The following is a 45,075-nucleotide window of genomic DNA, read 5'->3' as shown; positions in this document are numbered from 1 at the left end:
ACGGGCACGGGCGCAGGTCGCGCGGCGGGCGCGCGCGGGCGCGACGCGCAAGCCGGCGCCGGCGCCGTCACCGCGTTCGTGGGCGACGGCATCAACGACGCCCCGGCGCTCGCGGCGGCCGACATCGGCGTGGCCATGGCGTCAGGCACCGACGTGGCGCTCGACGCGGGCCAGGTGGTGCTCATGCGCAACAACCTGGGCGACCTCGTGACGGCGCTGCGCCTCTCGGCGGCCACCATGCGCAAGATCAAGCAGAACCTGTTCTGGGCGCTCGTCTACAACTGCGTCATGATCCCGCTCGCGGCGGTGGGCATCCTGGCCCCGGCGCTCGCCGGCGCCGCCATGGCGTTCTCGAGCGTGAGCGTCGTCAGCAACTCGCTGCTCCTCAAGCGCTTCAAGTAGAGCTCTCCTGCGGGGGAGGGGCGCGCTCGCACGTTCGCCGCCCCTCCCCGGCAGCATGCGACACGTTCTCCTCTCCAAACCGTCGAGAAACACGCGATCTGATACCGATCCTCGTGCCTGAGGCAGGTTGTCGCACGAAACGGCAATATCCCATCAGGGGTTTTGCCCTGCGGCAGCCTAAAGACCGCGCCCGGGACGCTCTTCGCGGTATCAGATCGCGTGTTTCTCGCATGTTGGCATGCGCTGACGTGTCGCGCGACCTTCCCCGGCCGCGCCCCGCGCGCCCCTCTCCGGCTGCCCGCGCGGGGCGAAACGCGCCAGTGCTATACTTTCGCCTAATGGGCGCACCCCGCCAGGGGCCGCGCCGCTCGCTTTGGTCCGCTGACGAAAGGTCTGACATGAACACCGCCGCTGTTGTGCTTGCCGCTGGCGCGGGCACGCGTATGAAGTCGAAGAAGCCCAAGGTCGCGCACGAGATCCTGGGGAAGCCGCTCGTCCGATGGGTGGTTGACGCCGCGAAGGACGCGGGCGCCGAGCGCATCGTGAGCGTGGTGGGCCACGCGCGCGAGCAAGTGACCCCGCTCGTGGAGGCCGACACCGAGGTGGTGGTGCAGGCCGAGCAGCGCGGCACGGCCGACGCGGTGGCGGCGTGCGAGGGCGCGCTCGCGGGCTTTGAGGGCTCGCTCGTGGTGCTCTCGGGCGACTGCCCGCTCATCACGCCCGACACCATCTCCGCGCTCGTGCGCATGCGCGACGAGAACGACGCCGCCGTGGTGGTGCTCACCATGCAGCTCGACGACCCCTTCGGCTACGGCCGCATCATCCGCGACGAGGCTGGCGAGGTGGCGCGCATCGTGGAGCAGAAGGACGCCACGCCCGAGGAGGCCGCCGTCACCGAGTGCAACTCGGGCTTCTACTGCTTCGACGCCCGCGCGCTCTTCGGCGCGCTCAAGCAGGTGAGCAGCGACAACGCGCAAGGCGAGTTCTACCTCACCGACGTCTTGGGCATCTGCCGCGCCGAGGGCCGTCGCGTGCTGGCGCTGCCGGCGGCCGACGCCGCCGAGTGCCTGGGCGTGAACTCGCGCATGCAGCTGGCCGAGGCCGCGGGCATCATGCAGCGGCGCGTCAACGCGCGGCACCTGGCGAACGGCGTGACCATGTGGGACCCCGCGCAGGTGTGGATCGGCCCCGACGTGGAGATCGAGCGCGACGTGGAGCTTCTGCCCCAGGTCATCCTCATGGGGAAGACCTCCGTCGGCGAGGACAGCGTGATAGGCCCGAACACGCGCCTGACTGACACGCGCATCGGGCGCGGCTGCGTGGTCGACGAGACGGTGGCCGTGGAGGCGCAGGTCGACGACGGCGCCACCTGCGGCCCGCGCGCCTACCTGCGCCCGAAGGCGCACCTGTGCGAGGGCGCGAAGGCCGGCACGCACGTGGAGATCAAGAAGTCCACGGTGGGCAAGGGCTCGAAGGTGCCGCACCTGAGCTACGTGGGCGACGCCACCATCGGCGAGGGCGTGAACCTCGGCGCGGGCACCATCACCTGCAACTACGACGGCGCGAACAAGTGGCCCACGCACATCGGCGACGGCGCGTTCGTGGGGTCCTCCACCATGCTCGTGGCGCCCGTCTCGCTCGGCGAGGGCTGCATCATCGGGGCCGGCTCGGTGATCACGAAGGACGTCTCGGCGGGGGCCCTCGGCCTCGGCCGCGCGCGCCAGACGGAGATCGCCGGCTGGGCTGACGAGAACCGCAAGGTCAAGGAGTAGCAGACGCCATGGGCGGCGGCCGCGGCGACGAGCGGACGCTGCCGCGTCGGCGGGCTCGCCAGGCCGCTGCCAGGCCGCTGCCGCGTCGGCGGACCCGCTGGCATGTTGCGCCGGCGGGCCCGCTGGCAGGCCGCAGGTCGCGGCCGCAAGTATTCGGCGTTTTCAGGCGCCGGATCGCCGTGCGAGATACTACAATGGTAAGTCGCATGCGCCGGGGCGGCGCGTGCTGTTTCAGCCCATGCGAACGAAGGAGAGAGCCTTCATGATGGAAACGAAAAGGCCCATGGCCGTGTTCACGGGCACGTCGAACCCCGAGCTTGCCGACAGCATCGCGAGGGAGCTGGGCGTGTCGCTGGGCAACGTCAAGCTCGAGAAGTTTGCCAACGGCGAGATCTACGCGCGCTACCAGGAGAGCGTGCGCGGCAAGGAAGTGTTCCTCATCCAGTCGGTGTGCGCCGGCGAAGGCTACGACGTGAACGACGCGCTCATGGAGCTGCTCATCATGGCCGACGCCGCCAAGCGCGCGAGCGCCCACAACGTGTCGGCCGTCATCGCGCACTACGGCTACGCGCGCCAGGACCGCAAGGCCGCCCCGCGCGAGCCCATCACGGCGAAGCTCGTGGCCGATCTGCTCACGGCCGCCGGCGTTGACAACGTGATCACCATCGACCTGCACCAGGACGCCATCCAGGGCTTCTTCGACATCCCGGTGAATCACATGACGGCCATGACCATCTTCGTGGACTACTACAAGTCCATGGGGCTCGACACCGACGAGCTGTGCGTGGTGTCGCCTGACGTGGGGCGCGCGAAGGCCGCCAAGAAGTTCTCCACCATGCTCGACTGCGACATCGCCATCATGCACAAGGACCGCCCGAAGCACAACCAGGCCGAGATCACGGCGCTGATCGGCGACGTCACCGACAAGATCTGCGTTCTGAACGACGACATGATCGACACGGCGGGCTCGCTCGTGGCCGCGGCGGCCACGCTCAAGGCCAAGGGTGCCGCAAAGGTGTACGCCTGCGCCACGCACGGCCTGTTCAGCGGCCCGGCGTACGAGCGCATCGAGAACTCCTGCATCGAGGAGGTCGTGGTCACCAACGCCGTGCCCGTGCCGCTCGAGCGCCAGACCGGCAAGATCAAGGTGCTCTCGGTGGGCCCGCTGTTCGCCCAGACCATCAGCAACGTCTACGACAACGGCTCGGTCTCCAGCCTGTTCGAGTAGGCGTGCGCGCGGGGCCCCGCCGCGCGTGAGGGATGATTTGCTCGTCAACCTCGGCTTCCGCCCGGTTTCCCGAAACCGGCGGGAGCCGCGTTGCATCAGGGGCGCCAAGGGCTGCGGGGCGCCCGAGGCGTCTGGATGGAGGCGCGCCAGGCGGAGGGACCGCGCTGCGCCCGGCGCGCGAAGCTGAAAGGAATGCACGTGTATCTAATCGTTGGCCTGGGGAATCCCGGCGAGGAGTACGCGCACACGCGCCACAACGCGGGGTTCGACGCGGTGGACGCCATCGCCGAGGAGATCGGCGTGCGCTACTGGAAGACCGAGTGCGGCTCGCTCACGGGCAAGGGCGCCTACCGCGACATCGACGTGGTGCTCGCGAAGCCCCAGAGCTTCATGAACACCTCGGGCGGGCCGGTGAAGCAGCTGATGAACGCCTACGGGGTCGGCGCCGACCACCTCGTGGTCATCCACGACGAGCTCGACATCGACCCGGGCACCATCCGCGTGAAGTTCGGCGGCGGGCACGCCGGGCACAACGGCCTGCGCTCCATCTGCGACAAGACGGGCACGCGCGACTGGTACCGCGTGCGCGTGGGCATCGGGCGCCCGCCGGGGCGCATGAACGTGGCCGACTACGTGCTCTCGCTTCCGAAGAAGGAGGCCAAGGACGACTTCGAGTACGCCGTGGGCCGCGCCGCCCAGGCCGCGCTCTTCCTGATCCAGCACGGCCTGGAGAAGGCGCAGCAGGAATTCAACTAGTTCCGCCCGTCCTGACGGAGCGGGCGGAACTGCCCGACGCTGCGAAGCTTTGAGGCACCTCGCCTTGCCGCTCCAAGCGCTCGTCGCGTACGAAGTACGCTTCCTCGCGCTTTCACGGCAATTCGAGGCACCTCAAAGCTTCTCGCTGACGTTACGAACGACAAGTGAGCTTTTGGTTTGAAGGGAGAGATGACGTGATCAAGCTCAGCGAGAGAGGCAACACGTACGCGCTGTTCGCCATCGTGGTTCTGGGATGCGCGCTCGGGTCGCTCACCCAGACGGTCATGAACGCCATGCTCGGCGGCGTGGGCGCCGACTTCGGCATCGACGCGAGCGTGGGCCAGTGGCTCACCACCGTCTACATGTTGGGAATCGGCATCACCGTTCCCGCCGTCACCTTCATGGCGCAGAAGATGTGCTCGAAGGACCTGATAGCGCTTGCCCTCGGGCTGTTCGCGGCGGGCGCTGTGGTCGACTTCGTGGCCGACAGCTTCCTCGTGCTGATCCTCGGCCGCGTGCTGCAGGCGGTGGCCACGGGCATCACGCTGCCACTCGTGCAGTCCATCGCCATGATGCGCTTCCCGGCGGGGCAGAACGGCACGGCCATGGGCATCGCCGGCATCGCCATGGGGTTCGCGCCGAACATCGGCCCGCTCATCGGCGGCGCGCTCGTGGACTCCTGGGGCTGGCGCAGCTTCTTCGTCATCCTCGCGGTGCTGCTCGTGGCGCTCCTGGCGGCCAACGCGCTCCTGGTCGCGCGCGAGGAGGCGCCCTCGAGCAAGGCCACGCTCGAGGGCGTGTCGCTTCTGCTCTCGACGCTCGGCTTCGGCGGCCTTCTGCTGGCGTTCTCGAACGCGGCGAACATGCCGGTGGCGAATCCCGCGGTGTGGGCGCCGGCCGTCCTCGGCGCGGTGTGCCTCGTGCTGTTCGTGCGGCGCCAGAAGCTCGTGGAGCGCCCGCTCATCAGCATGCGCATCTTCGAGTCGGCTCGCTACCGCGCGAGCTTCGTGGCGCAGTGCTGCCTGTTCGCGTCGTTCATGGGCATCACGCTCATCGTGCCGCTCCTCGTGCAGGGGCCCATGGGCCTCACGGCGCTCGAGGCCGGCATCGTGTTCATCCCCGCCACCATCTTCGCCATCATCGTGAACCCGCTCGCGGGCATCCTGACCGACAAGCTCGGCGCCCGCCCGGTGGTCATCGTGGCGGGGATCCTCTTGACGGCGGGCGCGGCGTCCATGGCGCTCGTCGGCGTTGACACGCCGCTGTGGCTGCTCACGCTCATGCAGACCGTGCGCGGCCTGGGCGTGAGCGCGCTCATCGGGCCTCTGAACTCGTGGGGCATGGCGGGCCTGCCGCGGGAGATCACCATGGACGCGAGCGCGTTCGTGGCCTGCGTGCGCCAGGCGTGCGCGTCTTTGGGCACGGCCGTCATGGTGCTCGTGATCGCTGCGGTGTCCCTCACCGCGCCGGGTGCCCTGGGATACCAGCTGGCGTTCGCGCTCTCGGCGGCGCTCTCCGTCTGCGTTCTGGCGTGCGCCGTGTGGAAGGTGCGGTAGCGCATGGCGTTTCTGCTGGGATGTGAGAAGGTCGGCGTCGAGTTCCCGACCAAGACCGTGTTCGAGGGCGTGTCGCTCGGCGTGGAGGCGGGCGATCGCATCGGCATCGTGGGGCGCAACGGCGACGGCAAGTCGACGCTGCTGCGGCTTCTGGCAGGCGAGGTGGAGGTGGACGCGGGGCGCGTGATCCGCACGCGCGGCGTGAGCGTGGGCGTGCTGGGACAGGCCGACGAGCTCGACGACGCGTCGACGGTGGAGCACGCGGTCGTGGGCAGCCGCCCCGCGTACGAGTGGGCCGGCGACGTGCGCGTGCGCGACGTCTTGTCCGGGCTGCTCGATGACGTCGACTGGCGCGCGCGCATCGGCGAGCTCTCGGGCGGGCAGCGCCGCCGCGTGGACTTGGCGCGCCTGCTCGTGGGCGAGTGGGACGTGCTCATGCTCGACGAGCCCACGAACCACCTGGACGTGCGCGCCATCACGTGGCTCGCGCGGCACCTGAAGGCGCGCTGGCGGCCCGGCTGCGGCGCGCTTCTGGTGGTCACGCACGACCGCTGGTTCCTCGACGAGGTGTGCCTGCGCATGTGGGAGGTGCACGACCGCGTGATCGAGCCGTTCGAGGGCGGCTTCTCAGCCTACATCATGCAGCGCGTCGAGCGCGACCGCCTGGCCGACCTCGCCGAGCAGAAGCGCAGAAACCAGCTGCGCCGCGAGCTCGCGTGGCTCTCACGCGGCGCGCGGGCGCGCGCCACCAAGCCGAAGTTCCACGTGGCGGCGGCGCGCGAGCTCATCGCCGACGTGCCCGAGCTGCGCAACCCCCTCGAGCTCAAGCGCATGGCCATGGCGCGTCTCGGCAAGCAGGTGGTCGACCTGGAGCGCGTGAGCGTGCAGTTCGGCGACCGCGTGGTGCTCGACGACGTGTCGTGGATCATCGGCCCGGGCGACCGCATCGGCATCGTGGGCGGCAACGGCATCGGCAAGACCACGCTCCTGCGCGTGGTCCAGGGGGCGCTCGCCCCCACGCGCGGGCGCGTGAAGATCGGCGCCACGGTGCGCTTCGCCGTGCTCTCGCAGCACCTGAGCGAGCTCACGCGGTTCGGCGACGACCGCGTGCGCCAGGTGATCGGCCGCTATACGCGCCGCACCATGCTCGACGGGCGCGAGATGACGCCCGGGCAGCTGCTCGAGCGCCTGGGCTTCTCCGCCGCTGACCAGAACGAGCCGGTGTGCGACTTGTCGGGCGGGCAGAAGCGCCGGCTCGCGCTCATGCTCATCCTGCTCGACGAGCCCAACGTGCTCATCCTCGACGAGCCGGGCAACGACCTCGACACCGACATGCTGGCTGCCGTGGAGGACCTGCTCGACGGCTGGCCGGGCACGCTGCTTCTGGTCACGCACGACCGCTACCTCATGGAGCGCGTGACCGACGACCAGTTCGCCATCTTGGACGGCAAGGTGCGCCACCTGCCCGGCGGCGTGGACGAGTACCTGAGGCTGGTGGGGGAGGAGGACAAGGCGCCGCATGCGGGGGCTGGCGCTGGCGTGAGCTCTGGGGGGCGCGGGGCCTCCGCCTCCGGGCGAGCTCAGGGCAGGGACTCTGACTCTCCAAGGAGCGTCGCCTCCGGGCGTGCTCACCAAGCGAGTTCCGCACGAGCCGGAAGCGCCGGTGGCGCTTCCGTGCGAGCAGGACTGTCCGAGCGACTGAGCTCGCCCGGAGGCGACGCGGACGCCCCTAGGCTCTCGGGGGGCGAGCAGCGGCGGCTGCGCAAGCTCATGGCCTCCAACGAGAAGAAGGCCGACACGCTGCGCGGCAAGATCGAGGCCAAGCGCGCCGAGATGACGACGGCCGACCCGTCCGACTACCTGGCGCTCACGGCCATCCAGGAGGAGATCGCCGCCTTCGAGTCCCAGATCGAGGAGCTTGAGCTCGAGTGGCTCGAAGCCGCGGAGGCGTTGGGGGAGTGAGGGCTCCGCTTGCGTGCGCGGGACGAGCGGAGCGGGCCGGCGCCGCAAAGCGCTGACGTGCGCACGGCGGATGCTCTTGCGCTTGCCTTCGCGCACGAAGCACGCTCAGCCGCACGACATGTCCATCGCACGCACGTCAGCGCTTTTCGCCGGCTTTTTTGCCGAAGGGAGGGTTATCGCATGGTTGAGGGAGCGTCGTTTCGCACCGTAGAGGGCCGCGCGACGGCGGAGATCGTGGAGAAGAAGAGCCACTTCATCGGGCAGATCGCCCACGTGGAGACGGAGGAGGAGGCGCTCGCCTTCCTGACCGAGATCCGCGCGCAGCACCGCATGGCGCGCCACAACGTGTACGCCTACGTGCTGCGCGGGCAGGGCGCGGAAGGGGGCGCGACGGGGCGCGTGCGCTACTCCGACGACGGCGAGCCGGCCAAGACCGCCGGCATGCCCACGCTCGAGGCCATTCAGCATGCGGGGCTCGCTGACGTGGCCGTGGTGGTCACGCGCTACTTCGGCGGCATCCTCTTGGGCACGGGCGGGCTCGTGCGCGCGTACACGGCCGCCACGCAGGCTGCCATCGAGGCGGCGCGGGTGGTGGTCGTCTCGCAGTGCGTCGAGGTGGTGGCCGAGGTGCCCTACGCGCTCTACGAGCAGACGGTGCGCCTCGCCGAGGCGAGCGGCGCGCGCGTGATGGGCGCCGACTTCGGCGCCGAGGTGCTCGTGACCCTGCGTCTGCTCGACGGCACCCAGGACCCCCTGGTGGCGGCCCTCACCGAGCTCACCCGCGGTCAAAGCGAGCTTCTGGTAAGCGCCCCCTTCGAAGCCGCCTTTTAGGCGCGGGGCCTGTCCAAAGAGGTCATCTTGCCGGGCTTCCAATCGCCCGTCTCGTAGGGCTCGCTCCTGCGCGCGATGGCCTCTTCGCTGATGCCGAACATCGCTTCCAGCTGCTTATCGTCCATGCTTGCCTCCCATCGGTTCGCATTCGCGAAATACTCGGGGAATAGTGAAGCACCTTACCTTATAGAGCGATAGCGAAAAGAAGAAAACTTCAACGCTTAAAGTGCGGGGATGGTGCTGTCGAGCGCGGGGTTGACGTCGGGCGGAACTGTGAACGTGTCGTCTTCGAGCGCTCCATATACGTCCCAGCAGCCTGCAGGCCATCCGCCGCTCTCATGGTGGTCGCGCACGAGGTCGGACACGTATTCTGAGAGCGACAGGTCTGCTAGCGCGGAGCTCTTGCGCAAGCTCGCCATGGTGGGCTCGTTAAGGTAGAGGGAGATCTTCGACATCGCGCCTCCTGTCCGATTCGAGCAAGCGAGTATGGCAAGTAAGTATACTTCCAGAAAGAGAAAAAAGATAGGGCGCGCATGGCGCCCTATCTGGGGAGGCAGGGTTTATGCCGCCTGCCGTTCAGGCTCTCGCCGTCCTAGCGCTTGTTGAAGGGCTTGAGGGTGGCGGGGAGGCCGTCCTCGTAGACGAGCTTGGGCTCGCCGGCGATCAGCGGGCGGAAGTAGGCGAGCGCCTCGTCGCTGATGCCCTGGTAGTCGGGCAGGATCCACTCCTGCGGGAAGTGGCGCACGTAGTTGGCGAACTCGCTTGCGGGCGCGGCGAAGAAGCGCGCGTCGTACGCGCCGCTCGCGATCTGCTCGGGCGTGCGCGGCGCCACGCCGACCACCTGGCCGGTGAACGTGGCGTCGGCGGCGCGCATGTGCGCGCTCATGCCCAGCTCGTAGGCTTCGGTGACGTCGACGAGCGACTGCGCGAAGTTCGACGAGCGCGCCGCGCGCGAGAGGTCCTGCACCACGCCGCGGGGCGCGATGCCCGCGTCCACGATCATCTGCTTGATGGTGAGCGCCGCTCCGCCCAGGACCGCGTGCGCGAATCCGTCATGGGCCGTGTCGCCGGCTGAGACGTACGTGCCGTCGGCGTAGTGCGCGCCCTCGGACACCACGATGTAGCACTCGCCCGTCTCGTCCATCTTCCGCTGCACCTGCGCGAGGAAGGCGTCGCGGTCGAAGTCGACCTCGGGCAGCACGAGCAGGTCAACGTCTCCCGTGGCGCAGCAGCTCGCGGCGAGCCAGCCCGCGTCGCGGCCCATGGTCTCGAGCACGAACACCTCGGGGCGCGTGTAGGCGTCGTAGTCGAGGCGCGTGGCGTGCGTCACCTGGCAGGCGAGCTTGGCGGCCGACGGGAAGCCGGGGCAGTGGTCGACGGGCACGAGGTCGTTGTCGACCGTCTTGGGGATGCCGACGAAGCGCTCGGGGCGGCCGTTGGCGGCGGCCCACTCCGACAGCGCGTCGACGGTGTCCATGGAGTCGTTGCCGCCGATGTAGAACATCACGTCGACGTCGTGGGCGCTCATCACCTCCACGAGGCGCTGGTAGTCGGCGTCGTTCCCGCGCTTGAGCTTGTAGCGGCAGGTGCCGAGCGCTGACGACGGCGTCTGCTTCAGGATCTCGATCTCGCGGCCGGAGAGCTCGGTGAGGTCGTACAGCTTGCCCTCGAGCACGCCCTCGATGCCGTGGATGCCGCCGAGCACGCGGTCGAAGACGGGGTTGAGCTGGTTGGCGCGGATGACGCCGGCCAGGCTCGCGTTGATGACGGCGGTGGGGCCGCCCGATTGAGCGACGAGACAGTTGCGCATGGTGGTGCCTCCTCGGGTAGGGTTTCGGTAACGAGTCCATGATACCCGATATGGCGGAGGGGCGACGGCGGGGGAGCGCCGCGCGCGGCGCGCCGGCCGCCCGCTTCGCCGCTCGCTGTGCCGCGCATCGGCTTCGCATCGATCTGCGCGCCGACTGTGCGCCGGCCCTGCGTCAGTCGCCCGCTGCGCGGCTCTGCGTCACCCCTGCTCGAAGCTCTCGCCGAACAGCGCGCCGATCACGTCCTCGAACATCTGCGCGGGCGTCCAGGGCTCGGCGCTCGCGGGCATGCCGAGCGAGATGTCGTAGGTCGCGGCATCCGACAGCCGCACGCGCACGAGGTCGCCGGTGAGGCTCGACGTGGCGTCGAGCATGTTGGCCGGGCAGAACACCCCGCCGATCCCCGCCACGCTGAGCGCGAGCAGCGTCATGAGGTTCTCGGACTCCACGAGCCCGCTGGGCTTGATGCCCGCGCTCTGCAGCTCGCTGCGCGCCACGCGCCCCGATATGTCGTCGATGGTCTCGAGCAGAAACGGGCAGCTCGAGAGCCGCGCAAGCCCCTCCGACTCGAGCAGCGGCACGGCCTCGTCGCACGCAAGCCCGGTGTGCTTCTCCAGAAGGCGCGGGTGGACGGCGAGCACCACCTCCTCGCGGTACAGCGGGCGCGTGGTCACGCCGGGGTGCGTGCTGTCGAAGTGCGCCACCACCACGTCGGCCTCGTTGCGCTCGGCGAGCCGCACGAGCTCCTCGTTGGTGCCCTCGATCAGCTTCACGCTCACGCCGGGCAGGCTGCGGTGGAACTGGTCGATCACGTAGGGCATGAGCACGCGCCCGCGCATGTTCGAGATGCCCACCTTGAGCTTGCCCGAGCCGCCGATGGTGGCCTCGCCCACGTGGCGCAGCATGATCGAGCGCGCGAGGTCCTGCTCCTGGGCGTAGGCGAGGAAGGTCTCGCCCGCGCGCGTGAGGGCGAGCGGCGTGCTGCGCACCACCAGCTTGCAGCCCAGCTCGCGCTCGAGCGCGGCCACGCGCGAGCTCAGCGTCTGCTGCGAGATCTGCAGCTCGTCGGAAGCACGCGTGAACGACCCGGCCTCCACCAGCCCGACGAACCAATCCCAAGACTCAAGCACCGCTGACCTCCCCAGCTCATCTCGGCGACCCTCGCGCGTGCGCGTCTGCGCTCTCGACGCGGGTTTGCACGCGCCCACGCACGCTTGCGCTCTCGACGCGGGCTCCCGCGCTCGCACGCCCGCGCACCCTTGCGCAACGCTTACAAAGGTAAGCCAAAACACCTCAGTTTTACCGTGAAAACTTGTGATCTCACCGAAATTTTTTGTTAAATGTCGCCGCAAGTGTATATTCGCCGCCTTTTTTCGCATAAAATGTCCACAGACTCTTTACACGAGTTTTCTGTTACCAAACGGGGAAGGGAAGAAGACATGAAGAAGAAGTTTCTCGCGCTCTTCGCCGTCGCGCTCACCGGCGTGATGGCCATGGGCCTCGTCGGCTGCGGCGGTGGCGGCGATACGGCCAAGTCCGACGGAGGCAGCGCGCCCGCCGCCGAGACGGCCAACCTGCGCTTCGTGACCGGCGGCGAGTCGGGCACCTACTACGCGTACGGCAACGTGCTCGCCCAGTACGCCACCAACGGCGACTACGGCGTGGCCGTGACGGCGCTTGCCGGCAACGGCAGCCAGGCCAACGTGCAGGCGCTCCAGGATGACGACGCCGACATCGCGTTCTGCCAGTCCGACGTGCTCGCCTATGCCTACGAGGGCACCAACCTGTTCGAGGGCGCCGGCTACGAGGACTTCTCCATCGTGGCTGACCTCTACCAGGAGCAGGTGCAGATCGTGACCTGCGATCCCAACATCAAGACCGTGGCCGACCTCAAGGGCAAGACGGTCTCCGTGGGCGCTGCTGGCTCGGGCGTGTACTTCAACGCGCTTGACGTGCTGGCCGCCTACGACCTCACGCTCGACGACATCAGCCCGGTGTACCAGTCCTTCGGCGACTCCGCTGACTCCCTGAAGGACAACAAGATCGACGCTGCCTTCATCGTCGCCGGCGCCCCCACCACGGCCATCACCGACCTGTCCACCACCAAGACCGCCTACCTGGTCTCCATGGATGACGAGCATGTCGCCAAGCTGCTCGAGGCCTCCCCGTACTACGCCAAGGCCGTCATCTCCGCTGACACCTACGGCCTCGAGTCCGACGTGACCACCGTGTCGGTGGGCGCCGTGGTCATCGCCAACAACAGCGTGTCCGAGGACGCCATCTACGGCCTGACGAAGTCCATCTTCGAGGGCGCCGAGAAGAACGTCGACGCGCATGCGAAGTACAAGGAGCTCGCGATCGAGGACGCAGCCGCCATCACCACCGTGCCGTATCACCCGGGTGCTGCCAAGTACTACGCTGAGCAGAACATCACGGTCGAGTCCAAGTAAGGCTCTGACGGCGTGATCCGCGCGGCGTGACCGCATGCGCCGCGATCTGAAGCTGGCCGAAGCGAGCTTCGCCCTGAAGGGCTGTGGCGGACGAGACGTTCGTCGCAGCCCTTCTCATGGTTTTCAGAAGGCAAGGAGGGTAGGCATGGCTCTTTTCAAGAGGAAGAAGGACGCCGAGGAGGCCGATGCCATGGTGGCGGCAAGCCCCGCCGGCGACATCGACGCCGAGGAGGTCATGCGCAAATACGACAAGGAGTCGAACACGCGCATCTGGGAGGGCATCCCGAAGATCGTGGTCACGGCCGTCATGGTGCTGTTCTCGGTGTACTGCCTGGCCATGACGCTGCTGTCAACCGAGCAGGCCGAGGCGCGCCTGGCGCGCTTCTTGGCGTTCGTCATCGTGATCGGGTACATGATGTACCCGGCGCGCAAGACCAACCACAAGGTGAACCACATCCCGTGGTACGACGTCGTCCTCATGCTGGCGGGCTTCGGCGCGTTCATGTACTACGCCATCAACTGCACCGAGATCCTGCTCATGGGCGCGCGCATCGAGCCTCTGCACGTGGCGCTCGGCATCGTGGGCATCCTGGTCTTGGTGGAGCTGTGCCGCCGCTGCGTGGGCCTGCCCATCATCATCGTGGTGGGGTGCCTGGTCGTCTACGCGTTCTACTGGCAGTTCACGTCGTCCTCGTCGGCTGACCTGTACGCCTCGGTGCGCAAGATCGTGCAGAAGCTGTTCTACACCACCTCGGGCGTCATCGGCACGCCCATCAACGTGTGCTACACCTACATCGTGCTGTTCGTGATCTTCGGCGCGTTTCTGGAGCGCACGGGCATCTCGAACTTCTTCATCTCGCTGGCCAACCGCATCGCGGGCTGGTCGAGCGGCGGCGCGGCGAAGGTGGCCGTCATCGCGTCGGCCCTGTGCGGCATGGTGTCGGGCTCGTCGGTGGGCAACACCGTGACCACCGGCTCGGTGACCATCCCCATGATGAAGAAGGTGGGCTACAAGCCCGAGTTCGCCGGCGCCGTCGAGGCCGCGTCGTCCTCGGGCGGCCAGATCATGCCCCCGATCATGGGCGCGGCCGCCTTCCTCATGGCCGAGTACATGGGCATCCCCTACCTCGAGGTGGCCACGAAGGCCATCATCCCGGCGCTTCTGTACTTCGCGGGCATCTTCATCGCCGTGCACCTCGAGGCGAAGAAGCTCGGCCTCAAGGGCGTGCCGAAGAGCGAGCTCCCCACCTTCGGCTATCTGGCGAAGAACTGCTACCTGGTGCTGCCGCTCGTGCTCCTGGTGTGGCTCGTGGCCTCGGGCACGCGCACCATGGCCGCCTCGGCCGCCATCTCCATCCTGGGCGCCTTCCTCGTGGGCTTCGTGAACTTTCTGCTCACCAACTGGCGTGAGCGCGAAGAGGGCGCCACGTTCGGCGCCGTGCTTGCCGAGACGGTGAAGATCGCGCTGTTCACCTGCGCCGACGCCTTCGCCGCGGGCGCGAAGAACACCATCGCGGTGGCGGTTGCCTGCGCCATGGCCGGCATGATCGCCGGCTGCATCACGGTGACGGGCCTGGCCTCCACCATCATCAACGTGATCGTGCTCATGGCGGGCGACTTCATCATCATCGGCCTCGTGTTCACCATGGTGTGCTGCCTCATCCTGGGCATGGGCGTGCCCACCACGGCCAACTACTGCATCATGGCCTCCACCTGCGCTCCCATCCTCATGCAGCTCGGCATCGACCCGGTGTGCGCCCACTTCTTCGTGTTCTACTTCGGCATCGCAGCCGACATCACGCCGCCGGTGGCCCTGGCCGCCTACGCCGCGAGCGCCATCGCCAAGTCGCGCCCGATGGCCACGGCCGTCAACGCCACCAAGCTCGGCATCGCCAAGTTCGTGGTGCCCTACATCTTCGCGTTCAGCCCCGTACTTCTGCTCGTGGGCGACAACGTGACCCCGGTCACGGTGGTGCTGAACACCGCGACGGCGCTCGTGGGCGTGTTCGGCCTGCAGTGCGCGCTCACCAACACGCTGTTCCACCGCCACCTCAACCCGCTGTTCCGCGTGGTGCTCGCCGTGGGCGGCCTGTGCATGATGATTCCGGGTACGTTCACCGACGTCGTCGGCCTTGCTGTTATCGTGGGCATGTGCCTGGTCCAGTGGATGCTGGCGCGCAGGGACAAGGCGAAGGACGTTGAGGTTTCAGCTGATGACGAGCCGACCGAGGCCGCCGCGTAGGGCGCTTCGGGCCAAGCCGTCGAGTGAGGAGAATCATGGCAGATAGAAACATCGTGTGGGTAACGGGCTGCAAGGGCTTCGTGGGCGGCGTGATCTCCGAGCGCTTCGAGCGCGCGGGCTACAACGTGGTCGGCACCGACGTGGAGCTGTCGGTGTGCGAGCCCGAGCGCCTCGAGGCGTTCGCCGAGGAGATCCAGCCGGGCGTGATCGTCAACTGCGCGGGCATCCGCCGCGACGCGACCACGCTGGGCACGCGCGTGAAGGCGTACGAGGTGAACGCGCTCGGCGCGCGCAACATCGCGCTGGCGGCGAACACCATCGGCGCCACCATCGTGCAGGTGTCGTCTGACGACGTGTACTCCTCCAAGCTCGACGAGCCGGTGAACGAGTTCGACAGCCCGCACCCCAACACGCCCTACGGCAAGTCCAAGCGCGCCGGCGAGATGATGGTGCGCAACACCACCGACGACCACATCATCATCCGCTCGTCGTGGCTCTACCACGCGCAGAGCGGCCGCATGAAGGACATCCTCGACGCGGCGCGCGCGGGCGAGAAGTACGTCGCGCGCATGGACCAGTTCGCGGCGCCGACGAGCGTGTCGACGTACGTGGCGTTCATGCTCAAGGCCATCGAGCGGCATGCGAAGGGGACGTTCCACATCGTGAGCCGCGGCCGCGCGAGCCGCTACGACTTCGCGGCGAAGATCTTGGAGTACGCCGGCTACGAGCCGGGCAAGGTGCTCGTGCCCGAGACCGACCCGAAGACGGCCGAGAACGTGGTGCTCGAGAGCCTGATGCTCGAGATGGTAGGCGCCGACCTGCCCACCTGGGAGGACGACCTGCGCGCCTACATGGCCGAGGAGGGCCTGCTGGCATAGGGGCGCGAGAGGGGCGACGCGGACGCGCGCTTGCGTCTGCGCGAGGCGCGCGACGCGTGGGCACGCGTGAACGAGAACCCGCAGCTCATCTGAGCTGCGGGTTCTCTTGCGTCTATCTAGGGTACGGGTGCTCCTTCGCCGCGGCCCTTTCGCCCTACCCGATGAGGTCTTGGAGCACGAACTTCCACGCGGGCTTCACCTCTATCGGGACGCCGTCCTCCTCGATGGCGCCCGATTCACTCTGGGTGACGATGACGAGCCTTTTCGCGTTTTCGTCGACCTTCGCGAGCTTGACGAGGTTTCCCACCTCGCGCTTGCGGGCGCTGTCCGACAGAGAGCGGGCGACCTGGACGGCCAGCTCGGCTTCGGGGACGTAGAAGTCGACGTCGATGCCCGTCGTGCGGGACTTCAGGTAGTGCAGGTTATCGCCGAACGCATCGCGCAGGGCGACGGCGATCTCGTTCTCCAAGAGCGCCGAGTCGTTCTTGTCGAGGAACAGGCTGATCAGGCCGTTGTCGGAGAAATAATACTTCGGGCTGCCCTCGCGCTCCACGAACTTGGCCGTTGCGTTGCTGATGCTGAACAAAAGGTAGGCGTCGCACGAGAGGGCCACATAGTCGATTATGGTGTCCTTGCTCGCGGAGAATCCGACGCCTTTGAGCATGCCGTGAAGCGAGCTGAACGACGCCTCCTCACCCACCGTTTCGGCGATCTTCTTCACCAGCACGCGCAAGAGCTGGGGGTTTCTCACGTTGTTGCGGGCGACGACGTCTCCGAGGAGCACCTTCTGATAGACGCTCTCAACATATGCGCGAGGCGCGGCGTAGCGAAGGGACTCGGGGAAGCCCCCGTTGAGGCAGAAGCTCTCGAAGCGGGCGGCGATGGCGCCAGCCCCGCTTGACGCATAGAGCGCAGGCGCGTCATGAGGCTGGCCGACGGCATCGAGATACTCGTCAAAGCGGTAGGGGCTCACGTGCTTCGTCAGGTAGCGCCCGCCGAGTGTCGACGCCATCTGACTGCCGAGCATCTTCGCGTTGCTTCCGGTGAGGTAGACGCGCTCTCCTGCGTCTGCAAGGCGCCGCGCGAACTTCTCCCAGCCAGGAACGTTCTGGATCTCGTCGAAGAAGAAGAACCCTCGCTCTTGGCTGAGCTCCCTTTGGACGAGCACGATGTCGTTGAAGTCGCCGATGCCGAACTCCGCGAGACGCTCGTCCTCGAAGTTCACGTAGACGATGCGCGTCCAGTCTACTCCGGAGGCAACTAGGTCGAGGGCGACTTTGTAGAGAATGGTCGACTTCCCCGCCCGTCGCAATCCGGTGATGACGTAGTTGGCTTGGGGGTCGAGCTCGTAGCGTCGAGGCACGATGCGCGCGGCGCGGATGACCTCGTGTTGGTCGAAGATCACGCTCTTCAAGACGTCGTGGTTCATGCTCATCCTACCTTTGCGAGGATTCGTCCGCTATGTTGGACAAATCATAGCATTTTTCGTACTCCATACCGGACGAAAAATGCCGAAGAAGACCACAGGTCTGCTCCCATTCGTATTTGACGCCCTCCTGGGGGTCTGCCACGGCGACGAGGATGCTGCAAAGGTTCATCTCCAGGTCGCCAGGCAGGCGGTGGAAGCCGAGCGGGCTACCATGTTCGCGTAGGGCGAGCAGGGCATCGCTCGAGGGCGAAGGGCTGCGACCCCGTTGCCTCCGGGATGATGTGCTTTGCTGCGCTCCCCGTTGAGTGTGACGGGGAGCGCAGCGCTCGGCAGCTACAGGTACTTGCGCAGGGCATCGATCATCATCAGCTGGCATTCCTCGGCAGCGGCCTCGGCGACGGGGGTCTTGTCCATCCCGTACCGGGGCATGCTGTAGCCGTGCCCGACGCCGAAGAACCGCTTGCCCGTGGTCGTCACGCCGGCTGCCATCAGGTGCTTGGCGTACTCCTCCGCTTCGAAGCAGAGCGAGTCGCCCTCGGCGGTGAGGATGAGATGCGGGGGCAGGCCGACCAGCTGGTCCCGCTCGGCGAACAGCGGCGAGAGGTGCGGGTTTTTGCCGTCTTTGGGGTCGCGGTAGCACAGGTCGAATACCGCGGCCAGGTCGGGCGGGATGCAGCCCTCCGGGGTCGGCTTGGCGTGCGCGTCGGTGTTGAGGTCGACCGTCGGGTAGTCCATTATCACGCACTTCAGCTCGAACGCGCCCGTCTCCTTGGCCATCATCGCGACCACCGTCGAGATGTTCCCGCCGGCGCTGTGGCCGCCTATGGCCATGCGGGCGGGGTCGACGCCGAACTTCTCGGGGTTGTCGTGGACGTACTCGACCACGTCGAACACGTCCTCCTTGTCGGCCGGGAACATGCTCTCCGGGGCGAGGCGGTAGGACGGGCTGATGACCACGACGCCCAGCTCGTCGGCGACCCTGCGGCAGAACTCGTCGTCGAGCTCCGGGCGGCCGTAGATGAACCCGCCGCCGTGAACGTTGATGAAGACGGGCAGCGGGCCTTCGGCGGCGTCCGCAGGCCTGTACACGACCACCTGGCGCAGGCCTGACCGCACAGGTACCTGGGCGTACTCCCCCGTGGTGCCGAGCTTCTCGACGATCTTGTCCGCGCCGGCGCGGAGGGTCTGAATCATTTCCATAACCTTGGCGTCAACCATCTTCTCCTCCTCAAGTAGGTTGCCTCGCATGGCTTTGCCATGCGCTTTGATTATGGCACATTTGCAAAACAGGGGGAGTGCACCGTGCAGAGGAGGGCGTTAGCGCAGGTCGAACATGCCGCGAATTCAGCCGGGGATGGCGTTCGTGGACACGTCGTCGGCGTGGCCGCTGGCGTAACCGACAATGCTACCGACAGCGCTATCGAAAACGTAGCCGACAGCGTTACCGACAGCGTTACCGACAACGGCGCTTTTCCATCCACCTCCCAAGTGATTCTGGATGGAAAAGGGTCGTTGTCGGCGATTTCCTGGGGAAAGTGGATGCGAAAGCGCCGTTGTCGGTGGTTTTCGGGGCTCGAATCGCCGATAACGGGCGTTTTCCATCCAGCTTTCTCAAGTTGTGGATGAGAAAGGGGCGTTGTCGGTGCTTCGGGCCCTGAGGGCCCTGGGGCGGATGGGGCGCTTTGGGCGAGGTAGTGTCCCCGCTCTGCTCTTTTTGAATTGTGAAAGGAGCGGAGGCGGAAAGCCGGTTGCGTGGCAAGCGGAGAGCCAGTTGTGCGGCAAGTGGAGAGCCGGTTGCGTGGCAAGCGGAAAGCACGCTTATGGCTCATGGCGCGAGCGTCCTGCCACGCTGCGCTTCCGGGCCCCCGTTGCTTTCGCTTCGCCTGTTGTCCGGGCGCCGCGCGGGCCATGACAGGGCGGGAGGTTTGTGCGAAAATAGGCTCCAAGACAAGAAGAGCATGCTTAGCCTGTTAGGTACCCGTTATGTCAGCGCAGTTCAATATACGCACAGCCGACAAGGCGAGGGTCGCGCGCCTCATGCAGGACCTCGGCCTCCCGCGGTTCATCGCGGCAACGCTGGTTGCGCGCGGCGTCGCCACGCCGCATGCGGCGCGGCTGTTCCTGCAGCCCTCGCTTGAGCGCGACTGGCTCAACCCCTACGACATCCCCGGCCTGTCCGAGGTGGCCGACGCGCTTGAGGACGCCATCCGCCGGCGCCTGCACGTGGTGGTGTTCGGCGACTTCGACCTCGACGGCATCTCGGCCACCACGGTGCTCACGCGCGGCCTGCGCGCGCTCGGCGGCAAGGCCACGCCCTTCATTCCGCGCCGCTTCGACGAGGGCTACGGCCTCACGCAGGCGGCGTACGCGCGCGTGAAGGCGCTCGAGCCAGACTTCATCGTGACGGTCGACTGCGGCATCGCCTGCAGGGACGAGGTGGCCGCCATCGTGGCCGACGGCGTGCCCGTGTGCGTCACCGACCACCACGAGGCGGCCGACCTCGTGCCGCGCGACGTGCCCGTGGCCGACCCCAAGATGGACCCGGCCTGCGAGAGCTCCATCCTCGCGGGCGTCGGCGTGGCGCTCAAGCTCGTGCAGATGCTCGGCGCGCGCATGGGCTACCCCTACCTGTGGCGCTCCTACACCGACTTCGCCACGCTCGGGACCGTGGCCGACCTCATGCCCATGCGCGGGGAGAACCGCGCGCTCGTGGCCGACGGGCTCGCGCGCATGAACGCCAACCCACGCCCCTGCGTCGCGGCGCTCGTGGGCACCACGGGCGCGGCGGGCAAGCCGCTCACGGCCACCTCGCTGAGCTTCTCGCTCATCCCGCGGCTCAACGCGGCGGGCCGCATGGGCGACGCGCAGCTCGCGCTCGACCTGCTCATGTGCGACAACTTCGGCGAGGCGTGCGCGCTCGCGGAGAAGCTCGAGGGCGTGAACGACCAGCGCCGCGCCATCGAGGCCGAGCTCTCCGAGATCGCAAAGGCGCAGGCCGCCGAGGTCTACCACGGCCAGCGGGCGCTCGTGGTGGCGGGCGCGGGCTGGCACGAGGGCGTGAAGGGCATCGTGGCGAGCCGCCTGGTGAACACCTACGGCGTGCCCGCGCTGCTGTTCACCGTCGACGGCGACGAGGCGCGCGGCAGCGGGCGCTCCGTGGGCTCGGTGAACCTGTTCGCAGCGGTGGAGAGCGCGTCTGACCTGGTCACGCGCTTCGGCGGCCACGAGGCGGCCGTGGGCGTGACGCTGCCCGTGGCAAACCTCGAGGCGTTCGCGCGGCGCCTGTGCGCGTACATGGACGCGCTCCCCGAAGACGACTTCCACCCCATGGTCGAGATCGACGCGTGCGTCGACCTCGACGAGCTCACGCTCGAGACCGTGGGCATGCTCGACCTGCTCGCGCCGTTCGGGCAGGAGAACCCCCAGCCCACCTTCCTCGCGCGCAACGTGTCGCTCGAGCGCTGCCGCGCGGTGGGCGCCGAGAAGAACCACTTCTCGTGCACGCTCACCAACGGGCGCTGCGCGGTGAACGGCATCATGTTCCACTGCGGCTACATCGACACGCTGCTGTACAACGAGTCGGTGGTCGACGCGGCGTTCTCCGTGCAGATCGACGAGTGGCGCGGCCGCCGCTCGGTGAAGGCCATGCTCGAGACGCTCTCGCCCGCGCGCTCGTGCGGCGCGCTCAAGGCGTGCCTGAACCCCGCGTCGCTCGCGTTCTTCGACGACCTGTTCGGCATGAGCGACGAGGAGCTCTGCGCCCAGGCCGACGCGACGGCCGACGAGGAGCCCGACGCGCTCGTGCAGCGCGCGGCGGCGCGCGCCCGCTGGGAGGCGCTCGCCCGCGAGGACGCCGACGCGCTCGAGGAGGCCATCGTGCGCGCCATCATCGGGACGAGCGCGCTGCACCCCTCGCAGCGCGAGATCCTCGACCGTTTGCGCGCGGGCACCTCCACGCTGGCCGTCATGGCCACGGGGCGCGGCAAGTCGCTCACCTTCCAGGTGCACGCGGCGCTGCGGGCGCTTCTGGCCCGCGAGGCCAGCGTGTTCGTGTACCCGCTGCGCGCGCTCATCGCCGACCAGGCGTTCCACCTCACGACGGCGCTCGAGCGCTTCGGGCTCTCCTGCTGCATCCTCACCGGCGAGTCCACGACGGAGGAGCGCGCGCGGGTGTGCGCGGGCCTGGCCGCGGGCACGGTGGACATCGTGCTCACCACGCCCGAGTACCTCATCCGCCACGTGGGCGAGATCGGCGCGTGCGGGCGGATCGGGTTCGTGGTGGTCGACGAGGCGCACCACATCGGCTTGGCGAAGGCGGGCTCGCGCGTGGCCTACACGCAGCTCGGCATGGCCGTCTCGCAGCTCGGCGCGCCCGTGGTGCTCGCCGTCACCGCCACGGCGCCCGACGGCGTGGCCGCCGACATCGACGCCACGCTCCCGCTCCAGGACAGCGTGATCGACGAGACGGCGCGCGAGAACCTCTCCGTCGACGACCAGCGCAACATCCGCAACCGCGACGACTACCTGGCCAACCTGGTGGCGGCGGGCGGCAAGACGGTGGTGTACGTGAACTCGCGCGAGCAGTCCATCACGCTGGCGCGCCTGCTGCGCCGCCGCGTGCCGCAGCTCGCGCCGCTCATCGGCTTCTACAACGCGGGCCTCACGCGCCCCGAGCGCAAGCGCGTCGAGGAGCTGTTCCGCAACGACGAGATCATGGTGCTCGTGGCCACGTCGGCCTTCGGCGAGGGGGTCGACATCCCCAACATCCGCCACGTGGTGCTCTACCACCTGCCGTTCAACGAGGTGGAGTTCAACCAGATGGCGGGCCGGGCGGGCCGCGACGGCAAGCCCGCGTGCGTCCATCTGCTCTACGGGCGGCAGGACGTGGCCTTGAACGAGCGCATCCTGGCGAACATGACGCCCGACCACGACGTGATGGCGCAGGTGTACCGCCGCCTGCGCGCGCGGCAGCGCCAGACCCCGGGCAGCTACTTCTGCATGGAGAACGGGGACCTGGCCGCGCTCGCGTCCGACGAGCTGCACGTGGTGGCGCCCGAGGCGGCCGCCTGCGGCGTGGCGGTCTTTCGCGAGCTCGGGCTCATCGAGACGCGTGTATCATGCAACGCGGGGCAGACCGAGCGCTGGATCCGCGTGAACGAGGGCGCGTCGAAGGTGGAGCTCACCGACTCGGTGCGCTACCGCGAGGGGCTCGGCGAGCGCGGCGTGTTCGACGCGTTTCGCGACTGGGCCCTGGCCCAGGACTCGCAGGGCCTGATCGTGAGGGTCTCGCACCCGATCGTCCCGCGCGGCTGGCGCGGGGGAAACTAGCGGGAAAACACAACCTACCGCCACGTGGCGCGCCTGCGCGCCGCGACGGCTGAGCTTGACGTACGGAAGGGGGCGCTTATGGGCGCGCAGGGCAACAACGAGGAGATGCTGGGCAGGGCTCGGAAGGGAGTCGCCGTCAGGCAGACGGTCGACCTCATGCTGGGGCGGCCCTACGTTGCCGAGCGGTCCATGGCCTCGGGCGTCGAGGCGGACCGCCGCACGCGTACGCCCGAGGAGCGCTTCGCCGAGCTGCAGGAGTTCACGCGCCCGTACATGACCGCCGACGAGGAGGCCATGCTCGAGCACGCCTTCGCGTTCGCCAACGCCGCGCACAAGGGGCAGTGCCGCAAGTCCGGCGAGCCGTTCATCATCCACCCCATCGAGGTGGGCATCATCCTCGCCGACCTGCGCATGGACGCCGAGACCATCTGCGCGGCGCTTCTGCACGACACCGTGGAGGACACCGAGGTCACCGCCGCCGACGTGGAGCGCGAGTTCAACGCGCAGGTGCGTCAGCTCGTCGAGGGCGTCACGAAGATCACGCGCATCGAGGTGGAGAGCCTCTCCGACGAGCAGGCGGCCACCATCCGCAAGATGTTCGTGGCCATGAGCAAGGACATCCGCGTCATCGTGATCAAGCTGGCCGACCGCCTGCACAACATGCGCACGCTCGCCGCGCTCAAGGAGGACCGCCGCATCTTCAAGAGCCGCGAGACGCTCGAGATCTACGCGCCCATCGCGCACCGCCTCGGCATCAACTCCATCAAGTGGGAGCTCGAGGACCTGTCGTTCTTCTACCTCGAGCCCAACAAGTACAAGCAGGTCAGCCGCATGGTCACGGAGAGCCGCTCCGAGCGGGAGGAGTACCTGGCGGGCGTGGTGGACATCATCCACGAGGAGATGGAGAAGGTGGGCATCCAGGCGCAGATCATGGGGCGCCCCAAGCACCTGTACTCCATCTACCAGAAGATGACGAAGAAGGGCAAGGGCTTCTCGGAGATCTACGACCTCATCGCCGTGCGCGTGATCGTGAAGTCGGTGAAGGACTGCTACTCGGCGCTCGGCGCCGTGCACACGCTGTGGCACCCGATGCCGGGGCGCTTCAAGGACTACATCGCCATGCCGAAGTTCAACATGTACCAGTCGCTTCACACCACGGTGATGGGCCCGGCGGGCCGCCCGCTCGAGGTGCAGATCCGCACCGAGGAGATGCACCGCGCGAGCGAGTACGGCGTGGCGGCGCACTGGCGCTACAAGGAGTCGGGCGGGAAGGTGAGCGCCGACGCGCTCGACCAGCAGCTGGCTTGGCTGCGCGAGATGGTGGACTGGCAGGACGAGACGGAGGACTCGCGCGAGTTCCTCAAGTCGCTCAAGATGGACCTCGACAACTCCGAGGTGTTCGTGTTCACGCCGAAGGGCGAGGTCATGAGCTTGCGCGCCGGCGCCACGCCGGTCGACTTCGCCTACGCCATCCACACCGAGGTGGGCAACCACTGCGTGGGCGCGAAGGTGAACGGCTCCATCGTGCCTCTGAGCTACGAGCTGCAGGTGGGCGACCGCGTGGAGATCCTCACGCAGAAGAGCGCCACGCCCTCGCGCGACTGGCTCACCATGGTGAAGACGCCGTCGGCGCGCAGCAAGATCCGCTCGTACTTCTCCAAGGTGTCGCGCTCCGACGACCTGCAGCTCGGCCGCGACAAGCTCACGCGCGAGATGCGCAAGCACGGCCTGGGCATCTCGAGCGCGCAGTCGATGCGCGCGCTGAAGTCGGTGGCCGAGGCCATGGGCTTCAACGACCCCGACGACATGTTCGTGCAGCTCGGGACGGGCAAGGAGAGCGCCCAGCACGTGGCGAACCGCCTGCTGAAGATCCTCGTCGACAAGGGGACCGAGGACGCCGAGAAGCCGGGCTTCGGCATGAGCGCCTCCGCGACGGGCATCATGCCGCCGATGCTCACCAGCGTGAAGCGCGCGAAGAAGCATGAGACGCACTCCTCCAACGGCATCGTGGTGAAGGGCGTCGACGACGTGCTCGTGCGCCTGTCGCGCTGCTGCAACCCGGTGCCGGGCGACGAGATCCTGGGGTTCGTGACCCGCGGGCGCGGCGTGTCGGTGCACCGGGCCGACTGCCCCAACGCCATCGAGCTCAAGAGGCAGCCCGAGCGCATCATCGACGTGTCGTGGGAGGGCACGCCCTCGGCGGCCACGTCGTTCCAGGTGGAGATCTACATCGAGGCGCTCGACCGCATGAACCTGCTGCTCGACGTGACGCGCACCCTGTCGGAGGTGGGGGCCAACGTGCTGTCGTGCACCACCACCACGCACCGCGACGGCATGGTGGAGATGCGCTTTCTGTTCCAGGTGTCGGCGCTGTCGGGCATCGAGCACGCCCTCAAGCGCCTGAGCGAGATAGACGGCGTGTTCGACGCGCGGCGCATGGTGCCGGGGCAGTCGATCGGGAAGAGGAAGTAGGACGCCATGGCGAGAACCTACGAGGTCCAAGGGCTCTGCGTTGACGTGAAGTACCTGGTGATGGGCCCCATCCAGAACAACGTGTACATCATCTCGGACGGGCGGGGCACGATGGTGGTCGACCCGTCGTGCGATGCCGAGCGCATCGTGGAGGCCCTTGACGGCGCGCGCCTCGACGCCATCGTCATCACGCACGCGCACTGGGACCACACCGACGGCGCCGCCGACCTGCGCGCGCTCACGGGCGCGCCGGTGATCGCGTCGGCGGTTGACGCGCCGTTCGTGGAGCAGCCGCGCGACGACACCGGCACCTCGCACACGGCGGTCCCGTGCGAGGTCGACCGCACCGTGGAGAACGGCGACGTGGTCGAGGTGGGCGGCATGAAGTGGAAGGTGATCTCCACGCCGGGGCACACCAAGGGCTCGATCTGCCTGTTCATGGTGCCGCAGTTCGGCAGCCACGCCGACGGGCTGCCCGTGCTCGTCTCGGGCGACACGCTGTTCGCCGGCACGGTGGGGCGCACCGACTTCGCGGGCGGGTCCCTGTCCGACATGGCGGCGAGCGTGAGGAAGCTCGCGAAGCTCCCCGACGACGTGGCGGTGCTGCCCGGGCACAACGACCTCACCACCATAGGGGCCGAGAGGCGCCGCACCTTCGCGCGCTTCGGCTGGGAGCCTGAGTAGTTCCGCCTGCCCTGGCGGGGCAGGCGGAATGCTCGACGCTGCGGCTTCTTGCGGCACCTGACCTAGCCCCTTGTGCAGGGCTCGGCGTGGGCGGAGCCCACTTGGCCCTGCGGCGGGGCTATCTCAGGCACCGCAAGAACCCTCGCTGACGTTACGAACGACAAGTGTGCTCTCCATTCTTGGCATCCTTCTTGGCGTCCGCTCTGATGGAACGTCCTTTTCGGTTGACTTTACCTAAACTTTACGAAACTGGCTCACCGTCTGCGTAAAACAGAGGTGTTTGTTTCTTTACAATGTTAAGTAACTGTTAAACTTCAGTTGCTTGCACGTAAAGTTGTTGCGTGAAGTCGAACCGTTGGAAGGACGCCTGTGACCATCGAGTGGACCCTTTTCCTTTCTGAACTCATGCAGAACCCGCTTCTTCTGGTGGTCACGCTGCTCAACATAGGCGTCATCGTGGTCAACGGGGCGACTGACGCCCCCAACGCCATCGCGACGGTGGTCTCCACGCGCGCCATGAAGCCCAAGCACGCCATCGTCATGGCTGCCATCTGCAACTTCTTCGGGCTGCTGCTCGTCTCGCTCGTGACGTCGGCCGTCGCCCACACCATCTTCTCCATGGTCGACTTCGGCGGCGACGCCCAGCAGTCGCTCATCGCGCTCATGGCCGCCATGGTGGCCATCATCGTGTGGGGCACGGTGGCCTGGTACTTCGGCATCCCCACCTCGCAGAGCCATTCGCTCATCGCGGGCCTCACCGGCGCGGCCATCGCGCTGCAGGGCAGCTTCGACGCCATTAACGGCGCCGAGTGGATCAAGGTCATCTACGGCATCCTGCTCTCCACTCTTCTCGGCTTCGGCCTGGGATGGCTGTTCTACCAGATCATCAGCCGCGCCTTCCGCAACGCGAACCGCAGGAGCGCCAACAAGTTCTTCCGCTGGGCTCAGATCGCGGCGGGAGCGGGCGTGGCGTTCATGCACGGCGCGCAGGACGGCCAGAAGTTCATGTCGATCTTCGTGCTGGCCATCTCGCTGGCGCTCGGCATGGGCACGAGCGCCGAGTCGATGGTGCTGCCGGTGTGGCTCATGGTGTTCTGCGCGTTGAACATGGGCCTCGGCACGGCGGTCGGCGGCGAGCGCATCATCAAGAGCGTCGGCGTCGACATGGTGAAGCTCGAGTCGTTCCAGGGCTTCGCGGCAAGCCTCTCCACGTGCGTGAGCCTCGTGCTCGCCACGTTCGGCGGCCTGCCGGTGTCCACCACGCACACCAACACCACGGCCATCATGGGCGTGGGCGCGGCGAAGAACCCCAAGGGCGTGAAGTGGAGCATCGCCATCGACATGGTGAAGACCTGGGTCCTGACCTTCCCCGGCTGCGGCATCCTGGGGTTCGCGTGCGCGAAGCTGTTCCTCTTCATCCTGTAGGGGTGTTAAGGCAAGTCGATTCTTCGATAGGAGACGAAGATGGCAAAGAAGCAGAAGTACGACTACTTCAAGGCGTATGAGAAGCTGACGGCGCTCGCCGTCGAGGAGTCCGACCTCCTGATCAAGGCGCTTGACGGCTATGCGGGCTCGGAGGACCTGAACGAGGTGATCCCCGCGGTCCACGAGCTCGAGCGCAAGGGCGACAGCATCAACCACGACGTGTTCTCGAGCGCCGCGACGGACTTCATGCCGCCGATCGACCGCGAGGACATCGTCGAGCTCGCGCACGCGCTCGACAACGTGCTCGACTACATCGAGGACGTCGTCACGCACATGTACATGTACGACATCCGCACCATGCCCGAGGACGCCCTGCGCTTCGCCGACCTCATCAAGAAGTCGTGCAAGGCGCTCGACCGCGCCATGGGCGAGTTCCACAACTTCAAGAAGTCGAAGAAGTTCAAGCAGCTCATCCTCGACATCAACGACTACGAGGAAGAGGCCGACGGCCTTTACAGCGCCGCCATGCGCCGCCTCCACACCGTGGAGAACGACGACGTCATGCACGTGCTCGTGTGGTCGCGCGTCTACGAGCGCATGGAGCGCTGCTGCGACGCCACCGAGCATGCCGCCGACATCGTGAGCACCATCCTGCTCAAGAACATGTAGGCGCGCCGCGGGCCCGTCTGCGCGGCGGGGCCCTCAGGCAAGCTCAGATATGCGAAGGGAAGGGGCGGCCCGCCGGGCCGCCCCTCGCTTGCTCTTGCGGCGCGGCGAGCGCGGCCGCGCCGCAGCCGCTTCGCGCAAGGGCGCCGCTACCGTGCGTCCTCCACGGCTATGATCCGGGCGTTCACGGGCTGGCCGGAGAAGTTGAGGTCGCGGGTGATCTTCCGCGCGCCCTCCAAGGTGAGGGCGGGGGCGTCGAAGGCGACGAGGTCGGCGAGCGCGCGGGTGCGGGCGCCCTCGAACAGCTCGACGAAGCTCGCGCGCGACTCCTCGCCCGTGAAGGGGTTCTCCCAGGCGGCGTGCTCGCGGTTGTCGAAGGCCGACGCGGTGAGCGCGCGGTTGCGGTGGCTCATGGCGCGGTAGAACGAGTGGGGGCGCACGAGCGTCTCCACGCGCCCGATCACGTTGTGCTTGAGCCCGCTCGGCGAGTAGAACAGCGCCTGCACGCTGCGGAACGCCCGCACGCTCGCCTTGAACGTGTCGGCGGGGATCACCAGGCCGTACACGTCGCGTGCCAGGTAGGCGTACATGGTCGAGACCACGTCGAGCACGTGCCGCGACGCCTTCAGCACCTCCTTCGAGGGGTTGAACGTGGCGATGGTGGCGTCGCGCCGCGTGGTGAGCACCAGCTCGTCGAGCTCGCTCTCGATGAGCGCGTGCACGTCGGAGCCGTGCTCGCGGCCAAGCCCCTCGACGCCGGCGTCGCAGAGGGCGTGCTGCCAGAAGAACACGAGGGGGTGCGTCGCCGAGTCGAGCTCGTAGTGGCACAGAAAGCCCAGCGCGTAGGCGCGGGCGCAGGAGCGGTCGGCCTCCGGCAGCGTGGCGACCGAGCGCTTGAGCGCGAGCAGGAGCTCGGCGGGCATCTGGTCGTGCATGATCGAGCCCAGGCGGTGAGCCGCCGCGAGGCGCGGGTTCACCACGGAGTAGAACAGCGGGTCGGGGCCCTGGTTCCCCAGAAGGAACGCCTCGGCCTCGTCGCGCGTGCCGCCGATGAACTCGAACAGCGTCGAGTAGATCTCGTGTCCGAAGGTGTCGTGCGTGATGATTGCGGGCATGGCGGCTCCCATCTGACCGTATCTTTACCTGCGTGCTGGGTCACATCATATACAATAGTCAGCGCATCAAATCAATTTCGTTCAATTTCCGCAAACGGAAGGGCACGGGGTCGCATGGGGCGCAAGAAGATGACGAGGCAGGAACGCAGCTGGGTGCTCTACGACGTGGGAAACTCGGGCTTCGTCATGCTCTCGACGGCGCTCATCCCCATCTACTTCGCCTCCCTCGCCGAGCCCGGCTCGTCGGTCGTGGTGGCCTGGGGCTATGCCGAGACGGTGGCCTCGCTCATCCTGGCTCTGCTCATGCCCGTGCTCGGCAGCTTGGCTGACCTGCGCGGCAACAAGAAGAAGTTCCTCGTGGGGTTCGTCGGCACGGGCGTGGTGGCGTGCGCCGCGCTCGGCGTGCCCACCCACGCGCTGGCGTTCTTGGTGCTCTACGTGATCTCGGCGGTCATGCTCAACGGCTCCATGGTGTTCTACGACGCGTTCTTGGTTGACGCCACCACCGAGGACCGCTTCGACGAGGTGTCGTCGCAGGGCTACGCGTGGGGCTACATCGGCTCGTGCATCCCGTTCATCGCGTGTCTGGCGGTGGTGCTCGGCGGGCCGAGCATCGGCATCGACATGATGCTCGGCATGAAGATCGCGTTTCTCATCACGGCGGCGTGGTGGCTGGCGTTCTCGGTGCCGATCATCCGCGACGTGCACCAGACGCACTACAAGGAGCGCGTGCCGAACCTGATGCGCGCGACGTTCTCGGGCCTTCTGGCCACGCTGCGCGACATCGCGCGCGACAAGCGCATCCTTCTGTTCATGCTGGCGTACTTCTTCTACATCGACGGCGTGCACACCATCATCAAGATGTCCACGAGCTACGGCACCGACCTGGGGATCGACTCGACGCAGCTCGTGCTGGCGCTCCTGATGACGCAGTTCGTGGCGTTCCCGTCGGCCATCGCCTACGGGCGCCTCTCGGCGCGCTTCGGCACGCGGCGCATGCTCATGATCGCCGTGTTCGCGTACTTCTGCATCACGCTGTTCGCGGCGTTCTTCCTGCGCAGCGCGGTGGAGTTCTGGATCCTGGCGGTGTGCGTGGGCCTGTTCCAGGGCGGCATCCAGGCGCTCTCGCGCAGCGAGTTCGGCAAGATCATCCCGAAGGAGCGCGCCAACGAGTACTACGGCTTCTTCGACATCCTGGGCAAGTACGCGGCCGTCATGGGAACCTTCCTCGTGAGCCTGTTCACCCAGCTCACCGGCAATCCCTCCATCGGCGTGCTGTCCGTGTCCGTGCTGTTCGTCGTGGGGCTGGCCTTCATGTGGAAGATGCCCGAGGACGACGCCCGCTAGCGGGCACGCGCGGGCGCGCGGGCGGCATGCGGGCGCGCTAGCGGGCGCGTTGCGGTGCGGCGCGGTCGCTGGCGGCATGCTGCCGGGCGCGGGGCATGGCGGGGCATGGCACGCGCGGCGCCCGCTAGCTTTCCGTGCTCGTGGGCTGGCCGATCGTGCATTTCGCTGGCAGAGGGCCTCGGCGCGCCTTCTTTTTGATATAGTGGAACGCTGCTGGGCTCATGCGCCCTTGCGCAGGCGCGCGCCTTCCCTTCGGTGCCTTCGCCTGCCCGTGTTCGGCGCGTGCCCGATGAGGACGCACAGGGAAGAAAACTGAGAGATAAACCATGTCTTTGATCGTTGCAAAGTTCGGCGGCACGTCGGTTGCCTCGCCCGAACGCATCAAGAACGTTGCAAAGCGCCTGGTGGGGATGAGGCAGCAGGGGCACAAGGTGGTCGCCGTGGTTTCGGCCATGGGCAAGACCACCGACGAGCTCATGGGGTTGGCCAGCGCCGTCACCTCCAACCCGCCGGCGCGCGAGCTCGACCGCCTGCTCTCCACGGGCGAGCAGGTGTCCATGACGCTTCTGGCCATGGCCATCGGCGAGCTGGGCTACAAGGCCATGAGCTTCACGGGCCGCCAGGCCGGCATCGAGACCGACGGCATCCACAACAAGGCGAAGATCGTCAAGGTGCACAACGAGCGCATCTTGGCGGCGCTCGACGACGGCGCCATCCCCGTGGTGGCGGGCTTCCAGGGCATCGACGCGAACGGCGACATCACCACGCTCGGCCGCGGCGGGTCCGACACCACGGCCGTGGCGGTGGCCTGGGGCATCAACGCGGACGTGTGCGAGATCTACTCCGACGTGGACGGCGTCTACACCACCGACCCGCGCGTGGCGCCGCGCGCGCGCAAGCTCGACCAGATTTCCTATGACGACATGCTCGAGCTCTCGAGCGCCGGCTCGGGCGTGCTGCAGAGCCGCGCCGTCGAGTTCGCCCGCAAGTGGAACGTCGTCATTCACTCGCGCTCCGCGTTTTCCGATGCGGAGGGCACGTACATCAAGGAGGACCCTGACATGGAGGAAGCCGTCATCACCGGCATCGCGCACGACACGTCCGAGGTGAAGGTGACCATCCGCCGCGTGCCCGACAACACGGGCGTCGCCGCGAAGGTGTTCTCGGCGCTGGCCGCGAACATGGTGAACACCGACATGATCATCCAGAACATCTCGCTTGACGGCTACACCGACATCTCGTTCACCTGCCCCGGCGCCGACCTGAAGCGCGCCAAGGAGACGCTCGACTGCATCATCGGCGAGATCGGCGCCACCGAGTACGTGGTGGACGAGGACATCGCGAAGGTGAGCCTCGTGGGCACGGGCATGAAGTCGTCGCCCGGCGTGGCGGCGCGCGCATTCACCACCATGGGCGAGAACCAGATCAACATCCTGGCCATCTCCACGTCCCCCATCCGACTGTCGATGGTGGTCGAGGCGTCGGAGGCCACGCGCGCCGTGCAGGTGCTGCACACCGCGTTCGAGCTGGACTCCGACAGCGTGTTCGAGGAGACGCAGCTCTCGGCGGAGGAGATCGCCGCGAAGATGAAGAAGGGGCGCTAAGCGCTCGCGCGCTGGCGCAACGGCAGAAGGCTCGGCGCTGCGAAGCTCCGAGGCACCTCGCCTTGCCGCTCCAAGCATTCGTCGCGTGCCAAGGTACGCGCGCTGGACTGCGGGCGTCGGGCGAGCTGCGGAGGGGAGCTCAGTCGCTCGGACAGTCCTGCTCGCGCGAAATGCCCGCCGGGCATTTCGGCTCGTGCGGAACTCGCTTGGTGAGCACCCCTCCGCAGCTCGCCTCGCGTCGGGGCTTCTTTTTTTGCATCGAAGGATGGATGACCGCGTTTTTCGCGGTTCTTTTTGCGTGCGAGCGCTTGCTGGGAGGCAGACGGCTGGGTTTTGCCGCCTGTCTGCCGATTTGACGCGCGGCTCGGGTTCGCGGCTGATAGATTTGAAACATGGCGTGCGGTTTGTGATCCGCCGGACTTGGATGAAGGAGACGGAAGATGGCTTGGACGAAAGAGATGCCGGCTCGGCCGGTGGTGGCGGTCGCGGGCGCGACGGGCGCGGTGGGACGCGAGTTTCTGAGGGTGCTGCACGACCTGGACTTCCCGGCCTCGGAGGTGCGCGCCTTGGCGAGCGCGCGCAGCGCGGGCAAGAAGCTCGCGTTCGACGGCTGCGGCGACGTGCCGGCGGGCGATCTGGTGGTGCAGGAGATGACCCCGGAGTCGTTTGAGGGCGTTGACATCGCGCTGTTCTCGGCGGGCTCCGACGTGTCGAAGGCGATGCGCGAGGCCGTGGTGGCCGCGGGCGCCGTGATGATCGACAACTCGAGCGCGTTCCGCATGGACGAGGACGTGCCGCTCGTGGTGCCCGAGGTGAACCCGGGCGACGTCAGCTGGCACTCGGGCGTGATCGCGAACCCCAACTGCTCCACCATCCAGATGGTGGCGGCCTTGAAGCCGCTCTACGACCTGAGCCGCATCACGCGCGTGGTGGTGTCCACCTACCAGGCCGCGTCGGGCGCGGGCGCGCCGGCCATGCGCGAGCTCTACGACCAGACGCGCGAGTTCCTCGACGGCACGCCTGAAGACGAGCTCACGGTGAAGGCGTTCCAGCACCGCATCGCGTTCAACTGCATTCCGCACATCGACAAGTTCCTCGAGGACGACTCCACCAAGGAAGAGTGGAAGATGGTGGCGGAGACGAAGAAGATCATGGGCGACGAGGACATCAAGGTGGCTGCCACCTGCGTGCGCGTGCCCGTGCTGCGCTGCCACGGCGAGTCCATCAACGTGGAGTTCGCCGACGAGGTGACGGTGGAGGCCGCGCGCGCCGCGCTCGAGGCGGCTCCCGGCATCACCGTGATGGACGACCCGGCGAGCAACGTCTATCCCATGCCGGGACTGCTCGCCGGCACCGACGGCGCGTACGTGGGCCGTCTGCGCCGCGACCCCTCGGTGGAGCACGGCCTGGCCTTCTGGAACGTGGCCGACCAGATCCGCAAGGGCGCGGCCCTCAACGCCGTGCAGATCGCCCAGCTGCTGCTGCCCCGGGCGTAAGCGCAGGCTGGCGGGCGCAGGTCGTCGGGTCCGACCGCCAGTTCCGGTCGCTCGGCCCGGCCGCCAAGACGGGCGCTGTCCCCAGGCGTCTCTTTCGCGCCCCGCGTGCCGGATGGCATGCGGGGCGCTTTGGTATCATGGTGCGCATGGATACTTCGAAGCCCAACCCAAGGAAAAAGCCCGGCAAGGTGCGCGTGGACGAGCTGCTCGTCGAGCGCGGCGTCTTCGCGAGCGCCGACGAGGCGCTGCGCGCGGTGATCGCGCGCGAGGTGCGCGTCGACGACGTGTACGTGACGAGCGCGGCCGTGCGCGTGCGACCCGACGCCGACGTGTTCGTGCGCGGACGCAGGCAGTTCGTGTCGCGCGGCGGGCGCAAGCTGCAGGGCGCGCTCGACGCGTTCTCGCAGGACGTGCGCGGGATGCGCTGCGTGGACATCGGCTCGTCGACCGGCGGGTTCACCGACTGCCTGCTGCAGGCGGGCGCGGCGAGCGTGGCGTGCGTGGACGTGAACTACGGGCAGCTCGCGTGGAAGCTGCGGCAGGACGCGCGCGTGAGCGTGTTCGAGCGCACGAACATCCGCGAGGCCGTGCCCGAGGCGCTCGGCGCCCCCTTCGACCTCATCGTGATCGACGTGAGCTTCATCGGGCTCGCCGCGCTGGCGGGCGCCTTCCCGCCGCTGTGCCGGGCGGGCTCGGTGTTCATCGGGCTGGTGAAGCCGCAGTTCGAGTCGCGCCATGAGGAGACCGACCGCGGCATCGTGCGCGACGAGGCGGTGCGCCTGCGCACGGTCCAGGAGGTGCGCGCGGCGCTCGAGGACGCGGGGTTTGACGTGACGGGCGTGGTGGAGTCGCCCATCTGCGGCGCGCAGGGCAACGTGGAGTACCTCGTGCGCGCCGTGTACCGCGGCTAGCGCGCGGCAGGGGAGAGGCGCTTGCCGGCGACGCCGGCAGGGCCGCCGCGGCCGCTCCCCTGCCGCGGCCGCTAGTTCTTCAGCGAGTTGAGGGGCGCGGGCATGCGGCCGCCGCGGTGGGCGAACACGGTGCCGGCGTTCTGGTTCACGGGCATCACCGGCGCGTAGCCCAGAAGGCCGCCGAAGTCGAGGCGGTCGCCCACCTGCTTGCCGATGGCGGGGATGATGCGCACGGCGGTGGTCTTGTTGTTGATCATGCCGATGGCGCACTCGTCGGCGATGATGCCGAAGATGGTCTCGACGGGGGTGTCGCCGGGGATGGCGATCATGTCGAGGCCCACCGAGCACACGCAGGTCATGGCCTCGAGCTTCTCCAAGCTGAGCGCGCCCGCCTCGGCGGCGCGGATCATGCCGGCGTCCTCGGACACGGGGATGAACGCGCCCGACAGGCCGCCGACGCTCGAGGACGCCATGACGCCGCCCTTCTTCACCGCGTCGTTGAGCATGGCGAGCGCCGCCGTGGTGCCCGGGCCGCCGCAGGTGCCCACGCCGATGGCCTCGAGGATCTCGGCCACCGAGTCGCCCTCGGCGGGGGTGGGGGCCAGGCTCAGGTCGAGGATGCCCTTCTGCACGCCCAGGCGGCGGCTCGCCTCGCGCGCCATGAGCTCGCCGGCGCGCGTGATCTTGAACGCGGTGGCCTTGATGGCCTCGGCCACGGTGGTGACGTCGGCCGAGCGCGGCAGGTCGGCGAGCACCGCGCGCACCACGCCCGGGCCCGACACGCCCACGTTCACCACCTCGTCCGCCTCGCCCGAGCCGTGGAAGGCGCCGGCCATGAAGGGGTTGTCCTCCACGGCGTTGCAGAACACCACGAGCTTGCCCGCGCCGATGCACTGCGCGTCGGCCGTGGCCTCGGCGGCCTTCTTGACGATGCCCGCCATCTTGAACGCGGCGTCCATGTTGATGCCGGCGCGTGTGGAGCCCACGTTCACGCTCGAGCACACGCGGTCGGTGGCGGCGAGCGCCGAGGGGATGGAGTCCATGAGCTTGTCGTCGGCGCGCGAGGCGCCCTTGTGCACGAGCGCGGAGAAGCCGCCCACGAAGTCGACGCCGACCTCCTTGCCCGCGCGGTCCATGGCCACGGCGATGGGCGTGAGGTCGGCGGCGGACACGGCGGCGCAGATCTCGGCGACGGGGGTCACCGAGATGCGCTTGTTCACGATGGGGATGCCGAACTCGCGCTCGAGCTGCTCGGCAGTGGACACGAGGCGCTCGGCGGCCGTGGTCATGCGGTCGTAGACCTTGGCGGCGAGGCGGTCGATGTCGGCGTCCACGCAGCTGCGCAGGTTGATGCCGAGCGTGATCGTGCGGATGTCGAGGTTCTGCTTGCTCACCATGGCAAGCGTCTCGGCGATTTCAGCAGGCGTGATCTGCATGGGCTCCGTCCTTCGGGTGCAAGGCGGGCTGCGTCGTGCGCCAGGCCGCCGTCTGTGGGTAAAGGTACGTCAAGTCAGGATAGCAAATTATGCGGCGATCAGGCGCGGCGGGGCTACCTATTGATCGGGAACTCATCGCCGATGGTCTGGTCTGTGAGGGCGTTCAGCTGTCCGAGGGGGTCCTCCTCCTGGCTCAGGAGGGTGTGCCGGGCGGCGAGCTCGGGGGTGTAGCTGCCCAAGGGGTAGATGCTGAAGCTGCCGTCCTCGTCAGTGTGGTTCACGAGCGGGGTCCACGCCGCGTTCTCCACGTACACGTCGCCGCTCTCCTTGTCCTTTACGAAGTCGCAGGTGAGCATGCCCTCCAGCTCGTTCTTCACGCGGGGGGTGCTGTGGTTTGACAGGAAGTTGCCCAGCGAGTACGCCACGAGCGCCTGATGCCCCGTCTCGCCCTCCACCCACTCGAGCGGGCCGATGACGTGCGGATGCGAGCCGAGCACCACGTCAACCTCGAGGTCGGCGAGCAGCTTGGCGAGGCGCTGCTGCTCGGCGTCAGCCTCGAGCACGTTCTCGGTTCCCCAGTGCATGGCCACCAGCACGACGTCAGCTGCCTCGTGCGCGGCGGCGACGTCGGCGCGGATGCGCTCCTCGTCGATGAAGTTCACCGCGTAGGCGGGCAGATCAGAAGGCTCGTAGCCGTTTACGCCATAGGTGTAGTCGAGCAGCGCGAACGTGATGCCCTCGCGCTCGACGGTCGCGAGCTGCGCGGCCTCCTCGGCGCTGGCGGCGGTGCCCGTGTACACCACGGGCTGGGCCCTCCACACGTCGAGCGCATGCTCGAGTGCGCCGTAGGTCCCCCAGTCGTAGGCGTGATTCGACGCGGAAGCCACCAGGTCGAATCCGGTTGCCACGACGGCGTCGGCCATGGCGTCGGGGGTGTTGAACGACGGCCAGCCGCGCGGGCCGATCTCGTCGCCGCCCAGATGCGTCTCTTGGCTCATGTAGGCGAGGTCGGCTGCCTCGACGAGGGGCTTGACGTTCGCGTAGATGGGCGCGAAGTCGTAAAGCCCGTCGCCCGCTTCGCCGGCGAGCGCGTCGGCGTAGGCGGCAATGCCGGCGTCGGGCAGGTTGTCGCCGACGGCTGCGAAGCTCACGCGCTGCTCGTCCGCCGCGGCTTCAGGCGTGGTGGCGGGGGCAGGGCCGAGCAGGGCGTTGGCAGCGCAGCTCCCGACGGAGAAGAGGAGCGCCGCCGCGGCGATGAGGGCGACGAGGATGACGAGCCCCCTGACGGGGAGCGCGCGCTGCGCCGCCTGCGCCCGAGGACGCGGGGAGGAGGCGCGCGCCGCGGGGCTGGGCTTGCGACGCGTGGGCTTGCTTCCCGAGGTTGCCATGGAGGTCCCTTCCGCAGGTTTCACTAGGGACATTGTAGGGCATTTCGCAGTTGACGGAGAAGACACGCGCGTCAGCGGGGTCCTTTACTCAGCTGGGCTTTGGGTTAAAATGGGCACGGCACCAGGCTCTTCAGACACTTGGCTCGAGCATCTGGCGGCTGACGGTTGGCCGGCCCCGATCGCCGGCCTACCCTGCCTGGCCGCCGGCACCGCGCCTGCGCCGGGTCGTCGGCGCGCGTCCCGCCTTCCGCACCCCGACCCCTAAGGAGACTTTCGCCATGGCCGTTGACATGGGCAGGCACTTCAGCATGCCCCAGCTTCTGAGGTATGCCGCGCCGTCCATCGCGATGATGATCTTCACGTCCGTCTACGGCATCGTGGACGGGCTGTTCGTGTCGAACTTCGCCGGCAAGACCGCGCTCGCCGCCGTGAACTGGGCGATGCCCATCCTCATGATGCTGAGCTCGGTGGGGTTCATGATCGGCGCGGGCGGCAGCGCCATCGTGGCGAAGACGCGCGGCGAGCGCGACGACGAGCGCGCGAACCGCTACTTCTCGCTGCTGGTGTACGCGACGCTCGCCATCGGCGTAGCGCTCGCCGTGGCCGGCGCCTTCGTCCTGCGTCCGCTGTACCAGCTCATGGGCGCGAGCGGCGAGATGCTCGATCTCGCCGTGGTCTACGGCCTCATCGCGCTGCTGTCGCTCCCGTTCTTCATGCTGCAGTACGTGTTCCAGAGCTTCTTCGTGGTGGCGGGCAAGCCCCAGCTGGGCTTCTGCGTGGTGGTTGCGGCCGGCGTCGCGAACATGGCGCTCGACGCGCTGTTCGTCGGCGTGCTCGGCTGGGGCGTGGCCGGCGCCTCCCTCGCCACGTCGATCGGCGAGTTCATCGGCGGCGGCGTGCCGCTTCTCTACTTCGCGCGCAAGAACGCGAGCTTCCTGCGCCTGGGGCGCACGCGCTTCGAGGGCCGCGTGCTGGCGCGCGCCTGCGTGAACGGGTCGTCCGAGATGGTGAGCAACATCGCCATGTCGCTGGTGGCCATGCTGTACAACTTCCAGCTGCTGCGCCTGATCGGCGAGGACGGCGTGGCGGCCTACGGCGTGATCATGTACGTGGCCATGGTGTTCGGCGCGATGTTCATGGGGTACGCGATGGGGACCTCGCCGCTCATGAGCTTCCAGCTCGGCGCGCGCAACCACGTTGAGATGCGCAGCCTGTTCAGGAAGAGCATGGCGTTCGTGGCGGCGGGCGGCGTGTGCATGTTCGCGCTGGCGCAGGCGAGCGCGGGCGTGCTGGCGCAGGTGTTCGTGGGGTACGACCCCGAGCTCTGCGCGCTCACGGAGCGCGCGTTTCGCATCTACGCGCTGACGTACCTGCTCATGGGCTTCTGCGTGTACGGCTCGGCGCTGTTCACCGCCCTCAACAACGGCCTGGTGTCGGCGGCCATCTCGTTTCTGCGCACGTTGGTGTTCGAGGTCGCCGCCGTGCTCCTGCTGCCGCTTGTGCTCGGCCCGCAGGGCATCTGGTTCGCCACGCCCGCAGCCGAGCTGGTGGCGCTCGTGGTCACCCTCGCGTTCATGCTCGGCCTCGGCGACGTCTACGGCTTCATGAAGCCCCGCCCGGGGAAGGCGCGCAGGAAGAGGCGCCGCCCGCGGGCGTAGGGGGCGCTCCCTCTGCCAGACCCCGCCCGCTGACGTGAGGGCGCTCCCTCTGCCAGACCCCGCCCGCTGGCGTAGGGGCGCTCCCTCCGCTAAGCGCCGCTCGCTGGCGTAGGGGCGCGCCGGCGTGCAATTCTCAGCGCCCATTTTGGCAGAAATCTTCAGATATTTGTCTTTTCGCAGCGAGATGAGCGCTCTTCTGGTCTGTCGAAGAATATGCGACCTGCGGTTTTGCTGGTGGAAGCGGGGCAGTCTACGAGAAAAGAGCCCCTCGCTGCCTTCCGAGCGACAAATATCTGTAAATTTCTGCCAAAACGCCGCTGTTTTTCTGCACGGGGGCGCCGCAAGGGCTGACGGGCAGCTTCGTTCTCGCTATAATGAACAGCGTGTTGATTATTGGCCTTGACGTCGAAGAGGGGGATTGCATGACCGAAGAGGGGACCGCATGACGTCCGACGGTTGCACCGACCGCCGCATCGCGCGCTCGCGCCGCGCGCTGCGCGCCGCGCTCATCGCGCTCACCGAGGAGCGCGGGCTCGACGGCTTCACGGTGAACGACCTGTGCGCCCGCGCCGACCTCAACCGCGGCACGTTCTACAACCACTTCCGCGACAAGGACGACCTGCTCGCTCAGCTCGAGGACGAGGTCATGGGCGACCTGCGCCAGTTCCGCGGCGAGATGTCCAAGCTCACGCTGCTCGATCTGGCGAAGCTCAAGGTGGCGCGCGAGCCGCTGCCGCTGCTCGTGGAGCTGTTCGACCACCTGCGCGAGCAGGGCGACTTCCTGTGCGCGATGCTCGGCCCGCGCGGCGACGCGCGCTTCGGCCAGCGCCTGCGCGACACGCTGTGCACCGACATCATCCTGGGGCTTCTGCACGAGCGCTACCGCAGCGACCCCGAGCCGTTCGTCGGCTACTACGTGGCGTTCTACGCGTCGGCGTACCTGGGCGTCATCACGCGGTGGCTGGAGCGCGGCATGCAGGAGAGCTCTGAGGACATGGCGCGCATCGTGATGCGCCTCCTGTTCATAAAGCCCGGCGAATCGATCAAGCTCTAAGGTGAGGACCATGTTCGACAAGACTAACGACAAATCCGAGAAAGCCAAGGGAACCATGAGAAAGACCGCGAGAGGCACCCGCGCCGCGCGCAAGTCCGCCAAGCGCGAGGAGAGGAAGTACGTCCAGATCATCACCGACGCCACCGAGGACGCGGCCACCCTGCGCGTGACGCGCGTGGAGGAGGCCGAGGCTGCGGCCGAGGCTGCCGCCGAGCGCGAGGCGGTGCTCGCGGCGGCCGACGGGCTCCTGCGCCTCGGCATCGACGTGGGGTCGACCACGGTGAAGCTCGCCGTGCTTGACGCGCTCGGCGAGGTGAAGTGGGCGGTGTACCGCCGCCACCACGCCGACGTGCGCGCCACCATCATCGAGGTGCTGCGCGAGGCCGCCGCCCAGTTCCCCACCGAGCGCATGACCATCGCCATCACGGGCTCGGGCGGCCTGCTCCTGTCCCAGTGGCTCGGCATCACGTTCGTGCAGGAGGTCATCGCGTCCAAGACGGCCGTGGAGACGTTCATCCCCGCCACCGACGTGGCCATCGAGCTCGGCGGCGAGGACGCCAAGATCATCTACTTCGACAACGGCATCGAGCAGCGCATGAACGGCACGTGCGCGGGCGGCACGGGCGCGTTCATCGACCAGATGGCCGCGCTCCTGAACACCGACGCAGGCGGCCTGAACGAGCTGGCGAAGAGCCACGCCACCATCTACCCCATCGCGAGCCGCTGCGGCGTGTTCGCCAAGACCGACGTGCAGCCGCTTCTGAACGAGGGCGCGAAGAAGGAGGACATCGCGGCCTCCATCTTCCAGTCGGTGGTCACGCAGACCATCTCGGGCCTGGCGTGCGGGCGCCCCATCCGCGGCAACGTGGCCTTCCTCGGCGGCCCCTTGCAGTACCTGCCCGAGCTGCGCCGCCGCTTCTACGAGACGCTCGACCTTGAGGGCGACGCCATCATCGTGCCCGAGAACGCGCACCTGTTCGTCGCGAGCGGCTGCGCCATCGCGGGCGCCGCGGAGGGCGCCGCGCCCGAGCACCTCTCCGACGTGCTCGTGCGCCTGGAGAACCTCGGCGACATGCAGGGGAGCGAGGTAGTGCGCCTGGCGCCGCTGTTCGCCGACGACGCGGACTATGCCGAGTTCAAGGCGCGCCACGACACCGAGCGCGTGCGCCGCGCGCCGCTCGAGGACTACCGCGGCGTGGCCTTCTTGGGCATCGACGCGGGCTCGACCACGTTCAAGGCCGCGCTCATCGGCGAGGACGGCGCGCTTCTGTGGTCGACGTACGCCTCCAACAAGGGCGACGTGCTCGGGTGCGCGAAGGCGGCGCTCGCCGAGCTCTACCGCGCGCTGCCGTGCGACGAGGCCGCGGGCGACCCGCTCGTGCGCATCGGGCACGCCACGGTGACGGGCTACGGCGAGGGGCTGCTGCTCGAGGCGCTGCGCGTGGACTCCGGCGAGATCGAGACGGTGGCGCACCTGCGCGGCGCGCAGGAGATGCTGCCCGGCGTGGAGTTCATCCTCGACATCGGCGGGCAGGACATGAAGTGCCTGCGCGTGAAGGACGGCGTGATCGACCACATCATGCTCAACGAGGCGTGCTCGTCGGGCTGCGGCAGCTTCATCGAGAGCTTCGCCACCGGCCTCAACCTCGACGTGGCCGAGTTCGCGAAGACCGCCGTCCAGGCCGAGCGCCCCGTCGACTTGGGCAGCCGCTGCACCGTGTTCATGAACTCGCGCGTGAAGCAGGCGCAGAAGGAAGGCGCCACGGTGGGCGACATCGCCGCGGGCCTGGCCATCTCGGTCATCAAGAACGCGCTGTTCAAGGTCATCAAGATCCGCGACCCGCATGACGTGGGCACGAAGGTCATCGTGCAGGGCGGCACCTTCCTGAACGACGCCGTGCTGCGGGCCTTCGAGCAGCTCTCCGAGGTGAACGCCGTGCGCCCCGACATCGCCGGCAACATGGGCGCGTTCGGCGCCGCGCTCCTGGCGCGCGACCGCTACCGCACGCAGCTGCGCGCCGCGGGCGCTTCGGGGGCGGGCGCGGTAGATGTCTTGCAGGAGCTTGGCTCGGCGGGCGAGGGGCTCGGCGGTGCTCACCAAGTGAGTTCCGCACGAGCCGAAAGCGCCGCCGGCGCTTTCGAGCGAGCAGGACTGTCCGAGCGACTGAGCTCTGCCGAGCCCCTCGCGGGTACGGACGCGGACGCGGACGCAGCTGCCCCCGCAGGCGCAGACGAGCCCCTCGCGGGCGCGGACGGGGCCGACAACGCCCCCGTCACGGCATCCCCCACCTCCTCGCTGCTCTCGCTCGAGGACATCGAGGCGCTCGCCCCGACGCACCGCACGGTGCGCTGCAAGGGCTGCTCGAACAGCTGCCTGCTCACGGTGAACGACTTCGGCCGCGACGAGGAGACGGGCAAGCACCGCCGCTTCATCACGGGCAACCGCTGCGAGAAGGGCGAGAGCCTCGGCGTGGGCGCGGCGAAGTCGGACGTGCCGAACCTCTTCGAGTACAAGAGCCGCCGCTTGTTCGACCACTACACGCCGCTTGCCGCCGACGAGGCGCGCCGCGGCACGGTGGGCATCCCGCGCGCGCTCAACATGTACGAGAACTACCCCTTCTGGTTCACGTTCTTCACGAACCTGGGCTACCGCGTGATCCTGTCGGACCCGTCCACGAAGAAGACCTACGAGGCCGGCATCGAGTCCATGCCGAGCGAGAGCGTGTGCTACCCGGCGAAGCTCTCCCACGGCCACATCATGAACCTGCTCGACAAGCACCCGGACTTCATCTGGATGCCGTGCTCGAAGTGGGAGCGCCAGGAGGATGACACGGCGGGCAACCACTTCAACTGCCCCATCGTGGCGAGCTACCCCGAGGCGCTGCGCCTGAACATCGACGAGCTGCGCGTGTCCGACACCAAGTTCGTGAGCCCGTGGCTGCCCTACGACAACAAGGAGCACCTGAAGAAGCGCCTGTTCGTGGAGCTCTCGCAGAACTTCGCCGAGGAGGCGGGCGTCGCGCGCGTGCCGCTCACGCAGGCCGAGGTGGACGCGGCGGTGGACGCCGCGTGGGCCGAGGACGAGGCGTTCAAGCGCGACATACGCACGAAGGGCACCGAGACGCTCGCGTGGATGGAGGAGACGGGCACGCACGGCATCGTGCTGGCGGGCCGCCCGTACCACCAGGATCCCGAGATCAACCACGCCATCCCCGAGCTTCTGACGAGCTTCGGCCTGGCCGTGCTCACGGAGGACTCGATCGCCCATCTGGGGCAGCTCGAGCGCCCCATCCGCGTGGTCGACCAGTGGATGTACCACACGCGCCTGTACGCGGCGGCGAAGGTGGCCACGCAGCGGCGTGACCTGGACCTCATCCAGCTGAACTCCTTCGGCTGCGGGCTTGACGCGCTCACCACCGACCAGGTGCAGGAGGTGCTCGAGGCGGCGGGCAAGGTGTACACCGTGCTCAAGATCGACGAGGTGTCGAACCTCGGCGCGGCGCGCATCCGCGTGCGCAGCCTGCTCGCGGCGCTCAAGGACCAGGCCGACCGCGAGGCCGAGGCGGCCTCGGACGCGGCGGCCGAGGGACGCGCGTGCCCGGCGGCGTCCATCAACCTCGACGACATCGACAAGCTCGTGCCCGAGAGCTTCACCGAGAAGGCCGACGGCGTGGTGCGCGCCGCCCAGGTGGAGCAGCGCGAGGGCGAGTCCACCGAGTTCGCGCGCCCGCAGTTCACCGCCGAGATGAAGGAGGCGGGCTACACCATCCTGGCCCCGCAGATGGCGCCGTACCACTTCGAGCTCCTGGTGCCCATCTTCGGGCGCTTCGGCTACAACGTGAAGCTTCTGCCGAGCGTTGACCACGGCGCGGTGGACGCGGGCCTCAAGTACGTGAACAACGACATCTGCTACCCGTCCATCCTGGTCACGGGCCAGATCATGGAAGCGGTCATGAGCGGCGAGTACGACACCGACAAGCTGGCCGTGCTCATCACGCAGACCGGCGGCGGCTGCCGCGCCACCAACTACATCGCGCTCATCCGCAAGGCGCTCAAGAGCGTGGGGCTCGGGCACATACCGGTCATCGCGCTGTCGTTCAAGGACCTCGGCGAGGTGAACCCGGGCTTCAACATCACGCCGAAGATGCTGCTGCAGGCGGTGTACGCGCTGTGCTACGGCGACCTCCTGATGCAGTGCCTCTACCGCACGCGCCCCTACGAGGTGGAGCCGGGCAGCGCCGAGCGCCTGTTCGACCACTGGATGGCTGCCTGCAAGGCGCAGCTTGCCGAGGGCGTCACGCGCGGCGGGTTCAAGCGCACGGTGGGCGCCATCGTGGAGGACTTCGACACGCTGCCGCTTGCCGGCGAGGGCACCAAGCCGCGCGTGGGCGTGGTGGGCGAGATCCTCGTGAAGTTCCATCCCACGGCGAACAACCAGATCGTCGACGTGATCGAGCGCGAGGGCTGCGAGGCCGTGGTGCCGGGGCTCATCGAGTTCTTCCTGTTCGGCATCGCGGGCGCCATCTTCCAGAAGGACCCGCTCGGCCGCTCGTCGAAGGGCGCGGTGGGAAGCCGCGTGGCGCTCGAGGCCATCGCGAAGTTCCGCAAGCCCGTGACCGACGCCCTCAAGCGCTCGCAGCGCTTCGAGCCGGCGGCCGACATCTACGAGCTGGCCGAGTACGCGAGCCAGATCCTGTCGCTGTGCAACTCGATGGGCGAGGGGTGGCTGCTCACCGCCGAGATGGTGGAGCTCGTGCGCAACGGGTGCCCCAACGTGGTGTGCACGCAGCCGTTCGCCTGCCTGCCGAACCACGTGGTGGGCAAGGCGGTCATCAAGGAGCTGCGCCGCCAGTACCCCGAGAGCAACATCGTGGCCGTGGACTACGACCCGGGCGCCTCGGAGGTGAACCAGCTCAACCGCATCAAGCTCATGATCGCGGTGGCGAAGGCGAACCTGGCGGCGAAGGAGAAGGAGGCCCGCACCTCGCGCGACGCCCACCGCGACGCCCCCGCCCAGCCCACGCGCGAGCGCGAGAGCGACAGCGTGAGCTACGTGGAGATCAAGGCGTAGGGCCGTGGCGGCTGACGTGGGCGAGAGGGGCGCGGGCCGGGCCGCGGCTGGCGCGGGCGCGCCGCAGGCGACTGGCGGGTCGTGCGCGGGCGAGGAGCGGGCCGCG

32 protein-coding genes are annotated in these 45,075 nt (G+C 68.0%); 23 read left to right on the top strand and 9 right to left on the bottom strand.

All coding sequences use genetic code 11. The features are described 5' to 3' along the window. The 7 genes from G7Y49_RS06610 to G7Y49_RS06580 form a co-directional block, all read left to right on the top strand. Positions 1–402: HAD-IC family P-type ATPase (locus G7Y49_RS06610; protein WP_165172246.1), on the top strand; the 402-nt coding region annotated here is incomplete at its 5' end. 398 nt (positions 403–800) lie between these two features. After that, positions 801–2,174, top strand: a complete 1,374-nt coding sequence (gene glmU / locus G7Y49_RS06605; RefSeq protein WP_165172244.1) for a bifunctional UDP-N-acetylglucosamine diphosphorylase/glucosamine-1-phosphate N-acetyltransferase GlmU — start codon at positions 801–803, stop codon at positions 2,172–2,174. A 262-nt stretch (positions 2,175–2,436) separates the two neighbouring features. After that, entirely contained in the window at positions 2,437–3,402 is a 966-nt protein-coding gene (locus tag G7Y49_RS06600; protein ID WP_165172242.1) for a ribose-phosphate pyrophosphokinase, read from the top strand. A gap of 198 nt (positions 3,403–3,600) precedes the next feature. Continuing rightward, positions 3,601–4,158, top strand: a complete 558-nt coding sequence (gene pth, locus G7Y49_RS06595; protein WP_165172240.1) for an aminoacyl-tRNA hydrolase — start codon at positions 3,601–3,603, stop codon at positions 4,156–4,158. Between the two features lie 194 nt (positions 4,159–4,352). Beyond that, positions 4,353–5,714, top strand: coding sequence for a DHA2 family efflux MFS transporter permease subunit (locus G7Y49_RS06590; RefSeq protein WP_165172238.1), 1,362 nt, complete (start codon positions 4,353–4,355; stop codon positions 5,712–5,714). Between the two features lie 3 nt (positions 5,715–5,717). Further along, complete coding sequence (locus G7Y49_RS06585; protein WP_165172236.1) at positions 5,718–7,676, top strand: ABC-F family ATP-binding cassette domain-containing protein; 1,959 nt, start codon at positions 5,718–5,720, stop codon at positions 7,674–7,676. 180 nt (positions 7,677–7,856) lie between these two features. Next, on the top strand, positions 7,857–8,507 hold the full coding sequence (locus tag G7Y49_RS06580; protein ID WP_165172234.1) for a YigZ family protein: 651 nt from the start codon (positions 7,857–7,859) through the stop codon (positions 8,505–8,507). On the opposite strand, the gene G7Y49_RS12350 is transcribed toward G7Y49_RS06580, so the two are convergent. From G7Y49_RS12350 to G7Y49_RS06565, 4 genes are all read right to left on the bottom strand, one after another. Further along, complete coding sequence (locus G7Y49_RS12350) at positions 8,504–8,632, bottom strand: hypothetical protein (protein ID WP_255465924.1); 129 nt, start codon at positions 8,630–8,632, stop codon at positions 8,504–8,506. The genes G7Y49_RS06580 and G7Y49_RS12350 overlap by 4 nt on opposite strands. Before the next feature lie 96 nt (positions 8,633–8,728). Beyond that, complete coding sequence (locus G7Y49_RS06575; protein WP_165172232.1) at positions 8,729–8,962, bottom strand: antitoxin; 234 nt, start codon at positions 8,960–8,962, stop codon at positions 8,729–8,731. A gap of 137 nt (positions 8,963–9,099) precedes the next feature. Then, positions 9,100–10,317, bottom strand: coding sequence for a diphosphate--fructose-6-phosphate 1-phosphotransferase (locus G7Y49_RS06570; RefSeq protein ID WP_165172230.1), 1,218 nt, complete (start codon positions 10,315–10,317; stop codon positions 9,100–9,102). 198 nt (positions 10,318–10,515) lie between these two features. Beyond that, entirely contained in the window at positions 10,516–11,445 is a 930-nt protein-coding gene (locus G7Y49_RS06565; protein WP_165172228.1) for a LysR family transcriptional regulator, read from the bottom strand. 309 nt (positions 11,446–11,754) lie between these two features. Between G7Y49_RS06565 and G7Y49_RS06560 the strand changes: the two genes are divergently transcribed. The 3 genes from G7Y49_RS06560 (at position 11,755) to G7Y49_RS06550 (ending at position 15,885) form a co-directional block, all read left to right on the top strand. After that, positions 11,755–12,765 (top strand): TAXI family TRAP transporter solute-binding subunit, encoded by a 1,011-nt coding sequence (locus G7Y49_RS06560; RefSeq protein ID WP_165172226.1) that lies wholly within the window; start codon positions 11,755–11,757, stop codon positions 12,763–12,765. A 145-nt stretch (positions 12,766–12,910) separates the two neighbouring features. Continuing rightward, complete coding sequence (locus tag G7Y49_RS06555; protein WP_206214584.1) at positions 12,911–15,007, top strand: TRAP transporter fused permease subunit; 2,097 nt, start codon at positions 12,911–12,913, stop codon at positions 15,005–15,007. Between the two features lie 35 nt (positions 15,008–15,042). After that, entirely contained in the window at positions 15,043–15,885 is an 843-nt protein-coding gene (locus G7Y49_RS06550; protein WP_165054192.1) for an NAD(P)-dependent oxidoreductase, read from the top strand. 154 nt (positions 15,886–16,039) lie between these two features. On the opposite strand, the gene G7Y49_RS06545 is transcribed toward G7Y49_RS06550, so the two are convergent. Continuing rightward, complete coding sequence (locus G7Y49_RS06545) at positions 16,040–17,314, bottom strand: ATP-binding protein (protein ID WP_165172224.1); 1,275 nt, start codon at positions 17,312–17,314, stop codon at positions 16,040–16,042. A gap of 79 nt (positions 17,315–17,393) precedes the next feature. On the opposite strand from G7Y49_RS06545, the gene G7Y49_RS12095 reads away from it, so the two are divergent. Then, positions 17,394–17,537: a hypothetical protein gene (locus G7Y49_RS12095; RefSeq protein WP_206214583.1), complete on the top strand. Its 144-nt coding sequence runs from the start codon at positions 17,394–17,396 to the stop codon at positions 17,535–17,537. Between the two features lie 110 nt (positions 17,538–17,647). On the opposite strand, the gene G7Y49_RS06540 is transcribed toward G7Y49_RS12095, so the two are convergent. After that, complete coding sequence (locus G7Y49_RS06540; protein WP_206214582.1) at positions 17,648–18,532, bottom strand: alpha/beta hydrolase; 885 nt, start codon at positions 18,530–18,532, stop codon at positions 17,648–17,650. A 765-nt stretch (positions 18,533–19,297) separates the two neighbouring features. Here G7Y49_RS06540 and recJ point away from each other — a divergent pair. The 5 genes from recJ to G7Y49_RS06515 all read left to right on the top strand — a co-directional run bounded on the left by recJ (position 19,298) and on the right by G7Y49_RS06515 (position 27,892). Beyond that, positions 19,298–22,642 carry a single-stranded-DNA-specific exonuclease RecJ gene (gene recJ, locus G7Y49_RS06535; protein WP_165172220.1) on the top strand — a complete coding sequence of 1,115 codons (3,345 nt, stop codon included), beginning with the start codon at positions 19,298–19,300 and terminating at the stop codon, positions 22,640–22,642. Between the two features lie 78 nt (positions 22,643–22,720). Beyond that, the gene (locus G7Y49_RS06530) at positions 22,721–25,114 is read left to right on the top strand and encodes a bifunctional (p)ppGpp synthetase/guanosine-3',5'-bis(diphosphate) 3'-pyrophosphohydrolase (RefSeq protein WP_165172218.1); all 2,394 of its coding nucleotides are present in this window, start codon (positions 22,721–22,723) and stop codon (positions 25,112–25,114) included. A gap of 6 nt (positions 25,115–25,120) precedes the next feature. Further along, positions 25,121–25,798, top strand: a complete 678-nt coding sequence (locus tag G7Y49_RS06525; protein WP_165172216.1) for an MBL fold metallo-hydrolase — start codon at positions 25,121–25,123, stop codon at positions 25,796–25,798. Positions 25,799–26,167: 369 nt separating this feature from the next. Continuing rightward, positions 26,168–27,223: an inorganic phosphate transporter gene (locus G7Y49_RS06520; RefSeq protein WP_165172214.1), complete on the top strand. Its 1,056-nt coding sequence runs from the start codon at positions 26,168–26,170 to the stop codon at positions 27,221–27,223. 39 nt (positions 27,224–27,262) lie between these two features. Further along, positions 27,263–27,892, top strand: a complete 630-nt coding sequence (locus tag G7Y49_RS06515; protein WP_165172212.1) for a DUF47 domain-containing protein — start codon at positions 27,263–27,265, stop codon at positions 27,890–27,892. A gap of 146 nt (positions 27,893–28,038) precedes the next feature. Here the strand turns inward: G7Y49_RS06515 and G7Y49_RS06510 are convergent, their stop codons facing one another. Then, on the bottom strand, positions 28,039–29,004 hold the full coding sequence (locus tag G7Y49_RS06510) for a zinc dependent phospholipase C family protein (protein ID WP_165172210.1): 966 nt from the start codon (positions 29,002–29,004) through the stop codon (positions 28,039–28,041). A gap of 129 nt (positions 29,005–29,133) precedes the next feature. On the opposite strand from G7Y49_RS06510, the gene G7Y49_RS06505 reads away from it, so the two are divergent. From G7Y49_RS06505 to G7Y49_RS06490, 4 genes are all read left to right on the top strand, one after another. Continuing rightward, a complete protein-coding gene (locus G7Y49_RS06505; protein ID WP_370519617.1) occupies positions 29,134–30,351 on the top strand; it encodes an MFS transporter in 1,218 nt (405 codons plus the stop codon). Positions 30,352–30,677: 326 nt separating this feature from the next. Then, the gene (locus tag G7Y49_RS06500; RefSeq protein WP_165172206.1) at positions 30,678–31,955 is read left to right on the top strand and encodes an aspartate kinase; all 1,278 of its coding nucleotides are present in this window, start codon (positions 30,678–30,680) and stop codon (positions 31,953–31,955) included. A gap of 440 nt (positions 31,956–32,395) precedes the next feature. Then, positions 32,396–33,451 carry an aspartate-semialdehyde dehydrogenase gene (locus tag G7Y49_RS06495; protein ID WP_165172204.1) on the top strand — a complete coding sequence of 352 codons (1,056 nt, stop codon included), beginning with the start codon at positions 32,396–32,398 and terminating at the stop codon, positions 33,449–33,451. A gap of 146 nt (positions 33,452–33,597) precedes the next feature. Continuing rightward, positions 33,598–34,362 carry a TlyA family RNA methyltransferase gene (locus G7Y49_RS06490; RefSeq protein ID WP_165172193.1) on the top strand — a complete coding sequence of 255 codons (765 nt, stop codon included), beginning with the start codon at positions 33,598–33,600 and terminating at the stop codon, positions 34,360–34,362. Positions 34,363–34,433: 71 nt separating this feature from the next. Here the strand turns inward: G7Y49_RS06490 and G7Y49_RS06485 are convergent, their stop codons facing one another. Together G7Y49_RS06485 and G7Y49_RS06480 are read right to left on the bottom strand one after the other, a co-directional pair. After that, positions 34,434–35,798, bottom strand: a complete 1,365-nt coding sequence (locus G7Y49_RS06485) for a PFL family protein (protein ID WP_165172191.1) — start codon at positions 35,796–35,798, stop codon at positions 34,434–34,436. A 113-nt stretch (positions 35,799–35,911) separates the two neighbouring features. Next, positions 35,912–37,186 carry a CapA family protein gene (locus G7Y49_RS06480; RefSeq protein WP_165172190.1) on the bottom strand — a complete coding sequence of 425 codons (1,275 nt, stop codon included), beginning with the start codon at positions 37,184–37,186 and terminating at the stop codon, positions 35,912–35,914. 278 nt (positions 37,187–37,464) lie between these two features. Between G7Y49_RS06480 and G7Y49_RS06475 the strand changes: the two genes are divergently transcribed. The 3 genes from G7Y49_RS06475 to G7Y49_RS06465 all read left to right on the top strand — a co-directional run bounded on the left by G7Y49_RS06475 (position 37,465) and on the right by G7Y49_RS06465 (position 44,969). Beyond that, a complete protein-coding gene (locus G7Y49_RS06475; protein WP_165172189.1) occupies positions 37,465–38,844 on the top strand; it encodes an MATE family efflux transporter in 1,380 nt (459 codons plus the stop codon). A 442-nt stretch (positions 38,845–39,286) separates the two neighbouring features. After that, positions 39,287–39,898 carry a TetR/AcrR family transcriptional regulator gene (locus tag G7Y49_RS06470; RefSeq protein ID WP_165172188.1) on the top strand — a complete coding sequence of 204 codons (612 nt, stop codon included), beginning with the start codon at positions 39,287–39,289 and terminating at the stop codon, positions 39,896–39,898. Between the two features lie 10 nt (positions 39,899–39,908). After that, complete coding sequence (locus G7Y49_RS06465) at positions 39,909–44,969, top strand: 2-hydroxyacyl-CoA dehydratase (protein WP_241157307.1); 5,061 nt, start codon at positions 39,909–39,911, stop codon at positions 44,967–44,969. Positions 44,970–45,075: the final 106 nt, after the last annotated feature.

Origin of the sequence: Adlercreutzia sp. ZJ242, assembly GCF_011038995.1 — a bacterium.
Taxonomy (GTDB): Bacteria; Actinomycetota; Coriobacteriia; order Coriobacteriales; family Eggerthellaceae; genus CAAEEV01.
The sequence above is the reverse complement of the archived record's forward strand: the minus strand, read 5'-3'. Positions and strand labels throughout refer to the sequence as shown.

What these genes read in the sequence shown, in the direction of transcription:
- glmU (WP_165172244.1), top strand. Translation starts at nt 801, where the DNA reads ATGAACACCGCCGCTGTTGTGCTTGCCGCTGGCGCGGGCACGCGTATG.
- G7Y49_RS06600 (WP_165172242.1), top strand. Translation starts at nt 2,437, where the DNA reads ATGATGGAAACGAAAAGGCCCATGGCCGTGTTCACGGGCACGTCGAAC.
- G7Y49_RS06585 (WP_165172236.1), top strand. Translation starts at nt 5,718, where the DNA reads ATGGCGTTTCTGCTGGGATGTGAGAAGGTCGGCGTCGAGTTCCCGACC.
- G7Y49_RS06580 (WP_165172234.1), top strand. Translation starts at nt 7,857, where the DNA reads ATGGTTGAGGGAGCGTCGTTTCGCACCGTAGAGGGCCGCGCGACGGCG.
- G7Y49_RS12350 (WP_255465924.1), bottom strand. Translation starts at nt 8,632, where the DNA reads ATGGACGATAAGCAGCTGGAAGCGATGTTCGGCATCAGCGAAGAGGCC.
- G7Y49_RS06575 (WP_165172232.1), bottom strand. Translation starts at nt 8,962, where the DNA reads ATGTCGAAGATCTCCCTCTACCTTAACGAGCCCACCATGGCGAGCTTG.
- G7Y49_RS06570 (WP_165172230.1), bottom strand. Translation starts at nt 10,317, where the DNA reads ATGCGCAACTGTCTCGTCGCTCAATCGGGCGGCCCCACCGCCGTCATC.
- G7Y49_RS06560 (WP_165172226.1), top strand. Translation starts at nt 11,755, where the DNA reads ATGAAGAAGAAGTTTCTCGCGCTCTTCGCCGTCGCGCTCACCGGCGTG.
- G7Y49_RS06555 (WP_206214584.1), top strand. Translation starts at nt 12,911, where the DNA reads ATGGCTCTTTTCAAGAGGAAGAAGGACGCCGAGGAGGCCGATGCCATG.
- G7Y49_RS06550 (WP_165054192.1), top strand. Translation starts at nt 15,043, where the DNA reads ATGGCAGATAGAAACATCGTGTGGGTAACGGGCTGCAAGGGCTTCGTG.
- G7Y49_RS06545 (WP_165172224.1), bottom strand. Translation starts at nt 17,314, where the DNA reads ATGAACCACGACGTCTTGAAGAGCGTGATCTTCGACCAACACGAGGTC.
- G7Y49_RS12095 (WP_206214583.1), top strand. Translation starts at nt 17,394, where the DNA reads ATGCCGAAGAAGACCACAGGTCTGCTCCCATTCGTATTTGACGCCCTC.
- G7Y49_RS06540 (WP_206214582.1), bottom strand. Translation starts at nt 18,532, where the DNA reads ATGGTTGACGCCAAGGTTATGGAAATGATTCAGACCCTCCGCGCCGGC.
- recJ (WP_165172220.1), top strand. Translation starts at nt 19,298, where the DNA reads ATGTCAGCGCAGTTCAATATACGCACAGCCGACAAGGCGAGGGTCGCG.
- G7Y49_RS06530 (WP_165172218.1), top strand. Translation starts at nt 22,721, where the DNA reads ATGGGCGCGCAGGGCAACAACGAGGAGATGCTGGGCAGGGCTCGGAAG.
- G7Y49_RS06525 (WP_165172216.1), top strand. Translation starts at nt 25,121, where the DNA reads ATGGCGAGAACCTACGAGGTCCAAGGGCTCTGCGTTGACGTGAAGTAC.
- G7Y49_RS06515 (WP_165172212.1), top strand. Translation starts at nt 27,263, where the DNA reads ATGGCAAAGAAGCAGAAGTACGACTACTTCAAGGCGTATGAGAAGCTG.
- G7Y49_RS06510 (WP_165172210.1), bottom strand. Translation starts at nt 29,004, where the DNA reads ATGCCCGCAATCATCACGCACGACACCTTCGGACACGAGATCTACTCG.
- G7Y49_RS06505 (WP_370519617.1), top strand. Translation starts at nt 29,134, where the DNA reads ATGACGAGGCAGGAACGCAGCTGGGTGCTCTACGACGTGGGAAACTCG.
- G7Y49_RS06500 (WP_165172206.1), top strand. Translation starts at nt 30,678, where the DNA reads ATGTCTTTGATCGTTGCAAAGTTCGGCGGCACGTCGGTTGCCTCGCCC.
- G7Y49_RS06495 (WP_165172204.1), top strand. Translation starts at nt 32,396, where the DNA reads ATGGCTTGGACGAAAGAGATGCCGGCTCGGCCGGTGGTGGCGGTCGCG.
- G7Y49_RS06490 (WP_165172193.1), top strand. Translation starts at nt 33,598, where the DNA reads ATGGATACTTCGAAGCCCAACCCAAGGAAAAAGCCCGGCAAGGTGCGC.
- G7Y49_RS06485 (WP_165172191.1), bottom strand. Translation starts at nt 35,798, where the DNA reads ATGCAGATCACGCCTGCTGAAATCGCCGAGACGCTTGCCATGGTGAGC.
- G7Y49_RS06480 (WP_165172190.1), bottom strand. Translation starts at nt 37,186, where the DNA reads ATGGCAACCTCGGGAAGCAAGCCCACGCGTCGCAAGCCCAGCCCCGCG.
- G7Y49_RS06475 (WP_165172189.1), top strand. Translation starts at nt 37,465, where the DNA reads ATGGCCGTTGACATGGGCAGGCACTTCAGCATGCCCCAGCTTCTGAGG.
- G7Y49_RS06470 (WP_165172188.1), top strand. Translation starts at nt 39,287, where the DNA reads ATGACGTCCGACGGTTGCACCGACCGCCGCATCGCGCGCTCGCGCCGC.
- G7Y49_RS06465 (WP_241157307.1), top strand. Translation starts at nt 39,909, where the DNA reads ATGTTCGACAAGACTAACGACAAATCCGAGAAAGCCAAGGGAACCATG.